This is a genomic window from Limibacillus sp. (assembly GCA_037379885.1).
In the GTDB taxonomy this organism is placed as follows: Bacteria; Pseudomonadota; Alphaproteobacteria; order Kiloniellales; family CECT-8803; genus JARRJC01.
The window spans coordinates 1-44,552 of record JARRJC010000015.1 but is presented as its reverse complement, the minus strand read 5'-3'; the positions used below and the strand labels follow the sequence as shown (position 1 = coordinate 44,552).

Here is a 44,552-nt window from a genome sequence, read left to right as displayed (position 1 = left end):
ACTTTGCTGGGGTTCAATCGTCCCCGGCAGCTTCCTGTTCGGCCTCGCGCTGCGCTGCTTCGATCAAAGCGTCGGTCAGCAGCAGCTTGGCCTTTCTCATGCCGGAGAAGGGCAAGCGCTGCACGCCCTCCTCGGTCTCGATCACGATCTCAAGGCCCTCGACGCCCAGCAGCCTGCCCGAAAAGCGGCGCTGGCCCCCGACGGCCTGTTCCATTTCGACCCGCGCGTCGAACCCTGCGAAGCGCGCGAAATCGCTGAGGCGAGTCAGCGGACGGTCGATGCCCGGCGAGGAGACCTCCAGCGTGTAGCCGCCGGAGATCGGGTCTTCCACGTCCAGGATCGCGCTGGCCGCGCGGCTGACGCTGGCGCAATCCTCCACGTCGATCGGCTTGCCGTCCTTGCGGTCGAGCATGATCTGCAGAACCTGACGGCGTCCGCCGCTCAGGAGGATACGGACGATGTCGTAGCCCATGTCCTCCAGCGCCGGGCGGATCAGCGCCTCGACCTTGGCGCCAAGACCTTCGCTGGTCTTGGGTGGCGGTTCCGCCGCGTTCAGGCTTTCGTCAGCGTCGTTCACGCCGCTCGCCTTCTCCAAACTCACTGCCCTCACGGCCCGCGAACCTGCGGACCCGGGGTCCAGAAAATAAAAAAGTGGGCCGCTGGCCCACCATCTTTTTGAGGCTTCATGACCGCTAAGATCATCAAGCCCTATGGCTCTTTGCGGAAAATAGTCCGCAAGACAAAGAAACTCAAGCCTTTTCTCTGGCCGCCGCGCGCCGCGAAAGCCGCAGATAGACGGGCTTGCGGCCCGCCTTCAGCGCCTTCTTCTCGTAGCGCGTGGCGGGCCAGTCGGCGCTGCGCTGCCGCCAGTCGTCGGGCCCGGCCGCCGTCCAGTCGAACCAGGGGTGGTCGGTGACGCGCTCCAGGATCCACTCGCGGTAGGAAGGGTCGTCGGTTGCGATCCGCAATTCCGCCCCCGGCTTCATCAGCTGCGCCAGACGGTCCAGCACCGGGCGCGCGACGATGCGCCGCTTGTGGTGCCGGGTTTTCGGCCAGGGGTCGGGAAACAGGATGAAGACGCGGTCCAGACAGCCCGCCGGCAGGGCGGCCAGCAGGTCGAGGGCGTCTCCTTCATGGACCCGGACGTTCCGGGCGCCGGAATCCTCAAGCTGCTTCATGAGGCTGGCGACGCCGTTTATGTAGAACTCCGCGCCGATGATGCCGACCTCGGGGTTCTGCTGCGCCTGCCAGGCGAGGTGCTCGCCGCCGCCAAAACCGATCTCCAGCCACAGGGCGTCGGCTTGCTCTCCAAACAGGGCTTTCGGATCGGCTGGAAGGCGCCCAAGGTCCAGTTCCAGTTCCGGCAGGAGCCGCTCCAGCGCGGCGCGTTGAGCGGGACGCAAGGGCCGCCCTTTCCGCCTGCCATAGAGCGGCTTGCGCGCCACCTCCGGTTTTTGAGCAGGGAGCGATGCCATGCCGTGGACCGTCGAAGGTTTCTAGAGGTTGAAGGCGCTCTTCAGATCATCGACCAGATCGGTGCGCTCCCAGGAAAAGCCACCGTCCGGGTCCGGCGAGCGGCCAAAGTGGCCGTAAGCCGAAGTGCGGGCGTAGATCGGCTTGTTGAGGCCCAGGTGCTCGCGGATGCCGCGCGGGCGCAGATCGACCAATTCGCGCAGCACCCCGGCCAACTTGTCCTCGTCCACCTGATTGGTGCCGTTGGTCTCGACGTAGACGCTGAGCGGCTCTGAGACGCCGATGGCGTAGGAGACCTGGAGCGTGCAGCGCTCGGCCAGGCCGGCCGCCACCACGTTCTTCGCCAGGTAGCGGCAGACATAGGCCGCCGAACGGTCGACCTTGGTCGGGTCCTTGCCGGAAAAGGCGCCGCCGCCGTGCGGGGAGGCGCCGCCATAGGTGTCCACGATGATCTTGCGCCCGGTCAGGCCGCAGTCGCTGTCCGGACCGCCGATCACGAAGCGGCCGGTCGGGTTCACATAGAAGTCCTCCTCGGCGCACATCCAGCCCTCGGGCAGGACGTTGACGACATGCGGGCGGACGAGTTCGCGCACCGCCTCCTGATCGACATGCTCCAGGTGCTGGGTGGAGACCACGATCTTGGTGGCGCGGACCGGCTTGCCGTCCTGGTATTCCAGAGAGACCTGACTTTTGGAATCGGGCCCCAGTTCCGGCGCGGCGCCGGAGTGGCGCGCCTCGGCGAGCGACTTGAGGATGTTGTGCGAGAAGTGGATCGGCGCCGGCATCAAGGCGTCGGTCTCCCTGCAAGCGTAGCCGAACATGATGCCCTGGTCGCCAGCGCCCTCGTCCTTGTTGCCCAGCGCGTCGACGCCCATGGCGATGTCGCTGGATTGCTCGTGGACATAGTTTTGCACTTCCGCGTGCTTCCAATGGAATCCGTCCTGCTCGTAACCGATGTCGCGCACGGCGCGGCGCGCCACCTCCTCCATCAGTTCAGGCGTGATTTCCGATGGTCCGCGGGTCTCGCCCGCCAGAACGATGCGGTTGGTCGTGCAGAGGGTTTCCACCGCGACCCGCGCCTCGGGCTCATGCGAGAGAAAGAGATCGACGATCGCGTCCGACACGCGGTCGCTCACCTTGTCCGGATGACCCTCCGAGACGGATTCACTGGTAAAGTGGAAATTGCCGTTACGCACCTTCAGACCTTTCGAAAATAGCCCCCAATGGATAGTCGTCGCGGGAAAGCCGCGCGGCGGCGCGGCAAGGCGCCCAGGCCCCCGGCAAGCGGCATCCTGTGGTTTCGCTTGCGGCTGGTCAAGACTGGGAAGCGGCTTTTCAGCCTTTGTTGCGCTCGGCCATGGCCTTGGCGAGATCGATCAGGGATTTCCGCAGCTCAAGGTCATCGATGCGCTGGTAGGCGCCGAGCAACTCTCCCGCCTCCTTCGTCTGGGTCCGGTCGGGTTCGTAGCGCGCGCCTTCCTCATGCCAGCCGGAGACCATCTGGCCCGGTGAGGCGGCGGCCACGTCATCCGGCATCTCCGCGAAGAAGAAGTTCATGTCGACCCCCAGCACGCGCGACAGGTCATAGAGCCGGCTGGCGCTGATGCGGTTGGCGCCACGCTCGTACTTCTGCACCTGCTGGAAGGAGACGCCGAGCGCTTCGGCAAGACGCTCCTGAGAGATGCCCAGTTCGGTCCGGCGGAGGAAAACGCGGTTACCCACATGCACATCGACCGGATTGAACGCGCCCGGACCGGAACCGCGCCGTGTCCGTTTCGGCATTTCAACCGGTGGTTCCGGCACATCCTCGAAAAGGGACTCGACGGTCGTCTTCAAAAGGGCGGCCAGCTTGGCGCGCGTCTCCGCGTCCGGCGACGCGCGACCGCTTTCAAAGCGGCGCAAATCGCGGAGCGTCATGCCGATGGCATCCGCAGCTTCCCGTTGAGTAATTCCTAGGGACCGCCTCAGATCCCAAAGACGTTGCGCCATGCCCCCATAGGGCGCCGTCAGGCGCCGCGCAACCGCAGAACGAGCCATTTTCTCCTCGCTTCTTCTTCTTGGCGGCGTCACCGGGGTGGCGCCCACTGCGTCCAAAGCTGGCGGAGAATATCATGATATGCAACCAATAAAAGGTCTTATTCACCCCTTAGCGCGGCCAAAAATAGAAAGGGTCGCCTTATGAGCGACCCTTTAGATCTTGAAGCAAAGATTGGTGGCAAGAGCTAGAGATTGTCCTCGCCCTTGGCCAGCGCCTTCGTCATGTCGAAGAGGCGGCGGCGCAGCTGGGGGTCACTGATTTTGTAGTAGGCGCGGACCAACTCAAGCGTTTCGCGGCGGGCCATGGGATCCTTTTCATAGGGCTCCGGCTCGTGTTCTTCGTCGCGCGCCAGAAGCTGGCTGGGGGACTTGAGGGCCGTGTCTTCGCTCATTTCCTCGAAGAAGTAACCAATCGGAACATCGAGAACGCGCGCGATGTCGAAGAGGCGGCTGGCGCCGATGCGGTTCGCGCCGCGCTCGTACTTCTGCACCTGCTGGAAGGTCAGACCGATCGCCTCACCCAGCTTCTCTTGGCTCAGACCGAGGAGCGTGCGGCGAAGACGCAGCCGCTGGCCGACATGCATGTCGATGGGATTCGGGCCGCCCGGCCCGATCGCCTTGCCGCGGCGGACAGGCTTCGTTGTGGTTGCTTGGGGCATGATCTCTGTTCTCCAGAACTTCGTTGGGGGCCTTGGGTCAGTCGTATGACCGGCTGTTATCGCTGGTGTGGTTATAAAATTTACTTTTTTTCTCATTAGTGAGAAAAGCATTAATTCGTGTTTGATGAAGAAAATCAACTTTTAGATGATCTTGACTGGAGGTGCTACCTGCTTCGAGTGGCAAAAAATGCCCCTAGAGCCGTAAAGAGCAACAGGCCCAGACTCCAAAGCTGCAAGCGCGCGAAGGGGGGCGGTGCGGATGCGGGCCTCGGCAAGTCGGCGTCCAAGACGCCCGACGTCGATAGCGGCAGGGACTTTCTGACCCGGCCATAGGCGTCTATGACGGCGGAGATGCCGCCGTTTGCGGCGCGCACGACCGGCAAGCCCTCCTCAACCGCGCGTAGCCGCGCGGCGACAAGATGCTGATAGGGGCCGCTGGAAACACCGAACCAGTTGTCGTTGGTCAGATTGAGCAGCCACTGAGGTCGCGGCCCCTCGGCCGGAACCACCGCGGTAGGAAAGATGATCTCGTAGCAGATCAGGGGGGACAGCGGGGGCAGGCCTTCCAGGTCCAAGGTCACCGGCCCGCCGCCGCGGGAAAAGTCTGCCCGGCCCGCCACCAGCTTCGACCAGCCGATCAGCCCCTTGAGCGGCACATACTCTCCGAAGGGCACCAGATGCGACTTGTCATAGGTCGCCGCCACCCGCCCGCCGGGCGCGATGGCGAAGAGGCTGTTCCAGTAGCGGTCGGAACTGCTTTCGCCACGCGGCGCGCCGGCGATCAGCAGTCCGCCCGCCGGGGCGGCGCGCCCCAAATCGCCCAGAAGACCCTGTGAGCGGTCCAGCAGAAAGGGGATGGCGGTTTCCGACCAGATCACGTGGGTCGGCGCGCGCCCGGACTTCGAGGGCGGCGCCACGCTCATTTGAAGCTGGCGGCGAACGTGTTCCAGGCGAAGGTCGCGTTGCCACTTGTCCACCTGCGCGATGTTGGGCTGCACGATGCGCAGGCGCACCCCTTCGACCCTGTCCTCCGACAAGGGCGCGGCGCCCTCTAGGCGGAAAATGCCGAACCCGGCGGCTGAGAGCAAAAGCAGAAGGGATAGAGGCGCCAACAGCCTTTCCCGTCCCGCGAGCGGCACGCCGCGATAGATGGCCGGGGCGCCCGCCGCCAGCAGCGTGATGAACCCAAGCCCCCAAACGCCCAACAGCGCCGCCGGTTGCAGCATGGTATCTGAGAAGGCCCAGACGCTGCCGATCAGATTCCAGGGGAAACCGGTGAAGATCCAGCCGCGCACCAGTTCCGCCAGAATCCAGGCTCCGGCCAAGGCGACCACCCTGGCGGCGCCCTGCCAAAGCCACCGGCGCGCGGCCCAGAGGGTCAGGGCATGAAAGAAGGCCAGGAGGGCCGAAAGGCCGGCCACGGCGAAGGGGGCCACGGCCCCGAAGCGCTCGGCCTCCACGAAGAAGGCCTCGGCCACCCAATAGAGCCCGGCCAGGAAAAACCCGAACGCGAAGAACCAGGAGATCAGGAAGGGCCGCCACGCCCTGCCGGCCGCATCCAGCAACCAGACCAGTCCGGTAAAGGCAGCAACCACCAGCGGCAGGGCGTAGTAGGGCGGCAGCGCCGCTGCGGCCAGAAGTCCGAGCAGCATGGCGATGCAGAGGGCGCTGAAGCCTCCCCGCGCACCGAGCCAGTCGGCGAGAGACGCCAGCAGCCGCCTGGCGTTACTTGCCATGCGCCTCTTCCTGCTCGACGCGGTCGGGCAGGTTGCGCACGCGCAGGCGCTTGATGCGGCGCGGGTCCGCCTCCACCACCTCGAAGACCGTACCGGAGGGGTGCTCGACCAGCTCGCCGCGCGCGGGCACATGCCCGGCCAGAGAGGCGACCAGGCCGCCCAGCGTATCGATGTCTTCCTCGCGCTCCTCCTCGGTCAGGATGGAGCCGACGCGCTTTTCGAAATCCTCGATGTCCATGCGCGCATCGACGACGAGAGAGCCGTCCGGTCGCACCAGCAGGCGCGGCGCGACGGTCACGTCATGCTCGTCCTCGATCTCTCCGACGATCTCCTCAACCAGGTCTTCGATGGTCACCAGGCCATCGATACCACCGTATTCATCGACCACCAGGGCCATGTGAACGCGTGTGAGGCGCATCTCCAAGAGCAGGTCGAGGACCCGCATGGAGGGCGCGACGATCAGGGCGTCGCGGGTGATGGCGGTAAGGCGGAAGCGTTTCTTCTGGCCCTTCTGGGCGAGCACGTCCTTGATGTGGACCACGCCGACCACGTCGTCGAGGTTCTTGCGGTAAACCGGAAGCCTGGAGTGGCCCTTCTCCGCCATCAGCTTCAAGAGCTCCTCCATGCCGGTGTCTGCATCGACGGAGGTGATGTCGGCGCGCGGCACCATGACGTCGTAGGCCGTGATGTGGCGCAGCTTGAGAATGTTGAGCAGCATGACCTTTTCATGGTCGCTGATGGGCGAGTCCTCCTCGCCCTCCTGCCACTCGGTCTCCTCCAGGATGTTCTCGATCGACTCGCGCAGCAGGGAGTCGCCGCTGCGCAGGCCCAGGGCGCTGCGCAAGCGCTGACGGAGCCCCTGAAGGAAGCCTACGGCCCCGCCGCCCGAAACGCTGGTGGAGGTCGCCGAGGTGCCGCTGCTTGCAGAACCGGTCCCGTTGTTTCCCGTTGCCGAGCTGGAGCCGTTGCCTGCCCCCTCTATGGGCCCGATGCGCCGATCGCCGAGATCGCTCATGCCGCACCCCCTACCAGCTTCTCTTCGGCGTAGGGATCGGCGACGCCGAGGCTGGCCAGAACGCGCGCTTCCAGCGCTTCCATGACGCGGGCTTCCTCGTCGTCCTGATGATCGTGCCCGAGGAGATGCAGCACGCCATGAACCACGAGATGCCGGAAGTGATCGGCCAGCGGCTTGTCCTGCTCGCCCGCCTCTCGCTGCAAGGTCTCCAGGGCCAGCACCACATCGCCCAGCGGCTGCGCCATGGCCTCGGGCAGGCCGGGCGTGTCCGCACCGGCCAGCGCGAAGGCCAGCACGTTCGTCGGCTTATCCTGGCCACGGAAACGCTGGTTCAGGTCCCGCAGCGTGGCGTCATCGGCCAGGGTTATGCAGAGCTCAACCGCACCCACATGACCCGCACCCGCTTGCCCCGCGCACGAGAGCGCGGCCAGGGCAGCCTCTTTTGCAAGGGATTCATGATCGGGCAGACTTGCCGCCCAGTCGCCGCTCATCACCACGATCTCGGCCCTTGGCGCGCCTTGCGCCGGGGCCAACGTGGTGTCGGTTCTACTTCCAGGGTCGTCGTTGTTCATTTCGTTTTCAAAAAAAGCGATCCCGGCACGCCAGCGGCCGGGCCTCACTCCTCACTGTCAAAGAGCTCGCCGTCGGCTTCCTGGCTGCCCTCCTCGCGGGCCTGATAGGCCTCGACGATTCGGGTCACCAGAGGGTGCCGAACGACGTCCGAATGGGTGAACTGTACGAAGGAAACGCCGCGCAGACCAGCCAATGTATCGACGGCGTCGCGCAGGCCGGAACCCTGACCCCGCGGCAAGTCGACCTGGGTCATGTCTCCGGTGACCGCCATGCGGCTGTTCTCGCCCATGCGGGTCAGGAACATCTTCATCTGCACCGGCGTCGTGTTCTGCGCCTCGTCCAGGATGACGAAGGCGTTGGAGAGCGTGCGCCCGCGCATGAAGGCGAGCGGCGCCACTTCGATCTCATGAGCCTCCAGCCGCTTGTCCACCTGATCGCCCGGCAAGAGGTCGTAGAGCGCGTCGTAGAGAGGACGCAGATAGGGGTCCACCTTCTCCTTCAGGTCGCCGGGAAGGAAGCCCAAGCGTTCGCCTGCCTCCACCGCCGGGCGGGAGAGGACGATGCGGTCGACGCGCCCCTGCATCAGGTAGTCCACGGCCATGGCCACGGCGAGGTAGGTCTTGCCGGTGCCCGCCGGGCCGATGGCGAAACAGAGCTCGTGACGGCGCAGGGATTCCAGGTAGGTCTTCTGACGCGGGGTGCGCGGCGTGATCAGGCGCTTGCGCGTGCGGATCGCCAAGGCCTCGTCATGAAGCGCGCTGGTGTCCCCGTCGCCCTCGACGGCGCCGGGCGCGCCGGCGCCGGAGGAGAGCCGCGCGGCGGCGTCCACTTCACCGGTCGTGACCTCAAGCCCGCGCTGCAAACGCTCCCACAAGGCCTCCAGCGCCTTGGCCGCGCAGGCGACCTGTTCGCTGTCGCCGGAGATCGCCACGCGGTTGCCCCGGCTGACGATGGTCACCTCCAGCATCTGTTCCAGACGCGCGAGATTGCTGTCGTGCTCGCCGAAGAGGAGCGGCACGAGACGGTTGTCGTCGAACTGAAGGAGGTGAGGCCGCTCGGCCTCGGCGCTGAGATGGCTTCCGGAAGACGTCACGCTGACAATGTCTCCTCATCTGACCGGGCCGCGGTCTGCGGCGCGGAGCTGTAGCCGTCGGTCACCACGCGTCCGGCCAGGGAGTTCGGGCCGGCGGAGAGGATCTCGACCTCGACGACCGCACCCAGAAGCCGTTCGGGCGCTTCCAGGTGGACCGACTGCATGTAGGGGCTGCGCCCGACCAGCTGGCCGGCATGTTTGCCCCTGCGCTCCAGCAGCAGCGGCAGGCGCTTGCCGACCGTCGACTGGTTGAAGGCGCTCTGCTGTTCGTTCAGGAGCTGCTGGAGCATCGCCAGCCGCTCAGACTTCACGGCCTCGGGCACCTGCTGCTCGACGCCCGCCGCCGGGGTGCCCGGGCGCGGCGAATACTTGAAGGAATAGGCCTGGGCGTAACCGACCTCGGTCACCAGCTTCAGCGTCTCGGCGAAGTCCTTGTCGCTCTCGCCGGGGAAACCGACGATGAAGTCCGAGGAAAGCGCGAGGTCCGGGCGCGCTTCGCGCAGCTTACCGACCAGCCGCAGGTAGTCTTCGGCCGTATGTTTGCGATTCATGGCCTCCAGCACGCGGTCGGACCCGGACTGCACCGGGAGATGCAGATAGGGCATCAGCTTCGGCTCGTCCCGGTGGGCGGCGATCAGCTCATCGTCCATGTCGCGCGGGTGCGAGGTGGTGTAGCGCAGCCCCGCCAGCCCCTCGATCTCGGCCAGACGGCGCAGCAGGCGTCCAAGACCCCAGGTCTCGCCCCCCGGCCCCTCGCCGTGGAAGGCATTGACGTTCTGGCCCAGCAGGGTGATCTCCCTGGCGCCCTGGCGCACCAGCTTCTCGGCCTCGGTCACCAGCGAGGCGACGTCGCGCGAATACTCGGCGCCGCGGGTGTAGGGAACCACGCAGAAGCTGCAGAACTTGTCGCAACCCTCCTGCACGGTCAGGAAGGCGGCGGCGCCCTGGGAGGCGCCTTCTTCGGGCAGTTCGTCGAATTTGCTCTCTGCCGGGAAGTCGGTCTCCACCAGGCCGCGCGCCTCGGCGTTGCCCAGCGCGCGCGTCACCATCTCCGGCAGGCGGTGATAGGTCTGCGGGCCGAAGACCAGATCGACCTGCGGAGCGCGGCGCACCATCTCCTCGCCCTCCGCCTGAGCGACGCAGCCGGCGACGCCGATCAGCAGGCGTCCGCCGTCCTTGGCCTTCTCCTCCTGCAGGCGGCGAAGCCGCCCGAGCTCGGAATAGACCTTCTCCGCCGCCTTCTCGCGGATATGGCAGGTGTTGAGGATGATCATGTCGGCGGCTTCGGGCGTTTCCACCGTGGCGTAACCGAGCGGCGCCAAGGCATCCGCCATGCGGGCGGAGTCGTAAACGTTCATCTGGCAGCCGTAGGTTTTGACGAAGAGTTTCTTGCTCACGCGCGCCCCATCACCGGACCGGCCCGAAGGCCGCCTGAAATCCTATCGGAGTGGATGGCTATCCCATCGCGGTGGAGCAAAGCCCTCGTTTCGTCCCTTGGCAAAGGTGAAACCCCTAACAAGTACGAATGATAGCACCGCACAACCACCGCCGCCACCACGCCAAACATCCCGAGAACAGACGCTCCAAATCACGAGGCTTCGGGCGCGAGACCGCTGTCCTGCGCCAGGCCTTCCTTGGGCGTCTGCCCGACGGCCGGCTCGGCGTAGCGCTGCGGGCGTCCCGCCAGCGCTGTCGCCACGCCTTCGCTGATCTTGCGGTAGCAGTGGTCCGCCAGGGCCTTTCGGCTGGAGAAGTCCTCCAGCGTCACGGGATCGTGGAACTGCACCACCACCGTGGCCCGTCCCAATCCCAGCGCCTGCCACAGGTGGCTCGCGAGGTCCATGTCGCCGTACCAGGCGTAGAAGGGCCTCAGCGCGCGCCCCATGGGCATGCCGTCGAGGGCGGTATAGGTGATGGATACCGGCTGGACAGTCAAGGGCTTGCCGCGCGGCGTCAGCGAGGCGACGGCGAAGAGCGCCGACTTGAAGGGCAGCACGGCGTTGCCGTCGTTGCTGGTGCCTTCCGGAAAGAGGAAGAGGTTGTCGCCCTGTTCCAGCCGGGAGACCATCTCGTCGCGGTGCTCGTGGGCGCGGTTGCGCCGCCGGTCGACGAAGACCGAGCGTTGCAGCTTCGCCAGCCAGCCGAAGAAGGGCCATTGCGCCACCTCGGTCTTGGCGACGAAAGACCCCTTGGCCAGCGACGTCATCACCGGGATGTCGAAATAGGAACTGTGGTTGGAGACGAAGAGCGTCGGGTGCGCCTTCGAGACCTTGCCCCGCCGCAGGACGCGGAAACCGCAGATCCGGCAGAGCTGGCGATGATACCAGTGGGGCAGGCTGTCGCGCTGCGGCAGCTTCAGGAGAATCAAGAGGTACTGCACCAGCATCAGCGGCAGCGTCAGCAGCACGAAACAAAGCGCCCGCCCGAAAGCGGTCACCGGCGAGAAGATAACGCTGTCGTTGCCACGGTTCACGGGGCCGACCTCCGCAAGCGCGCCATCAGGGCTTCTGCCCGTCTTCACGGGTGTAGTGCTTGAAATACCGCTCGGTGACGAGATCGGTCTTGACCACGATCGAGACATCGGTGGTGTTGAAGTCGTAATCGATCACCGCGCCGTCTCCGACGAACCCGCCGAGACGCAGGTAGCCCTTGATCAGCGGCGGCAGGGCGGCCAGCGCGCGCTTCCTGTCGACCGCGTCGGCCGGCATGAGGTTCATGTCCACGTAGCGCTCCGGCAGGGCGCGCGGCCTGAGCGCCGGCGGCGCCAGGTGATGATGGAAAAGGTAGGAAAGCGGCAGAGCCATGTCCTCGCTCTTCGTGCCGTGCAGGCTGGCGCAGCCGAACAGCAACTCGATGTCGTAATGCAGCACATACTCGGCAATGCCCCGCCAGAGGAGCTGCATGGTGGCGCCCGTGCGGTAGTCGGCGCGAACACAGGAACGTCCCAGTTCCAGGATCTGGCCCGGATAGCTCATGAGGGTGGCGATGTCGTACTCGGTCGCGGAGTAGAAGCCGCCCGCGCTCACCGCCGCGCCCCGCCGCATCACGCGATAGGTTCCGATCACCGCGTCCGCGCCCTTCCCCAGGCTGCGGTCAAGAACCATGACGTGATCGCAGTAATCGTCGAACCGGTCGAACTCGCGTTTGGCCGCGGCGACCTCCGGGCTCGGCGTCGCCTTCATCTCTTCGACGAACACCTGATAGCGAAGGGTCTGCGCGGCGCGGAGTTCGGCGGCGCTCTCGGCAAGGCGAATTTGCAGGTCGCCCGCGCGGACGTCCACCGGCCTTCCTGTCTCGTTCTGCAATGCGACCATCTGGTCCTCGTTCCCCCTTTTCTCTCGATGGCTTCCCGGCCCCGACTCGGGGCGGCAGGTAAGCCGCAGCCTTGAGCGTCCTTCTATCCAGCTTTTGTGACGCTTTAGCTGTCTTTGTTTTTCATTTTGATGCCATAGAGCTCAAGCCGGTGTCCGACCAGACGGTAGCCCAACTCCTTGGCGACGGCTTCCTGCAGCCGTTCGATCTCCTCGTTGGTGAACTCGATCACCGCGCCGCTGTTCACGTCGATCAGGTGATCGTGATGCTCCTCGGGCCGCTCCTCGTAGCGGGCGCGGCCGTCACCGAAATCGTGCCGGTCGAGGATGTTGGCCTCCTCGAAAAGCTTCACCGTGCGATAGACGGTGGCGATGGAAATCCTGGGGTCGATCTCCGAGGCGCGCTGATAGACCAACTCCACGTCCGGGTGGTCGTCGGATTCCGACAGGACCTTGGCGATCACCCGCCGCTGATCGGTCATCTTCAAACCGCGTTGGTTGCAGAGTTCTTCAAGGCGCGACGGCATGGTACGGCTCAACCCCTCCTTCAAAGCCAGGATTCCGCATCGTTGGGCCGCAGACTATAAACGAAAAGCCCGGCGCCCGCATAGCGTTCGCCGGACCTCTCGTCGTTGAGCCCTAACTCGGGAAAAACGTCTTTGGCGGACCTCAGCCCTTACGGCCGCGGGTGCCCAGGCCGATCTGCTTGGCGAGCTTGCTGCGCTGCTTGGCGTAGCTCGGCGCGACCATCGGATAGTCGGCGGGCAGGCCCCACTTCTCGCGATACTCCTCCGGGCTCATGTTGTAAGCCGTGCGCAGGTGGCGCTTGAGCATCTTCAGCTTCTTGCCGTCTTCCAGGCAAACGATGTAGTCGGGCGTGATCGACTTCTTCACCGGCACGGCGGGCGTCGGCTTTTCAGCGGCCGCCGGCGCGGCGCCGCCAAGGACGGACAGCGTCTGATAAACTTCGCGAATCACCTGCGGCAAATCGGAAAGCGCAACTGAGTTATTGGACACGTGCGCAGCGACGATATTGCTGGTGAGCGTCAAGACATCGTTGTTTTTTACTTCTTCGGTCATTTTATTTTTTCTCCAGTAGTGTTCCTCAGCCCCCTATATAAAAGCTGTACAGCCTTGCGCAAGTGAATTTTGTTAAATCTTTGTTACAGGCCATGTGTTCCTAAATATCTGACTTAGAATTCTCGCTCAGAGAGTGCGAAAAGCCTCACTATTCAAGCAATACTGCGCCTAGACATCACTTTTTAGAGGGTGTTTTTTGCCGACCAACGCAAGATGAGCGCGCTTTCCCGCTCGTCGCCCCGTTTGTAATAGCCGTCGCGCTTGCCGACCTGGAAGAAGCCGGCTTTCCGGTATAGCGCCAGGGCTGCGAGGTTGCTTTCGGCGACTTCCAGATAGGCCACGCCCACCCCTTCCCGGCGCAGGCGTTCCTTGAAGCACTCAAGCAACTGCACCGCATGCCCCGCGCGCCGCTCCTCCGGCAGCACGCCCAGGGTCAGGACCTCCGCCTCACCGCCCGCATGGCGCCCCAAAAGGAAGCCCGCCGGGTTCCCCCGCTCCGACAGCAGCCAGCCAAAGGCCCCGGGCACGGCGATCAGCGCGCGCCAATCGGCTTCACTCCAGCTTTCGCCCTCGAACACGCGTGAATGCAGCTCTGAAAGCAGAGCCGCATCATCCGGGCCAAACTCGATGAGGTGAACCGTCACGCCAACCTCACCCCACCGGCGCGCCCTTTGGGAGGGTGACGTCCGGCGGACGGAGATAGAGCGGGCCGGGCAGCCCGGCCCGCCTATCCGGCCAGGGCTTGGCCGCCGCCGCGCGCGCCACCGCCGAGGCGTGAAGCCCCACCGCTTTGGAGCGACGCGGGTCCAATTCCTCCAGCGCCTGGAATGCCTGTTCCACGCCGTCCCCGGCCAGCAGCAGCGGCGGCCCGCCGTCCCCGGCGAGGCGCGCGGCCAGTTCCCCGGGCGTGGCCGTGAAGGGCTCGCCCAAGGGTGTCAGCGCCTCATCGAAGAACTGGGCGTAGAGATCGGCGCGCTTGGCGTCGAGCAGCACGAGCAGGCGTCGGCCCCGCCTCTCCGCTTGCTCCGTCGCCCCGGCGACAGCCTCTAAGCAGGTGACCCCGATCTGCGGGATGCCGAGCGCCAGACCATAGCCCCGGGCAGCGGCGAGACCGATGCGAACGCCCGTGAAGGCGCCCGGCCCGACCGTCACCGCCAGGGCGTCCAGCGCCCCGTGCCGCAAGCCGGCGGTCGCCAGCACTTCTTCGATCATGGGAACCAGCCGTTCGGCCTGCCCGCGGGACATGGGCTCGAAAGCCTCCGCCAGCACTTCGCCATCGCGGAAGACCGCCGCCGAGCAGGAGCGCCCCGCGGCATCGAAGGCCAGAAGGCAGGGCGCGGATACTTGAGAATTCTCCGTCATGGGGCGCGAGCGGGCCTAAAAGCGTTCATCCAAGACACCGGCGGGGCCGGAGTGAAAGGCAGCCTAGAGGATTTCGCAGGCCTCGTCGAAGTCCAAGCGCGGCGCGCGCGGATGAAGTTGATCGGCGTCGCCATAGCCGAGATTACAGAGGAAATTGGACTTCCAGCGGCCTTCGGGGAAGAAAGCCTCGTCCACCTTCGCCTTGCTGAAGCCGCCCATCGGCCCGCAATCGAGGCCCACGGCCCGCGCCGCCATCATGAAGTAAGCGCCCTGCAGGGTCGCGTTCATGGCCGCGAAGCTCTCCGCCGCCTCGGGCTTGTCGGCCCAGCGCTTGCCCGCGTCGGGGTTGTGCGGCACCAGCTTCCCCAGTTCTTCGAAGAAACGCAGGTCATAGGCCGCGATCGCCGTCACCGGCGCGGTCATGGTCTTCTCCACGTTTCCTTCGGCGAGCGCGGGGCGCAGCTTCTCCTTCGCCTCCTTGCCGGTCAGGAAGACGAAACGCGCCGGACAGGTGTTCATCGAGGTCGGACCCCAGCGCAGCAGATCGTAGAGTGCGCGCAGCGTCTCTTCGGAGACGGCCCGGTCGAGCCAGGCCTTGTGGCTGCGCGCGGCGGTGAAGAGCAGCGCGCGCCCTTCCTGATCCAGCTCCGCCATCGATCAGTCGACGGCCCGGACTTCGACCACTTCGGGAATGTAGTGCCGCAGCATGTTCTCGATGCCCATCTTGAGCGTCGCGGTCGAGCTGGGGCAGCCCTGGCACGCGCCCTGCATGGTCAGCATCACGACGCCCTGCTCAAACCCACGGAACACGATGTCGCCACCGTCCTGGGCCACGGCGGGGCGAACGCGGGTGTCCAGAAGTTCCTTGATCTGGGTCACCACTTCGCTGTCCTCGCCCGCCTCTTCCTCGGTCTCGCTCCCGGCGGCTTCTTCGAGAAGCACGGGGCGCGCGGCGGTGAAGTGCTCCATGATGATGCCCAGGATCGCGGGCTTCAGCAGGTACCACTCCTTGTCCTCGGGCTTGGTCACCGAGATGAAGTCGGCGCCCAGGAAGACGCCTTCGACGCCCTCCACCTGGAACAGGCGTTCGGCCAGGGGCGAGCGCTTGGCCGCCTCCGCGTCGCGGAAGTCGGCGGTGCCGTCGCCCAGGACTTCGCGTCCCGGAAGGAACTTCAGGGTGGCGGGGTTCGGGGTCTGCTCGGTCTGAATGAACATGGGTCTTGCTCTGCTCTCCGGCGGGCCTTCGAGGGCCCTGCCTCCTTGGATTTATCCGATGGGCGTAACTTGGGGCGGAACGGGCCCGAGTTCAACTGTTAGCGGCGTCTTGGCTGCGGCCTTAACCCTGGTCTTGGCATCAAGCGATTTCGGCCAGCTCCTCTTCGCTCAGGTTGTCCGGCACCAGTGTCAGGGGAATCCTCAAGTTGGAGAGGAACTTGCCGGTCAGGGCGCTGACCAGCGGGCCGGGCCCGCCGCCCGTGGTCTTGGCGCCCAGGATCAGGATCGAGATGGAGTGATCCTCGTCGATCAGGTCCAGCAGTTCGTCGCGGCGGTTGCCTTCGCGCAGGTAGAGTATCGGATAGGCGCCCAAGAGCTCGTTGACCTGGCCGGCCAGACGCTGCAGGTGGCGCTCTGCGTCCTGCCGCGCCTCCTCGCGCATCAGATCACCGACCGACATCCAGTGCTGGAACTCGCCCGGCTCCAGGACTTCCAGCAGCGCCACGCGCCCGCCGGTGCGCCGCGCTCTGAGGCAGGCGTAGTAGAGGGCGAGCTGCATTTCCTGCGTGTCGTCGACCACGACCAGGAACACGCGCGGACTTTCCGGAGCCGGCGGCAGCGGCGGCAGGATATGGGCCTCATCGCTCATCGTGATGTTCCTTTCCCTAGTCCTCTTTTCCCGCTCTTGGTCATGCCGCATTCCCTGCCTGGCCGGTTAGCCCTTGCGGAAGGCCACGTGCGCGAGCCAGCCGGCGAAGAGCGCCAGCAGGATCGCGCCGATGCCGTAGCCGATGGGATAGGCATGGGCGACTTGATAGATGTCGGCCTCCATGCCGATGCGGCTGACGAACAGCGGCGTGGTCTGCGCGCCCACCATCTGGCCGTCGCGCAGATAGTATACCTGCGCCAGATAGCTTCCCGTCGGCACGTTGGAGGGGAAGGTGACCGTGGCGCGGAACAACCGGTCGCCGACGAAGGTCACCTTCTGATTGACGCGCGGATAGAGCCCTTCGGCCTGCATCGAGGCGACCAGCGCCTGCTTCCATTCCGAGGCGACGTTCGCCGAGGCGCGCGCCTTGGGCAGGGAGGGCACCAGCGCGTCCAGCGTCAACTGGTGGCGCTGTTGCAGGCTCGGACCCGCGATCTCCTCCACCGGAGAGGAACTGGCGATGGCCAGGAAGGAGGGGACGGCCTGCATCGTCTGGCGCGCCACGTTCATCCAAACGCCCGCGACCTGTCCCTTGCGGTAGACCGCGAGGTCGGCGGGCGGACCCTTGACGACGATCACCACGTCGCCCTCCTGCTCGACCGCGCCGAACAGCAGCAGTTCCGTGCCGGAGAAGCCCGTGGTGATGGCCACCAGATGGTTGGAGAGATCGGCGATCAGCGGCACCGCGCGCCCTTGGGTCGCCGGCCCGATCATCAGCAGCGAGAGCAGCGCCAGCAGGGGAAGGAGCCGCCGCCTCATGACAGGAACTCCACGGCGAAGAGCGTGCGCGGGGTCGAGAAGAGGTCGAAGAACAGCTTGCCGCAGACCAGAAGCACCATGCCCGCGAGCAGGATGCGCAGCGTGTCCGCCGGGATGCGCGACACGAGACGGCTGCCGAACTGCGCGCCGATCACCGAGCCGGTCAGCAGCAGCAGCGCCAGCACCACGTCGACCGTCTGGTTCTGTCCGGCCTGGAGCAGCGTCACGTTGGCGGCGACGAAGATGATCTGGAACAGCGAGGTGCCGATCACAACCGCGGTCGGCATGCCCAGGATGTAGATCATGGCCGGAACCAGCACGAAGCCGCCGCCGACGCCCATGATCGCCGCCAGCACGCCGACCAGGAAGCCCACGCCCAGCGGCAGCAGCGCCGAGATGTAGAGCCTGGACCGGCGGAAGCGCATCTTGAGCGGCAGGCCGTGGATCCAACTGTGCTGGTGCAGCTTATGGCGCTGGGTGGGATTCCGGCGGCGGCGCAGCAGCGCGCGCAGGGATTCCCAGAACATCAAGCCGCCGATGGTGCCGAGGAAGACCACGTAGACCAGATTAATCACAAGATCGATCTGGCCGATCTCCTTCAGGAAGGAGAAGAGCCCGACCCCGGCCGTCGACCCGACCAGGCCGCCCGCCAGCAGCACGCCGCCCATCAGGAAATCGACGTTGCCGCGCTTCCAGTGCGCGAGCACGCCCGAAACCGAGGAGGCGACGATCTGGTTCGCCTGCGTCGCCACGGCCACCGGCGGCGGCACGCCGATGAACAGCAGCAGCGGCGTCATGAGAAAACCGCCGCCCACGCCGAATAGACCGGAGAGGAAACCGACGATCCCACCCAGGCCGAGCAGCAGGAACACGTCCAGCGAAACTTCGGCGATGGGCAGGTAGATCTGCATTGCTGTGGCGCCGGGTCCGATCGGATTGCCCCGCCGTCATGGCAAACGGCGAAGGTGAGGTCAGAGAACTGTCGAACGTCGTGGTTTCAGAGCATAGACCCTGAAGCGCCCCGCCCGCAATCGGGCCGAACCGGGAAACTCTCTGGGGTCAGGGGCGCAGGAAGCCGACGATGTCGTGAACTTCTTTCAGGATCGGCTCGGCGATGGCCCGGGCCCGCTCCCCGCCGTCGCGCAGCACGGCGTCGACGTGGCCCGGTTCCTCCATCAGGCGCTTCATCTCCGCCCCCATGGGGCCCAGCTTCTCCACCGCCAATTCGGTGAGTGCCGCCTTGAAGCCGGAGAACTGCTGGCCCTCGAACTCCGCCAGCACGCTCGCGGTGTCGCGGTCGGCGAGCGCTGCGTAGATGCCGATGAGGTTATAGGCCTCGGGCCGCGCCTGGCGCGCCTCCTCGGGCACCCGGCCCGCCTCGTCCAGCACCTCGGGCCCCGGCAGCAGGTCCGGATCGGACTTGGCCTTGCGGACCTTCTGGGCGATCTGGTCGGCGTCGTCGGTCATGTTGATGCGGCTCATGTCCGAGGGTTCGGACTTGCTCATCTTGCGGCTGCCGTCGCGCAGCGACATGACCCGCGTGGCCGTCCCCAGGATCAGCGGCTCGATCACCGGGAAGAACTCGGTCTTATAGTCGTGGTTGAACTTGAGCGCGATGTCGCGGGCCAGCTCCAGGTGCTGCTTCTGGTCCTCGCCGACCGGCACGTGGGTCGCCTTGTAGGCCAGGATGTCGGCGGCCATCAGGTTCGGATAGACGTAGAGGCCGGAGCTCGCGTTCTCCCGGTTCTTGCCCGCCTTGTCCTTGAACTGGGTCATGCGGTTCAGCCAGCCGAGGCGGGTCACGCAGTTGAAGACCCAGGCGAGCTCTGCGTGAGCGGCGACCTGACTCTGGTTGAAGATGATCGAGCTCTTGGGGTCGATCCCGGCGGCGAGATAGGCGGCCGTCACCTCGCGGGTATGGCGGCGCAGCTCCTCGGGCTCCTGCCAGACCGTGATGGCGTGCATGTCGACCACGCAGTAAATGCCTTCGTAGTCCTCCTGCAAGGCGACGAAGTTTCGGATCGCGCCCAGGTAGTTGCCCAGGTGCAGGTTGCCGGTCGGCTGAACGCCGGAAAAGATGCGCTTCATCAATCGCTCGCTCGAACTAGAAAATCAGGTGAGGCGAAGTCGCGCGGTTTATCGCTTTTTCCCGCTGCTCCGGTCAAGGGCGCGGGACAGGTCAAGGGCGCGGGCCAGGCGGGCGGCGGGTCAGCAGCTTCACGTCCTCGCGCTCAATGGCGCGGGTGGCGACCGCCAGCCCGAAGTAGGAGACGAGGCCGCCGGCGACCAGCAGCCCCAGCGCGCCCACCTTGGCCGCCAAACCCAGTTCCAGCCAGGGCGCCACGCCCTGCGCGATGCCCCAGACCACGAGGCCCATGACGAGGCTGGCGAGGAGCGCACGCGGCAGGCGGCGGCGCAGGCGCTGATCGAAGGTCAGGAACCCGCGTGCGATCAGCCGCCGCCCCAGAAGCGCGATGTGCAGCCAGGCCGCGAGCGCCGTCGCCAGCGCGATGCCGACGTGGCCCATGAGATGGAACAGACCGACGCAGAGCGCGATGTTCACGGCGACCGAGACCAGCGCCATCTTGAGCGGCGTCACCGTGTCCTCGCGGGCGAAGAACCCGGCCTGAAGCGGCTTCAGCAGGATGTAGGCGGGCAGGCCCGAGGCGAAGGCGGCCAGCGCCCAGGCCGAGGCCTCGGCGGCCTCCCGGTCGAAGGCCCCGCGCTCGAACAGCACCACGATGATCGGCAGCGGCACGACCAGAAGCGCGACCGTCGCCGGAAGCGTCAGCAGCAGGGAAATCTCCAGGCCCCGGTTCATGGAGTACATGGCCGCCTCGTCGTTCCCGGCGCGCAGCTTCCTGGAAAGCTCGGGCAGCAGCACGACGCCGAGCGCGATGCCGATCAGGCCCAGCGGAAGCTGGTAAACCCGGTCGGCGTAGTAGAGCCAGGAGACGGCGCCGGCCTGGAGCGAGGCCACGATGGTGCCGACCATGATGTTGATCTGCACCGCGCCCCCAGAAAGGATGCCGGGCCCCATAAGCTTGAAGAGACGCCTGACGCCCGGGGTCAGCCGGGGCAGCGGCAGGCTGAGCGGCATGCCCGCGCGGTAGGCCGACCAGTAGAGCAGCAGGAACTGGGCGAGCCCGGCCAGCGCCACGGCGTAGGAGAGCGCCCGCCCGGCCTCGCCCTCCGCCAGCAGCGGGATCACGCCCAGGAGGCAAACGAGGAAGATGACGTTCAGCAGCACCGGCGCCGCCGCGGCGGCGGTGAAGCGGTAGAGCGAGTTCAGCAGACCGCTCAAGAGCGCCGTCAGGCTCATGAACAGCAGATAGGGAAAGGTGATGCGCGACAGCTCCACCGTGGTCGCGAGCTTTTCCGGGTCCTCCGCGAAGCCCGGCGCCAGCAGGATCACCAGCGGCTCCATGAAGAACAGCGCCAGGACCGTGAGGCCCAGCGTCATGGCCAGCAGCACGGAAAGGCTGTCCTCGGCGAAGCGCTGTGCGGCGGCGCGGCTCTCCTGCTCCAGCCGCCGGGCGAAGAGCGGCACGAAGGCCGCGTTGAAGGCGCCCTCGGCGAAGAGGCGGCGGAAGAAGTTCGGCAGCTTGAAGGCGACGAAGAAAGCATCGGCCAGCGGGCCGTCGCCCAGCACGCCCGCAAAGAGCACGTCGCGCGCAAAGCCCAGGACGCGGCTCGCCGCCGTCCAGCCTCCCACCGTCATCATGGAACGCAACAAAGCCATGGAGGGCAGTATCTAGAGGATTGCGGCGACTTTAGGAAGCAGCCCTTTCTTCTCGCCGCCGCCCCTTGGCGGCGAGCAAAGATTTTTTAGTTTCGCTTTAACGTACCGGCGCTATCGTCGCGCCCGAGTCCTCATTATAGTTCGGCCCGACATGCGCACCCTCTTCCACCTCTGGCTCGATCCCGCCTGCCGCAAGATTCGCCTGATCCTGGGCGAAAAGGGGCTCGATTTTCAGATGAAGGTCGAGAAGATCTGGGAGCGGCGCGAGGACTTCCTGGCCCTGTCGCCTTCCGGCGAACTGCCGGTCCTGATCGAGGACGACGGCATCGTGCTGCCCGACCATCAGGTGATCGCCGCCTATCTTGAGGAAGCCTATCCCGAGCCGACCCTTCTCGACAGCCCGGACCCGGCGGCCCGCGCGGAGGTGCGCCGCCTCTCCAACTGGTTCGACGCCAAGTTCCGGCGCGAGGTCACCGACAATCTGGTCGAGGAAAAGGTGATGAAGCGCTTCCTGGGGCTGGGCGCGCCGGATTCCGCCGCGATCCGCGCGGGCAAGGCCAACATCGGCTATCACCTGGACTACATCGGCTGGCTGTCGGAGCGGCGGCGCTGGCTGGCCGGGGACAACTTCAGCCAGGCCGACATCTCGGCGGCGGCGCAGCTCTCCTGCCTGGACTACCTGGGCGACGTGCCCTGGGAAAAGCACGAGGCGGCCAAGGACTGGTACGCGCGGGTCAAGTCCCGCCCCTCCTTCCGCGCGCTGCTGGCCGACCGCATACCGGGCATCAACCCGCCCGCGCACTACGCCGATCTGGATTTCTAGGACCCCGCCTCAGCTCCAGGGCCGCTTGACCGAGGGGCCGCCTGCATCGCCCGCCATGGCGCGCAGCTTGGCGACCCGGTTGGCCGTGGTCGGGTGCGTCGAGAAGAGGTTGTCCACCTTGTGGGCGTGCAGCGGGTTGATGATGAACATGTGCGCCGTCGCCGGGTTCTTCTCGGCGGCCTGATTGTCGATCCGCTCGGCGGACTGCTGGATCTTCTCCAGCGCGGAGGCGAGCCAGAGCGGGCGCCCGCAAATCTCGGCGCCGATCCGGTCGGCCTCGTACTCCCGGGTGCGCGAGATCGCCATCTGCACCAGCGCTGCGGCCATGGGCGCCAGCAGCGCCACCAGCAGCACCCCGACGATGCCCAAGGGGTTGTTGCGGTTGCCGCCGCCCATCATGCCGAAGAAGAGCCCGAAGTTGGCGAGCATGGAGATCGCGCCCGCGATGGTCGCGGTCACGGTCATGGTCAGCGTGTCGCGGTTCTTCACATGCGCCAGTTCGTGGGCCATGACGCCCGCCACCTCCTGCGCGTTCAGGCTACGCAGCAGGCCGGTGGTCGCGGCCACGGCGGCGTTCTCGGGGTTCCGGCCCGTCGCGAAGGCGTTGGGCTGCGGGTTCTCGATCACGTAGACCTTGGGCATGGGTAGCCCGGCGTTCTCCGCCAGCTGCTCGACGATGCCGTAGAACTGCGGCGACTCCTCGCGAGTCACGGGCTGCGCCTTGTACATGCGCAAGACGATCTTGTCCGCGTTCCAGTAGGCGAAGAAGTTCATGCCCGCGGCGACCACGAAGGCGATCACCATGCCGCTGGTCCCGCCGATCAGATAGCCAGCGCCCATGAAGAGCGCGGTCATGACGGCGATCAGGATTCCGGTGCGAAAGACGTTCATGGCAGGTCATCTCCAAGAGAGGCGGGGGCACAAGTCCAGGCCCAAGCCCCATAGAAATCGGCATTGCCGCCCCCCGCTTCAAGACTTGGCGGCAAGGCCCCTTCGCGCCATATTCTCCACCATGAGCCAAGAATTCAAAGTCCATATCCCAGGAGGTCGGGCAGCCGGGAAGAGAACCGGAGAGCCGGCCAAGCCCGCCCAGCCCAAGGACGCGGCGCTCAAGGCCGCCGCCGAGCGCGCCAAGGCCGAGGCCGAAGAGCGCCGCCGGAAGGCCGCCGAAGACGCCGCTCGCAAGGAGCGCGAGCTTGGCGGCCCGGAAGGCCCCGAGCCGACCCGCTATGGCGACTGGGAGAAAAAGGGCATCTGCTACGACTTCTGAATTGCCTGCTGAGTTGGCCGCTTGACCTTCCCCCTGCTGGAACCTCTAGTGCTGATCGCCATGATGAGACCCTTACTCCTCTCCGCTCTCGCCAGCGTTGTCTTCGCCCTTCCGGTCCGCGCCGAGCCGGACGGTCAGGCCCTCTATCTGCAGCACTGCGCTTCGTGCCACGGCGCCGCGCTGGAGGGCGAGCCGGACTGGCGGACCCGCAAGCCGGACGGAAAGCTGCCTGCCCCGCCGCACGACGAGAGCGGCCACACCTGGCACCACCCGGACCCGCAGCTCTTCGCCATCACCAAGTACGGGATCGAGGCGCTGGTGCCGAACTACGCCTCGGACATGGGCGGGTACGAGGAGATTCTGAGCGATCAGGAAATCTGGGCCGTGCTGGACTACATCAAGAGCCAGTGGCCGGACGAGATCCGCAAAACGCAGGCCGAGATCACGGCCCGGGCCGCCCAACAGTAGATTATCAGGCCGGTTGGGCGCGCAGCCACTCCAGCACATCCTCCGCGCTGCGGTCGGGCGGGAAGACGGGGTAGAAGACCTTGGTCACCTGCCCGTCGTCCAGGATCAGGGTCAGGCGCTTCAAGAGCCGCATGCCGGAGGTCTCGAAGGTCGGGAGACCCAGCGCCTCGGTCAGCCTGAACTCCTCGTCGCTCAAAATCTCGAAGGGAAGATGCAGCCGTTCCACCGCCTCGCGCTGGTAGGCGCTGCTCTGGGTCGAAAGGCCGAAGACCCCCGCACCCAGCGCGGCCAGGTCGGCATGGTGATCGCGGAAGGAACAGCTCTGCGGGGTGCAGCCGCGCGCGCCGGGAATCTCGTTCCAGCCCGGCGGTGAGTCCTTGCCGGGCTCGCCAGTGCGCGGATAGGCGTAAACCACCCAGCGCCCGGAGAGCGTAGAGAGGTCCACGATCCGCCCCGCCGTCGTGGGCAGCGCCACCGAGGGCAGGCGGAAGCCCGTCAGATGCGCCGCCCCGCCGTCGTCTTCGGGCACCGGCAGGCCTTCGGGCAGTTGCTGGTGGTCGGTCATGGGTGCGCTCCCTCCTATCCGGGCCCCTAACCGATCTTGAACCCCTCGACGTGGTCGGGCACGGCCAGACCCTTCGACAGCGGATCGGTCCAGGGCTTCTCGACCACCTGGCGCACCGGCAGCACGCCGCTCCAGATCGGCAGCTCCAGGTCGGCCTCGTCTTCGATCGGGCCGCCTTCGCGGATCTTGGCGACCGCCTCCTCCAGCGGCAGCCAGAGCACGGAGGTGGCTTTCATCTCCTGCGTGGTCGGCGCGCGCAGCGTCTCCCAGCGTCCCGGCATCATACGCTGAAACAGGCCTTCCAGGGCCTTTTCCTTGGCCTCTCGCCCCTCGACCTGCTGCGCCTGACCATAGATCGTGACGGAGCGGTAGTTGACCGAGCTGTGGAAGCCCGAGCGCGCCAGCACCAGCCCGTCGAAAAGCGAGGCGTTGAAGCAGACAGGCACGCCCTCGCGGATCTTCTTGATCATGCGGCTCGCCGCCGAGCCGTGCCAGTAGACCCGCTCGCCCTCGCGCCAGTAGGCGGTCGGGGTCACGAAGGGATGGCCGTCGATGACATAGGCGACATGGCAGACGAACCCGGCGTCGAGCACGGCGTGCACCGCCTCGCGGTCGTAGCGCGCCCGGTTGTGGCTGCGCCTGACCCTGGTCCGGTCGGTCTTGGGGTAGGCGTCGTTCGGCGTGTGGCTGTTCTTGGGCGTGGTCTTGGGCGTGGTCTTAGGCATGGTCTGGGCTCCTCGGCGCTCCTTTCGCGGAGCGCTGCTGCTTGCGGATTTTGAAGCGCGACGTTAATCTCACTTTGGCCCCATAAGAAGGGCCAATCGCATTAATCTTATGGGTCCAATATGCCGGATACGAAGGACAGCAGGGGGTCGCGCGCGCCGCTTCTGCAGGTGACGTTGGACCCCGCGGCGGGCCCGCTCTACCGACAGCTCTACGAGGCGGTGCGCCGCGCCGTGCTGGAGGGCAAGCTGGCGCCCGGCACGCGCCTGCCGCCAAGCCGCACGCTGGCGGGCGAGCTCGGCTGCTCGCGCAACACCGTGATAAACGCCTACGACCAGCTTCACGCCGAGGGTTACCTGGAGGGCAAGGTCGGCGCGGGCAGCTACGTCTCCGACGTCTTGCCGGAGGCGCTGCTGACCGCCCGGCCGCTACCGCGCACGCTGGCGGGCGCGCGGCTGAAACCGCGCAGTCTCTCCCAGCGGGGCCAGTCGCTGAGCCCGCTGCATCAGGCGCGCGGACAGACGCCCAAGCGGCCCGACAGGGCCTTTCTGCCCGGGCTTCCGGACCCGGACCACTTTCCCTTCGATCTCTGGTCGCGGCTGCTGGCCCGTTCCTGGCGGCGGCCGGCGACGGGCCTGATCCGCAGCGGCGGCGCGGGCGGACTTCCGGCGCTGCGCGAGGCGCTGGCGCTCTACCTGCGGCGCGCGCGCGACCTGGACTGCACCCCCGAACAGGTGCTGATCACCGGCGGCGCGCAACAGGCGGTCTCGCTGGCCGCGCAACTGCTGCTAGACCCCGGCGACACGGCGGTGATGGAGGAGCCGGGCTATCCCGGGCTGCGCGGCCCGCTGCTGGCCGCGGGCCTCAAGATCGCGCCGGTGCCGGTGGACGGCGAGGGCCTTTCGGTCTCCCACCTGAGACGGCGCGCGCCCGAGGCGCGCATGGCCGTGGTCGCGCCGTCCCACCACTATCCGCTCTGCACCGTCATGAGCCTGAAGCGGCGGCTGGAGCTGCTCGACTGGGCGCGCGAGAGCGAGGCCTGGATCCTTGAGGACGACTACGACAGCGAGTACCGCTACGCGGGCCGCCCGCTGGCGGCGCTCCAGGCGCTCGACAGCCCGGCGGCGGGCGGTCAGGGCCGCGTGCTCTATATCGGCAGTTTCTCCAAGGTGCTCTTCCCCTCGATCCGGCTCGGCTATCTGGTGGTGCCGCCCGATCTGGCAGAGCGCTTCGAGCGGGGCCGCGCCGCGCTCGACGAGCACAGCTCCATGATCGCCCAGCCCGCGCTGGCCGCCTTCCTCTCAGAGGGGCATTTCGCAGCCCACCTCCGGCGCACCCGCCTGCTCTACGCCGCGCGGCAGGAAGCGCTGCTGGCCGCGGCGAAGGAGCATCTCTCCGGGCTTCTGACCCTGGAGCCGGACGAGGCCGGCCTGCACCTGATCGCCCGCCCCTCGGAAGCGCTGGCCCGCCGCTTGACCGACAAGCAGATGGAAGAACGCGCCGCAACCCGCGGCCTCGCCTGCCGCGCGCTCTCCCGCTACTACCAGGAGACGCCCGGCCAGCGCGGCCTGCTCCTCGGCTATGCCGCCGTTCCGGAAGACGCCATGGGCCAAGCCTGCCGCGACCTCGCCGACGCCCTGGGCCCGGCGGCCCGCTGACCGGTAAAAAGAGAAAGGGGGCCGGCTTCCCCTTCCGGAAACCGGCCCCCTGTCTTCAGGCTATTCACGTCTTGAGGCGATCCGCTCCCCGCCTTAGCGGTTCTGGCGGTTCTCGATCAGGTCGTCGACCACGCCGGGGTCGGCGAGGGTCGAGGTGTCGCCCAGGCTGCCGTAGTCGTTCTCGGCGATCTTGCGCAGGATGCGGCGCATGATCTTGCCCGAGCGGGTCTTGGGCAGGCCCGGCGCGAACTGGATCAGGTCAGGGCTGGCGATGGGGCCGATGTCCTTGCGGACCCACTGCACCAGCTCCTTGCGCAGCTCCTCGCTCGGCTCTTCGCTGGCGTTGAGGGTCACGTAGGCGTAGATGCCCTGGCCCTTCACGTCGTGCGGGTAGCCGACCACGGCGGCCTCGGCCACCTTCTCGTGGGCGACCAGGGAGGACTCGACCTCGGCGGTGCCCATGCGGTGGCCGGAGACGTTGATCACGTCGTCGACGCGGCCCGTGATCCAGTAGTAGCCGTCCTCGTCCCGGCGGCAGCCGTCGCCGGTGAAGTACTTGCCCTTGTAGGCCGAGAAATAGGTCTGCACGAAGCGCTCGTGGTCGCCGAAGACCGTGCGCATCTGGCCCGGCCAGGAATCGGCGATGCAGAGGTTGCCCTCGGTCGCGCCCTCCAGGACCTTGCCGTCGGCATCGACGATCTCCGGCTTGATGCCGAAGAAGGGCCGCGTGGCCGAACCGGGCTTCAAGGGGGTGGCGCCGGGCAGCGGCGTGATCAGGATGCCGCCGGTCTCGGTCTGCCACCAGGTGTCGACGATGGGACATTTCTCGCCGCCGACCACCTCGTAGTACCACTTCCAGGCCTCCGGGTTGATCGGCTCGCCGACCGAGCCCAGCAGGCGCAGGCTTGAGAGGTCGCAACTCTCCACCGGCCCGTTGCCCTCGCGCATCAGCGCGCGGATCGCCGTGGGCGCGGTGTAGAAGCTGTTGACGCCGTGCTTCTCGCAGACCTGCCAGAAGCGCGAGGCGTCGGGATAGTTCGGCACGCCTTCGAACATCAGGGTCGTGGCCCCGTTGGCGAGCGGGCCATAGAGGATGTAGCTGTGGCCCGTGACCCAGCCGACATCGGCGGTGCACCAGTAGACGTCCCCGTCGTGATAGTCGAAGACGTACTGATGGGTCATGGCGGCGTAGACCATGTAGCCGCCGGTGGTGTGCAGCACGCCCTTGGGCTTACCGGTCGAGCCGGAGGTGTAGAGGATGAAGAGCGGATCCTCCGCGTTCATCTCCTCGGCCGGCGTGTCCGGGGAGGCCTGGGCGCAGAGCTCATGGTACCAGACGTCGCGGCCCTCGCTCCAGGCGATGTCGCCGCCGGTGCGCTTGACGGTCACCACGTGCTGGACCGAGGGGCACTTGGCGAGCGCCGCGTCGGTGTTCTTCTTCAAGGGGATGCTGCGTCCGCCGCGCACGCCTTCGTCGGCGGTGATCACGATGTTGGAATCGCAGTCCTGGATGCGGTTGGCCAGGGAGTCCGGCGAGAAGCCGCCGAAGACCACCGAGTGGATGGCCCCGATGCGCGTGCAGGCGAGCATGGCCACCGCGGCTTCGGGGATCATCGGCATGTAGATGGTGATGCGGTCGCCCTTCTTGGCGCCCAGCGACTTCAGGCCGCCCGCCAGACGGCAGACCTGCTCATGCAGCTCCTTGTAGGTGATCTTCTTGTCGTCGGCGGGGTCGTCGCCCTCCCAGATGATGGCGACCTGATCGCCGCGCTTCTCCAGGTGCCGGTCCAGGCAGTTGTAGGAAGCGTTGAGCGTCCCGTCCTCGTACCACTTGATCGAGACGTTCTCCGGGTCGTAGCTGGTGTTCTTGACCTTGCTGTAGGGCTTGAACCAGTCGAGGCGCTTGCCTTCGTCGCCCCAGAAGCCTTCCGGGTCCTTCACGGAGCGCTCGTACATCTCGAAGTACTTGGATTCGTCGATCCAAGCGCGTTCGGCGGCGTCTTCCTTGATGGGATAGGTAACGACTTCGGTCATGGCGGGGTCTGCCTCCTCCAGATATCTGTTCGCGGGCCCACGAAACTGGGGCCCTTTCGGTGGTTGCGGGCGATTAAAACGGGAATCTCTGCGGCTTACAAGCTGCGCGCCGTGATCTGTATCAGTTCCGGGTCAGGCGGCCGCGCTTTTCCGGCCCGCAAGACGCAGCCGGTCCTCCCCGTCTATTTCGATCTCGTATCGGTTCAGCCGGTCGCCCGCGCAGGGTCCGGCGGTGCAGTAGCCGTCCTCGATCCGGAACAGGGCGCCGTGGGTCGCACAGAGGATGTTGTCGCCCGCTGCGTCCAGGAACCGGTCGGGCGTCCAGTCGAGCGGCGTGCCGATGTGCGGGCAGGCGTTCTCGTAGGCGAAGAGCTCGCGGCCCCGGCGCACCACGAAGACCTCCAGGCGCTCACCGTCTAGCTCCAGCGAGAAGCCCTTAGCCGCGCCGTCCTCTATCTCGTCGAGGCGGCAGAGTATGGGCGTCTCGCTCACGGCTTGGTCTCTCCCATGGCCAGGATCAGGTTCCACTGCTCCTCGCTCACCGGCATGACGGAGAGCCGGGACTGGCGGATCAGCGCCATCTCCTCCAGGCGCGGCTCGTCCTTGATCTCCGCGAGGGTCACGGGGCGCTTGAAGGGCTTGACCGCCTTCACGTCCACCATGCCGAAGCGGCCCTTCGGGTCGCTCGGGTCGGGGTAGTACTCCTTGACCACCTCGACGATGCCGACGATCTGCTTCTCGTTGACCGAATGGTAGAAGAAGCAGCGGTCGCCCTTCTTCATGGCCTTCAGGTTGTTGGAGGCCTGATAATTGCGCACGCCGTCCCAGTGGGTCGTGCCGTCGCGCACTTGGTCATCCCAGGACCAGGTCCCGGGCTCAGATTTCACCAGCCAATAGGCCATGGGTGCTTTTCCCCCTCGATTCGAACCCGACATTGCTCCACAACTTAGGAAACACCTCGCCAATTCCAAGAGAAAAGCCCCGGCCAGGCGGCCATAAGGGGCGGAAAGGAACCTCCCCCGCTATGCAGCTCCAGCTCAGCACCTGGCAGGAAGTGGAAGATTACCTCAAGCACTCCACCGCCGTGATCATCCCCATCGGCTCCACCGAGCAGCACGGGCCCAACGGCTTCGTCGGCACCGACGCCCTCTGTCCCGAAGTGCTCGCCAAGGGCATCGGGGAGGAAACCGGCGCCCTGGTCGCGCCGACCATCGCCGTCGGGATGGCCCAGCACCACCTGGGTTTTCCGGGCTCCATCACGCTAAGGCCCTCGACCCTGATCGCGGTCCTGCTGGACCAGATCAACTCGCTGGCCCGCCACGGCTTCGACCGCTTCTATTTCCTGAACGGCCACGGCGGCAACATCGCCAGCATCAACGCGGCCTTCTCGGAGGTCTACGCCGAGGCGAGCCTCGGACGCGCGGGTCACAACCGCCCGGACCTGCGCTGCAAGCTGCGCTGCTGGTGGGAAGCCGCCGGGGTGATGGACATCTCCAGACGCCGCTTCGGCAGCGCCGAGGGGAGTCACGCCACCTGCTCCGAGATATCGCTCACCTACTACGCCTACCCCGACCACCAGAAGCAGGCGGCCATGACGCCGGAGATCGCGCCCAGCGGACCGATCTACGACGCCGAGGATTTCAGGCGGCGCTATCCGGACGGCCGCATGGGGTCGAACCCGGCGCTGGCCTCCGTGGAGGCGGGCGAGGAGATCTACAAGGCGGCGGTGAAGGGACTCTCCGCGGACTACGAGAGCTTCGCGAAGGGCTGAGCGCTACTCGCGGCGGAAGGGCCGCGACAGCAGGCCGCGCGCCATCTCCATCGGATCGGCGCCTTTTAGCAGCACGGCCGTGACCGCCTCGGCGATCGGCATCTCAACGCCCAGACGCGTGGCCAAGGCGACCACGGCAGGGGCGCTGGCCGCCCCCTCCGCCAGATCGCCGGGGGCGTCTCCGCCCTTGGCGAGCGCAAGGCCCAGCCGGTAGTTCCGGGAGGTCGGGGAATTGCAGGTAAGCGAAAGGTCGCCGATCCCGGCCAGCCCCATCAGGCCTTGCGGACCTCCGCCCTTGGCGGCGGCGAGCCGGGCCATCTCCGCCAGACCGCGCGTGATGAGGGCGGCGCGCGCGTTCTCGCCCAGGCCCAGGCCTTCGACCAGGCCGCAGGCGATGGCGATCACGTTCTTGACCGCCCCGCCGACCTCCGCCGAGATCACATCCCGCGAGGCGTAGGGGCGCAGCGTCTTGGTGCCGAGGGCCGCCGCCAGGTCTTCGGCCAGGCCTTCCTGCTCAGCCGCCAGGGTGACGGCGGTCGGCAGGCCGCGCGCCACCTCCGCTGCGAAGGTCGGGCCCGACAGCACGGCCAGCGGCCAATCGGGCAGGACTTCCGCGGCGACCTCGGTCATCAGCAGCCCGCTGCCCGCTTCGATGCCCTTGGCGCAGATCACCAGCGGGCGCGGCGTCCAGGAGAGCCCGCTCAAGACGTCGAGGTTCGCCCGCAACGCCTGGGCGGGCACCACCGCCAGAATCAGATCGGTCTCGGCGAGCGCGGCGATGTCCCGCTCCAGCGCGATTCCCTCGGATAGCGGTATGCCGGGCAGATAGCGGCTGTTCTCGCGGCTCTGCGCCATCGCCTCGATCAGACCGGCATCGCGGCCCCAGAGCCGAACGCTCCGCCCCGCCTGGCTGGCCTGCTGCGCCAAGGCGGTGCCCCAGGCCCCGGCACCCAGCACGCCAACTTTTTCAAAGGCCGCCATCACGTCAAACCACTCGCCGGGCCGCTCGCTGGGCTGCTCGCCGGACCGCTTAGGGAATCCAAGGGCCAGCGCGGACGCGGGGCGAAGTCGAGGGGATCGCTGAGCCCGGCCTTCAGGCGCTCCAGCCCGGCCCAGGCGATCATCGCCGCGTTATCGGTGCAGAGCGCGGGCGGCGGCGCCACCAGCTCGGCGCCCGCCTCGGCGGCGGTCTCCTGAAGCCGGGTGCGGATGCGGGCGTTGGCGGCGACGCCGCCGGCCACGACCAGCGGCCCGGCGGCCCCGGTTTCTTCCCGGAAGCGGGCGAGCGCGCGGGCGGAGCGGTCGGCCAGCACGTCGGCGGCGGCTTCCTGGAAGCCTGCGGCCAGGTCGGCGCGGTCGCGATCGGTGAGCGGCTCCAGGGCCTGCACCTGCGTGCGCACCGCCGTCTTCAGTCCGGAGAAGGAGAAGTCCAGCTCCTTGCGGCCCAGCAGGGGGCGGGGCAGGGCAAAACGTCCGGGATCGCCCGTCCGGGCCGCCTTTTCGACCAGCGGGCCGCCGGGATAGCCGAGACCCAGGAGTTTCGCGGTCTTGTCGAAGGCCTCGCCCACGGCATCGTCAATGGTCGAGCCATAGCGGCGGTAGCGCCCCAGTCCTTCGACGGCCAGCAGTTGGCAGTGCCCGCCTGAAACGAGAAGCAGGAGATAGGGAAAGGCGATGCCTTCGGTCAGGCGGACCGTCAGCGCGTGGCCCTCCAGATGATTGACGGCGGCGAAGGGCAGGCCGCGCGCGGCGGCCAGCGCCTTGGCGGTCAGCACGCCGACGAAGACACCGCCGATCAGGCCGGGCCCGGCGGTCGCGGCGATGCCGTCCAGGTCGTCGAGGCCGAGGCCGGCCTCCTCCAGCGCCTCGCCGATCAAGCGGTCCAGGTGCTCCAGATGACTGCGCGCCGCGATCTCCGGCACCACCCCGCCATAGGGCCGGTGCTCATCGAGCTGCGACAGCACCCGGTTGGCCAGGATGCGGCCAGCCTTCCCGTCCGCGCCTTCGGTGACGATGGCGGCGGCGGTCTCGTCGCAGGAGGTTTCGATGCCAAGGATATTCATGCCCCGCAAGATAGGAGGCCTGAGGGTCCGCTCCAAGCGGGAAAAGCTGGCGCTTGCGGAACGGCGGCGAGGGCCTTAAAGCTGTTGGACATGACAGACCCCATCCTGAAGATCGGCACGCGCGGCTCGCCGCTGGCGCTGGCCCAGGCGACCATGGTCCGCGATCTGCTGGCCGGAGCGCATCCCGAACTGGCCGCCGAGGGCGCGCTGGAGATCGTGGTCATCAAGACCACCGGCGACATCGTCCTCGACCGCGCGCTGTCGGAGATCGGCGGCAAGGGCCTCTTCACCAAGGAGATCGAGGAAGCCCTGATCGGCGGCGACATCGACATGGCCGTGCACTCCATGAAGGACATGCCCACGGTGCTGCCCGACGGGCTGGTGATCCCCACCATCCTGCCGCGCGAAGACGCGCGCGACGCCTTCTTCGCCCGCGAAGGCGAACAGAGTCTGGCGGAACTGCCCCCCGGGGCGCTGGTCGGCACGGCCAGTCTCCGGCGGCAGGCGCAGATCCTGCTGGTGCGGCCCGACCTCAAGGTGGACACGCTGCGCGGCAACGTGGACACGCGCCTGCGCAAGCTGCGCGAGGGAGAGGTGGACGCCACCCTTCTGGCCGTTGCGGGGTTGAAGCGGCTGGGCCGCGACCTGCCGGCCGTGCTTGAGCCCGAAGAGATGCTGCCCGCCGTCGCCCAGGGCGCCGTGGGGATCGAGATCCGGGAGGCCGACGAGAGCACGGCGGCCTATCTGGCGCCCCTCGGCCACCAGAAGAGCCTGGAGGAGATCACCGCCGAGCGGGCTTGTCTGGCGGTGCTGGACGGCTCCTGCCGTACGCCCATCGCCGCCTACGCACAGCCGGTCGGAGAGGACCGTTTGCGGCTGCGCGCCCTGGTCGCTTTGCCTGATGGCGGCGAGTGCTACCGCACGGAGCTGGAAGGCGCACGTTCCGCCGCCGACGCGCTGGGCCGGGAGGCCGGAAACATCCTGAGAGGCGAGGCCGGACCCGCCTTCTTCGAGAAATTGGGGCTCTAACCCCTTGCGGTTGCTGGTCACCCGCCCGCTGCCCCAGGGAGAGGCCCTGGCGCAGCGGCTGCGCGCGGCCGGTCACGAGGCTCTGATCTGCCCGCTCCTGACCGTCGAATGGCTCGATGCCGACCTTAGTCTAGACGGCGTCGCCGCCCTGGTCTTCACCAGCGCCAACGGCGTCGCCGCCTTCGCGCGCCTCCAGGAGACCCGCGGCCTGCCGGTCTTCTGCGTCGGCGACGCGACTGCCCGCGCGGCGCGGGAGGCCGGGTTTTCCGAGGTGGAGAGCGCCGAGGGCAACGCCCAGGACCTCGCGGACCTGATCCGGGCACGCTGGCCCAGAGAGGGTGGCGGCCTGTTGCACATAAGTGGCGAGGATCAGGCCTTCGACCTGACGGGGGACCTCTCACGCAGGGGATTCGATGCCCGCAGGGCCGTGCTTTACCGTACTTTAGCAGTTGAACAACTGCCTGGAGACGTACGTACGGCCCTTGACTCCGGTGCCATGGACGGCATGCTATTTTTATCTCCCCGTACGGCTGCAAGCTTTGTTAGCCTGTGCGAACGTCAGGGGCTTGGTGAACGCTGCCGAACGCTAGCAGCCTACTGCTTGAGCGAGGCTGTGGCGGAGGCCGCCGGGGGCCTGCCCTGGGGAACCGTTCGGATCGCGGCGCGCCCCACGCAATCCAGTCTTCTGGACCTGCTGTCCGACTGATCCCCGGACGCAAACCGCGATGGGAAGGCGTCTTTTTAGATGAACGCCTCCAGCAAGGGTAAGCGATGAGTGACGAGCCGAATTCGACCAGCACGGGCGCCAAGGCGGACAAGAAGGCGCAGGACGAGGCCACGGTGCCCGCGGCGCACAAGGTGATCGAAGCCTTTGGCGGCATCCGCCCCATGGCGCAGAAGCTGGGCGTCGCCGCCTCGACCGTCCAGGGCTGGAAAGAGCGGGGCGTGATCCCGCCCGCCCGCCACGAGAGGATTCTCGAACTCGCCAAGGCCGACAAGCTGAACCTCGACGCCGGGACCGTCGCCTCCAGCGCGCAGATGCCCGACGACCCCACGGAAGACTCGGCAGGTTCCAAAGCCAGTGACGCCAAAGCTGGCGACCCGAAAGACAAGGAAGCCGCCGCCGCGCCGCAAGCCAAGGCTTCGAGCGCGATTCCCAAGTCCTCCTCTCAAACGGCCGCGCCTCAAGCGAGCACGCCGGCCCGGCAGGGCAGCGATTCCTGGGGCATCCCCATGGCGCTAGGCGCCTTGGTGCTTCTGGTCGGTATCGGCATCGCCGTGGTGGCCCGCGAGATCTGGCTGCCTCTGGTCGATGAGGATGACGCCGTAGCCAGCGCAGAGGTGGAGGCGCTGCAAAGGCGCGTCGCCAGCCTGGAGAGCCGACCGAACGCCAGCGAGCAGATCGGTGCCCTGTCCCAGCGGATCACGGCCATTGGCGAGAAGGCCGATCAGGCGCTGTCGCTCGGGTCCGGAGCCGTGAGCGAGAGCGCGATCGCAGCGCTCCAGGCCGAGATCGACCGGCAGCTTGCCGAACGGGGCGAAAGCCTGGATCAGATCATCGCACGGCTCGACCGGGTGGAGAGCCATCAGGTCGTGCGCCCGGTTTCGACCTCGGACCTCGCCCTGACTCTCTCGCTCGGCAGCCTGCGCGAGCAGATCTTCACCGGACAGCCCTTCGCGGAGACGCTGGAGGCGGCGCTGCTGGCCGCCCGGCCCCGGCCCGACGTCGAGGCCGCGTTGCAGCCGCTCGGCGAGTCCGCCGACACCGGCGTGCTGCGCCTGGTGCGCCTTCAGGAGTCCTTCCGCGCCGCCTCCCGCGATATCGTCGCGGCCGCCGCCGGAGAGGGCGAGGAGAACGCTCTCTTGGCCGGGATCAAGCGCCGTCTCTCCCAGGTGGTGACCGTGCGCCCCTCGACCGAGAACGCGGCCGAGGGCTCGCCTGAGCTGGCCGTGGGTCTGGCCGAGGACGCTTTGGCCGCCGGCAATCTCGGCGACGCTCTGGACGCGCTCTCCGGCCTGCCGGAAAGCGCCGCCGCCGCCGCGGAGCCCTGGCTGACCGAAGCCCGCCGCCGCTACGAGGCCGAGCAAGCCGTGGAGGAGGCGACGCGCGCCTTCCTCTCCGCGCTCCAGGCCGCGAACTAAGGGGGCGGCGCAGGTCATGGGACGCTCACTCTGGTTCTTCGTAAAGCTCGCGGTCCTCATCGCCGTCGCCATCTGGCTGGCGGAGCGGCCCGGCGACGTTTCCATCGATTGGCTCGGCTACCGCATCGACACCACGGTCGGAATCCTGCTGCTGGCGATCTTCTTGCTGATGATCGTGGCCGCCGGCATCTACCGCTTCTGGATCGCGACGCGGCGCGCGCCCGGGTCGATCAAACGCAACATGGCCGACAACAAGCGCGTGCGCGGCTACAAGGCGCTGACGCAAGGGATGGTGGCGGTCGCCGCCGGCGCGCCCGACGAGGCCCGGCGTCTGGCCCAGCAGGCCAACCGCCTTCTGGACGAGCCGCCGCTGACCCTTCTGCTCTCGGCGCAGGCGGCGCAGCTGAACGGCGACGAGAACGCCGCCAAGCGCTACTTCACGGCCATGCTGGACCGCGAGGAAACGGCCTTTCTCGGCCTGCGTGGGTTGTTCAATCAGGCCATGAAGGCGGGCGACGAGGCGGCGGCGCTGGACTACGCCCGCCGCGCCAAGGAGTTGCAGCCGAATACGCCTTGGGTCTCCGAGATGCTGTTCAAGCTGGAGCTCCGCCACGGGCGCATCGAGGCGGCGGAACAGGCGCTCGCCCTCGCCAAGGCGAACAATGCGGTGCGCAAGCCGGACTGGCAGCGCCGCCGCGCCGTGCTCCTGACTGAAAAGGCCCGCGGGCTGGTCGAGGAGAACCGGCGCGAGGACGCAAAGCGCGCCCTGGCCGAGGCGGTCAAGCTGGTTCCCGATCTGATCCCCGCGGCGGCCCTGCTCGCACGGCTGCACGTTGAGAGCGGCGACAAGCGCAAGGCGCTGAAGCTTCTACAGAAGACCTGGGAGAAGGCGCCGCATCCGGCCCTGGTCAAGCCCTTCCTGGACATGGAGCCGAACGAGAAACCGCTGGAGCGGGTCAAGCGCCTGACCAAGCTGGTGCACATGCGGGTCAGCCACCCCGAAAGCCATCTGGCGCAGGCCCGCGCCGCCTTGGACGCGCAGCTCTGGGGCGAGGCGCGCCGACACCTGCAACTGGCGGGCGGCGCGCAGCCGAGCGAAGCGGTCTGCCGTCTGATGGCGGAGCTGGAGGAGGCCGAGAACGGCGATTCCGCCCGGGCCCACGACTGGTTCCGCCGCGCCGCCGCCGCGCCCAACGACCCGGCCTGGGTCTGCGCGGAATGCGGCACCTCGGCGATCGACTGGTCGGCGGCCTGCCGCGCCTGCGGCGAGATCGACAGCCTTGACTGGCGCTCCCCGCCGGAGATGACCAGCGGCCTGCTCCCGGAGATGCCGGAGGTCGAGGTCCGCGAAGTCGCCCCGCCCACGGAGGCGGGCGAGGAGTCAGCGCCCAAGGATCCAGCGCCTGGGGGCGCAGCACCCCGCCCGGCCTGATCACGTACTACTGGACACCTCCGGCCTGGTCGCGTCCGGCCTGGTCACGTCCTGGCACCGCAGGCCGAGCCCGATCAAGGATTGACCCGGACTCGCGCCTGCATTAGATAAAGCCCGCTCGCCGCCGCGCTATCCGCGCGGGCGATGGGCTCCGTTCCCGGGAACCGCGTTTCGGCGCCCCGGAAGGTGGAGAAGCCGCCATAGCTCAGCTGGTAGAGCGGCGCATTCGTAATGCGTAGGTCGGGTGTTCGAGTCACCCTGGCGGCACCACTTTCTTTTTCGGAAAATCCATAGACCCGTCCAAGGCCGCCACCAGGTGGCTGGCCCTGCCTGCCTACTCCGCCTTGCCTACTCCGCCTGGGCGGCGATGGGGCTGCCTTGGAGCTCGCCGCGGTAGGCGGCCCAGCTCTTGCGGATCTGCTCGGCGATGGCGCTCAGCTCTTCGGCCGGAGGGCGTTTGGCGCCGCGCGGCTTGGCCGGGGCCTCGTGGAACAGATAGAGGCGCGCTGCGAACTGGTCGAAGGGCAGCGAGGCCTCTCCATAGTTTTCGCCCTGCCCCTGCGTCGAGACCTTCACGCCGCCGCCCCAATCCTGTCCGCTATCGTTGTTCGGGTTATAGAAATAGACCCTCATCACGCCGTCCTGATCCGGTGCGACGCGCAGGATGGCGATGGCGTGCCAGCCGATGAACTCGCCGCCGGGGTCGGTCACCGCGACCCCCGCCGGCTGCGGATGGATCAGCGGTTCCCCGCCGTTGTAGTGTGGGTGGTAGGCGCTGTGGAAGCTCGCCAGGAAGTCTTCGATCGCCAGAAGCGCGCCGCTCGCGACATCGACCGCGACGCAGCAGTGCCGCGCGACCCACCAGCCGTGGAACTCCGGATTGACCCAGACGTGCGGGTCCTCCGGGCGGTCCGCGCAGCGGCGTCCCATCTCGGCGTAGATGCGGTCCAGGTGCGGCACCAGAACGACGGAGACCGGATCGGAGTCCAGCGGCGCGAAGGGAGTCAATCCCGTCGGAAGCGCAGCGGAGTTGAGGCGCTGGCCCTCGAAGTACATCTCGATCCGATCGAAACGCGCGGCCTGGGCGATTAGGTCCAGCAGGTAGTCCGGATCGTTCAGCGACCAGAGCGTCATGGCGCGGGCCGACTGGCAGGTGGGGTTGGCGCCCTGCCCGATGCCGAGCGGCTGGCCCAGCACCTGAAGCACCCCGGCGGTCAGGAACCGCTTCGGTTCGACCGAAGGGCCGTAGGCGCTGGCGATGCGCGCGGCCGCCTCGGCGCTCGGCTCCAGCTCCACCTGACGGCGCAGCGAGGGCGCGATGGGGGGATGGTGCAGGATGCCCCGCTGCAGCAGCAGGGAAAGGCCATAGACGGCCTGCGGCGTCTCCGGCCCGACAGCCGCGCGGATCAGGTCGTGAACCAGGGCTTCATGGCGGCGGTAACAGGTGAGACCGGTGCGGTCGAGACCCAAGGCCTCAGGAATCAGGCTTTCCTGACCGGCGTCGAGCGCCCAGACCAGGAACCCCGCGTGGTAGTCGGAGACCAGGCCGGTATCGTGCATGGCGCGGGCGAAGCCGTGCGCCTCGTGCAGCAAGGCGCTCTCCTGCAGACCGGACAGCCGTTCGCGGTAGACTGCGATGCCGGGGTCGTCCAGACAGCCCGAGGTGGTGCCGAACAGCGCGGAGACCAGCCGGTCCGCGCCGATGCGGGCCTCCCCGGCCTCCCCGCCTTCGCGCGAAAGCGTGACGGCGATCTGGGTGATCATCTCCTTGACCGGCCCCACGTTCACGGGGCGCTGTGCCAGGATGCGCCAGATTTCATTGACCAGGGCGCCCAGCACGTCCTTGAAGCCGATCCGCGCGGCCAGATAGCGCAGCAGGCGCTCCACCGTGCGGCGCGCGCCCTCGGCCTCGCGCCCGGCTTCGTCGACCTGGCCGAAGAAGCGGTTGATGTTGAGCGCCAGCACCTGGGTCAGGAAGTGGCGCGCGTGCTCGGCGTGGATTCCGGGGTGATAGTGCTCCCCTCCCGCAAGCGCCAGCATGCGCAGGAGGCTGAGCGCCTCCAGCGCGACCGTGGTGCGCTGCGGGGCGTCCAGCGCGCTAGCGACGAACTGGGGTTGCAGGGTCTCCGGCTGGTCCCAGTCGGAACCGCTGAAGATCCCCGCCTGGTCCAGCCGGGGGGCCAGAGCGTGAAGCCGTTCCAGGCCGCCCTCCTGCGCCATCAGGCGGTAGGAGACATCGAGAACGCCGGTCTGATAACGAGCTTTCGCGAAGGGCCGCGCCGACTCCAAACGGGACAGCGCGACCTCCAGCGTTTCGCTCAGGCGGTCTAGATCACTCACGTAACGGCACCCCCGGTGGAGACTTCGGATAGAGAGGCAGGCCGCCTCACACGTAGAAGTCCAGTTCCTCCTGCGCCTTCAGCAGGTCCCTCAGCTTATGAGGATTGTCGCCGAAGAAGTAGACCAGACCCCAGTGGGTACCGAAAGCAGTTCGCTTGGTCACCTTCTGCTCCATGGGCTGGGACAGCTCGTGGAACTCGAAGTAGGGGTGATTCTCGGTCTCTTCGGGGACCTCCATGTAGCTCACCACGCGGCGGCGCGGATAGGCGCCGAAGCAACCGGCATGGCCCTTGGCGTCCTTGACCGGCTCCGGGAAGAACGCGTCCAGCTCTTCCTGGGTGGTCTTGGGGTCGAAGGCCAGCACGAGCCCCTGATAGCCGTTGAAGCCATAGGCGCGCTCGATCAGCTCCAGGGCGTTGAAGCCCGGCGGACGATAGGCGACCTCGCCGAAGTACATGGTGCCGTCGTTGGTGACGAAGTACTCGGGGTGGATGAAACCGAAGTCGATGTCGAAGGCCTCGATCAGCTTCTCGATCTCCTTGGTGATGGCGTCGCGCCAGGACTCCAGTTCCGGGGTGGCCGGAACGAAGACCGAGTAGCCGAGCGTCACGTATTCGGAGATGTTCAGGAACTGGATCTTGCGGTCCTTGATCCAGCACTCGACCGCGAACTCCCAGCCATCCAGATGACTCTCCAGAAGCGCGGGGAACTCGTCGTCGGAGATCGAGTCGACATCCTCGACCGTGCGGATGGTCCGGTGGCCGAGACAGCCGGCCTTATCGAAGGCCTTGAAGTGAATCGGGTCGTTCGGGTCGCCCTCCAGCTTCAGAAGCGTCTGGTTGACGCGCTTCAAGAAGCGGATGACGTCGGCGTGGTTGTCCGCCTCCTCGAAGATGCCGACGCGGATGCCGGCCAGCTGCGCGCGGCGCTTCATCAGCGACTTGTCGCGGAACAGCATGGACTGGCCCAGCAGGCGCGGGTTGTCGAGCAGCACGGCGTTGATCGCTCCGGCCCACTCGACGGTCTCCTCGTAGAGCGGGATCGCGACGTCGCAGCCCTCGTCCTTCAGGATCTGTGCGATCTCGTGACTGCGCTCGTTCAGACGGTCGAAGTCCCAGGCGATGAACGGAATGTCGTTCTCGCGGGCATAGTCCTCCGCCCAGCTCGGGGCGACCACCACGTAGCGGCGGTCGAAGCGGTCAATGGCGTCAATCGCATTCAGGCTCCATCCAAGGATTGCGACGAAGCCTTTATCGGGATTCTTTTCAGTCACTGTGGCGAAGCACTCCTTTGCTATGGCTCGGAAAGCCGGACGCCCTGGACGGGCGCTGCAACCGTTTGACGTTGCAACGGCTCTAATTCTTGGATGCCTTAATATATTGTTCGACAGATTGTTGGTTCAACCCTGATAAAGAGAATTAAATAAGTAGAAATATTCAGTAAGAAAATATAATGAGTTCATACTTCATGGTTTAAACTTTAGATGCTTTTTCATAGTTCTTCTTGCAGACGCCTTATTGCTACTCCTTTTTTACGCCATCCCTTCTGAAAAGTCTCTGGGAGGTGACAAATCCCTGGGGCAAACTAACTTCGCCTGAAGGCATGACGAGAACGCGGAGGCGAGAGCAAGAGTGAGCCCGGAGACTGTAATCCTGGGTGGCGGCCCGGCAGGGGCCAGCTGCGCGCTTTGGCTCAAGCAGTTGGGCTACAGCCCCCTGATCCTGGAGAAGCAGCCGCGCGTTGGCGGGCTGCAGGCCATCAGTCCCTACCCCAATCTCTGGCTGGCCGGCGCCGGCGGTCCCTCTGGAACGGCCTTTGCCGCCACCCTCCAACAACAATTGGAGGAGTGCGGCGTTGCCGTTGAAGCCTCGGCCGAGGTGACGGCGCTGGAGCGCGGCGGCGGCGGTTTCCGTGTCCGCTACCGGCGGACCAACCGCCAAGAATTCTGTGAGGTCGAGTGCCGCTTCCTCGTGGCCGCCACGGGCGTGAGGCCGCGCGACGGCGGAATCGCACCCGGTCCCGGCCTGATCTTCGGCCCGGGCGCCGAGATCGCCGAAACCGACTTCAGCGGTCTTCGCGTCGCCCTCCTGGGCGGCGGGGACAACGCCTTTGAGAACCATGGTTTGATCAAGGCGGCGGGGGCGGCCTCCGTGACCCTCTTCGCGCGCAGCCTGCGCGCCAGGGCCGCGCTGGTGAAGGCGGTGGCGGCGCAGGACCTGCGCGTCGGTCCCTACAGCCTCGATCCTGCGGAACTGACGGTGGCGGGCGAAGCCTTCGACCGCATCGTGGTGCTCTATGGCTGGCAGCCGAACAGCGAAGTCCTCGCGGGCCTGGCCCCTCAGCTCGACGCGGAGGGTTTCGTCAAGACTCAGCTGGACACGGCCGAGACAAGCATCCCCGGCCTCTATGCGATTGGCGAGCTGGCGCGCCGCGCTCACCCTTGCTGCGCGACGGCGTTGGCCGACGGCGTGACGGCGGCCCGCGCGATCCAGGACCGGATCGAGGGACGCGAGACCGCCTATACGCGGCTTTAGACGGGCTTCAGCGCCTCGGGCCAGGAGACGCCGACGCTCTCGCCCAGGGCCGCCAGGTCCTCGACCACGTCGCGGGTCAAGGGCACGCCCTCGGCGCGCATCTTGGCCTCCGAGCGCGCCTCGGGCTCTCCGGGCGTCAGGATCTCCTCGAAGCCCTCGGCGCGGGGCAGTGCCTTTGCCGCCAGGATCGACTCGCGCATGCGCTCCAGGAAGTCCTCCATGGGCATGAAGAGATCGGCTTTTGCGGCAATGAAGAGGTGCCCGGTGCCCTGGGGCCGGTCGGTGCCGGTGAAGGGATTGGCGGCAAGGCCGGCGTGGGCGGCGCCGGTGAAGGTTCCGCCCGCCAGGTCCATCAGCCAGGAAAGCGCAGCACCCTTCACCCCGCCAAAGGGCAGAACGACGCCGGTGAAGGCGGCGGCGCCGTCGGTCGTCGGCCGCCCCTCGGCGTCGAGCGCCAGACCTTCGGGAATGGACTCGCCCCGCTGGGCGGAGAACTTCAGCTTGCCGCGCGCCACGACGCTCATGGCCATGTCGATCAGGAAGGGCGGCATGCCTTCGGGCGTCGGCGCGGCAAAGGCCAGCGGAGAGGTGCCGAAGTGTGCCGCGCGCGCGCCGTAGGGCGGCAAGGCCGGGGAGGCGTTGGTGAAAACCCAGCCGAGACACCCCGCCTGGGCCGCCTGCTCAGCATAAAGACCGGCCATGCCGAAGTGCCCGCTGCGCTTGACCCCGACGAGACCGACTCCGCTTTCCTTGGCGAGATCTATCGCCGCCGCCATGGCGCGCGGCGCGACCACGATGCCAAGGCCGTCGTCACCGTCGAACAGCGCCGCCGCCGCGGCCCTGCGCTCCAGCGTCGTCCGGGGCTGCGGGTTCGCCGCCTTCTTGGCGAGCCGCCCGCAGTACATGGAACTGCGCGCCACGCCGTGGGACCAGATGCCGCGCAGGTCCGCGCGCACCAGCGCGTTTGCCGCCCGGGCGGCGTCCTCTGCCAGCAGGCCATGGCCCGCGAAGATCGCGGCGACATAGGATTGAAGCAGATCAGGATCGAAGCGACGGGCCCCTTCGGCTTCGCCCGGCTTTCCAATGGCGTCGCTTGGATTGCCGCTCATTTCCTGGCCCCCGGTTCCTGTTGAGAGAAGTCTTGGAAAACAGGGGCAGACTAAGCGGCGCAAACAAGATCGCCAAGCGTGATGGGACGGCATCCAGCGCGTCCAGGGGCTAGAAGCGAAATTAACTCAATTTTTATGAGTTCCCGCCAAGATGGTGCGAATTCCTATGAGCCCCTCCGAAATGGGCTCCACGGGAGAGGGAACAAGCGTGAGAGACGGGATCAAGACGACACGGCCCGACCGGGTCCGGCTTTGGATCAATGCCCTCCTGATCGCCCTGGTTATCGGGATCAGCGCCTGGGGCTGCATCCAACTGACGCTCAGCAGCGGCAGGGTGGCGAGCATTTGGCTCGGCAACGGAATCCTTCTCGCGATTCTGCTGCGCTCACCCTCCCGCAACTGGGCGACCTATATCCTTGCCGGGCTCCTTGGAAACATCGCGGCGAACCTCTCATCCGGCGATCCGCTGGTGCTCTCGCTTGGACTTGCGCTCTGCAATTCCTTTGAAGTCCTGGTCGCGGCCTATCCCTTGCGTTTCCTGCTCGGTCCCAACTTCAGCGTGGTCAAAAGCCGCGGGTTTGCCGCCTTCATATCCTTTGCGATCCTGCTCGCCCCGGCCGCCACGGCGCTGATGGCCGGCGCCCTCCTGGGCGTAATGGCAGACGCAAACTTCATCGAGACCTTGACCGTCTGGTACCCGGCCGACGCCTTGGGCATGGCGATCATGGCGCCGCTGCTGCTGGCGGTGAAGAAGCACGAGGTTCTCCAGCTTCTGGCGCCGGGCGCGCGTTTGCGGAGCCTTGGCGTCCTCTCGGTGCTACTCTCCGTCACCCTCCTGGTTTTTGCAGGGGAGGACCCACGGCTCGCCTTCCTGGTCTTCGTTCCTCTGGTGATCGCGGTGCTGCAACTCGGCTTTGCCGGCGGCGCGGCGGCGATCTTCATGATGGGGGGCGTGGCCCTTTACTACACCATCGCCGGCGACGGCCCCTTCGCTCTGGCCACGGGGAGCCACGCACGCGAGCAGGTCATTCTGTTACAGGGCTTCATCGCCTGCGCTTTGCTCATCGCTTTGCCGCTCGCCGTGATCATCGAGCAGAGTGCGCGCCTGACCCTCGATCTTGAACGCGCCAACGGAAAGCTGGCGGAGATCGCGACCACTGATCCGCTGACCGGCCTGCCCAACCGGCGGCTGCTGGACCGTACGGTGTTAATCGAGTGGCGGCGCGCCCAACGCAGCGGCGAGCCGCTGTCGGTGGTGATTATCGATGTCGACAACTTCAAGGCCTACAACGATCTCTATGGGCACCCCGCAGGGGACCGCTGCCTCAAGATGCTGGCGGAGACCTGCAATGGCTGTCTGCGGCGGCCGGGCGACCTCTTCGCACGCTACGGCGGCGAAGAGTTCATCGCGGTGCTGCCCGACACCCCTGCTGAGGGCGCGCGCCATGTCGCCGAACGCATGCGCGTCGCCGTGGAATTGGCGCAGATCGAGCACCGCCTCGCACCGGGCAACCAGGTGACCATCAGCCTGGGCGTCGCCACGCTCGCCGACGGCTTGCCGAAGAGCTCGGAGGAGCTCTTGGAGTGGGGCGACAAGGCGCTCTACCAGGCAAAGAGAGCGGGGCGCAACCAAGTGGTGAGCGCATCCCGGGACATCCTGCTGCCGGAGAGATCCTCCTCGATCCAGGGAGCTGCCTCCTCCGCCGGCTGACCGGAGACGCGGGGCTGGAGGCGAAGAAGCGGGAGGCCAAGTGGGAGGGCTCTGGCCCCCTGCATCCCTCAAGCGGGCCCCAGGCGGATCACGGCACAAGAAAAAGGGGCCCGGCA

General features: G+C 67.0%; 45 protein-coding genes and 1 tRNA gene. 12 read left to right on the top strand and 34 right to left on the bottom strand.

Annotation, left to right across the window (positions count from 1 at the left end):
• Positions 1-13: 13 nt before the first annotated feature.
• The 23 genes from rimP to murJ form a co-directional block, all read right to left on the bottom strand.
• Positions 14-577, bottom strand: a complete 564-nt coding sequence (gene rimP / locus P8X75_07025; protein MEJ1994954.1) for a ribosome maturation factor RimP — start codon at positions 575-577, stop codon at positions 14-16.
• Between the two features lie 172 nt (positions 578-749).
• Positions 750-1,475, bottom strand: a complete 726-nt coding sequence (gene trmB / locus P8X75_07020) for a tRNA (guanosine(46)-N7)-methyltransferase TrmB (protein ID MEJ1994953.1) — start codon at positions 1,473-1,475, stop codon at positions 750-752.
• Positions 1,476-1,496: 21 nt separating this feature from the next.
• Positions 1,497-2,669 carry a methionine adenosyltransferase gene (gene metK, locus P8X75_07015; GenBank protein MEJ1994952.1) on the bottom strand — a complete coding sequence of 391 codons (1,173 nt, stop codon included), beginning with the start codon at positions 2,667-2,669 and terminating at the stop codon, positions 1,497-1,499.
• Positions 2,670-2,808: 139 nt separating this feature from the next.
• On the bottom strand, positions 2,809-3,462 hold the full coding sequence (locus P8X75_07010; GenBank protein MEJ1994951.1) for a helix-turn-helix transcriptional regulator: 654 nt from the start codon (positions 3,460-3,462) through the stop codon (positions 2,809-2,811).
• Between the two features lie 233 nt (positions 3,463-3,695).
• Positions 3,696-4,169, bottom strand: coding sequence for a helix-turn-helix transcriptional regulator (locus P8X75_07005; GenBank protein MEJ1994950.1), 474 nt, complete (start codon positions 4,167-4,169; stop codon positions 3,696-3,698).
• 164 nt (positions 4,170-4,333) lie between these two features.
• Positions 4,334-5,905, bottom strand: coding sequence for an apolipoprotein N-acyltransferase (gene lnt / locus P8X75_07000; protein ID MEJ1994949.1), 1,572 nt, complete (start codon positions 5,903-5,905; stop codon positions 4,334-4,336).
• Complete coding sequence (locus P8X75_06995) at positions 5,895-6,920, bottom strand: hemolysin family protein (protein MEJ1994948.1); 1,026 nt, start codon at positions 6,918-6,920, stop codon at positions 5,895-5,897. The genes lnt and P8X75_06995 overlap by 11 nt, the downstream gene beginning before the upstream one ends.
• Positions 6,917-7,492 carry an rRNA maturation RNase YbeY gene (ybeY, locus tag P8X75_06990; protein MEJ1994947.1) on the bottom strand — a complete coding sequence of 192 codons (576 nt, stop codon included), beginning with the start codon at positions 7,490-7,492 and terminating at the stop codon, positions 6,917-6,919. Before ybeY ends, P8X75_06995 begins: the two co-directional genes overlap by 4 nt.
• A gap of 44 nt (positions 7,493-7,536) precedes the next feature.
• A complete protein-coding gene (locus P8X75_06985) occupies positions 7,537-8,586 on the bottom strand; it encodes a PhoH family protein (GenBank protein ID MEJ1994946.1) in 1,050 nt (349 codons plus the stop codon).
• Positions 8,583-9,983, bottom strand: coding sequence for a tRNA (N6-isopentenyl adenosine(37)-C2)-methylthiotransferase MiaB (miaB, locus tag P8X75_06980; protein ID MEJ1994945.1), 1,401 nt, complete (start codon positions 9,981-9,983; stop codon positions 8,583-8,585). The genes P8X75_06985 and miaB overlap by 4 nt, the downstream gene beginning before the upstream one ends.
• A gap of 191 nt (positions 9,984-10,174) precedes the next feature.
• On the bottom strand, positions 10,175-11,059 hold the full coding sequence (locus tag P8X75_06975; GenBank protein MEJ1994944.1) for a lysophospholipid acyltransferase family protein: 885 nt from the start codon (positions 11,057-11,059) through the stop codon (positions 10,175-10,177).
• Positions 11,060-11,084: 25 nt separating this feature from the next.
• The gene (locus tag P8X75_06970) at positions 11,085-11,900 is read right to left on the bottom strand and encodes a GNAT family N-acyltransferase (GenBank protein MEJ1994943.1); all 816 of its coding nucleotides are present in this window, start codon (positions 11,898-11,900) and stop codon (positions 11,085-11,087) included.
• A 104-nt stretch (positions 11,901-12,004) separates the two neighbouring features.
• Positions 12,005-12,424 carry a Fur family transcriptional regulator gene (locus P8X75_06965; GenBank protein ID MEJ1994942.1) on the bottom strand — a complete coding sequence of 140 codons (420 nt, stop codon included), beginning with the start codon at positions 12,422-12,424 and terminating at the stop codon, positions 12,005-12,007.
• Positions 12,425-12,566: 142 nt separating this feature from the next.
• Complete coding sequence (locus P8X75_06960) at positions 12,567-12,977, bottom strand: MucR family transcriptional regulator (protein MEJ1994941.1); 411 nt, start codon at positions 12,975-12,977, stop codon at positions 12,567-12,569.
• Between the two features lie 182 nt (positions 12,978-13,159).
• Entirely contained in the window at positions 13,160-13,621 is a 462-nt protein-coding gene (locus P8X75_06955; GenBank protein MEJ1994940.1) for a GNAT family N-acetyltransferase, read from the bottom strand.
• Between the two features lie 7 nt (positions 13,622-13,628).
• On the bottom strand, positions 13,629-14,339 hold the full coding sequence (gene tsaB / locus P8X75_06950) for a tRNA (adenosine(37)-N6)-threonylcarbamoyltransferase complex dimerization subunit type 1 TsaB (GenBank protein ID MEJ1994939.1): 711 nt from the start codon (positions 14,337-14,339) through the stop codon (positions 13,629-13,631).
• Positions 14,340-14,402: 63 nt separating this feature from the next.
• Complete coding sequence (locus P8X75_06945; GenBank protein MEJ1994938.1) at positions 14,403-14,993, bottom strand: malonic semialdehyde reductase; 591 nt, start codon at positions 14,991-14,993, stop codon at positions 14,403-14,405.
• Positions 14,994-14,996: 3 nt separating this feature from the next.
• Positions 14,997-15,554 (bottom strand): NifU family protein, encoded by a 558-nt coding sequence (locus tag P8X75_06940; GenBank protein ID MEJ1994937.1) that lies wholly within the window; start codon positions 15,552-15,554, stop codon positions 14,997-14,999.
• Between the two features lie 139 nt (positions 15,555-15,693).
• Positions 15,694-16,203: a universal stress protein gene (locus P8X75_06935; GenBank protein ID MEJ1994936.1), complete on the bottom strand. Its 510-nt coding sequence runs from the start codon at positions 16,201-16,203 to the stop codon at positions 15,694-15,696.
• Between the two features lie 66 nt (positions 16,204-16,269).
• On the bottom strand, positions 16,270-17,022 hold the full coding sequence (locus tag P8X75_06930; protein MEJ1994935.1) for a TIGR02186 family protein: 753 nt from the start codon (positions 17,020-17,022) through the stop codon (positions 16,270-16,272).
• Positions 17,019-17,933, bottom strand: coding sequence for a sulfite exporter TauE/SafE family protein (locus tag P8X75_06925; GenBank protein ID MEJ1994934.1), 915 nt, complete (start codon positions 17,931-17,933; stop codon positions 17,019-17,021). The genes P8X75_06930 and P8X75_06925 overlap by 4 nt, the downstream gene beginning before the upstream one ends.
• 148 nt (positions 17,934-18,081) lie before the next feature.
• Complete coding sequence (gene trpS / locus P8X75_06920; GenBank protein MEJ1994933.1) at positions 18,082-19,110, bottom strand: tryptophan--tRNA ligase; 1,029 nt, start codon at positions 19,108-19,110, stop codon at positions 18,082-18,084.
• A 91-nt stretch (positions 19,111-19,201) separates the two neighbouring features.
• Positions 19,202-20,764: a murein biosynthesis integral membrane protein MurJ gene (murJ, locus tag P8X75_06915; protein MEJ1994932.1), complete on the bottom strand. Its 1,563-nt coding sequence runs from the start codon at positions 20,762-20,764 to the stop codon at positions 19,202-19,204.
• Positions 20,765-20,915: 151 nt separating this feature from the next.
• Between murJ and P8X75_06910 the strand changes: the two genes are divergently transcribed.
• Positions 20,916-21,587: a glutathione S-transferase family protein gene (locus P8X75_06910; GenBank protein MEJ1994931.1), complete on the top strand. Its 672-nt coding sequence runs from the start codon at positions 20,916-20,918 to the stop codon at positions 21,585-21,587.
• A 9-nt stretch (positions 21,588-21,596) separates the two neighbouring features.
• Here P8X75_06910 and htpX read toward each other — a convergent pair whose 3' ends face one another.
• Positions 21,597-22,478: a zinc metalloprotease HtpX gene (htpX, locus tag P8X75_06905; protein ID MEJ1994930.1), complete on the bottom strand. Its 882-nt coding sequence runs from the start codon at positions 22,476-22,478 to the stop codon at positions 21,597-21,599.
• 121 nt (positions 22,479-22,599) lie between these two features.
• Between htpX and P8X75_06900 the strand changes: the two genes are divergently transcribed.
• Both P8X75_06900 and P8X75_06895 read left to right on the top strand, forming a co-directional pair.
• Positions 22,600-22,857, top strand: a complete 258-nt coding sequence (locus P8X75_06900; protein MEJ1994929.1) for a DUF1674 domain-containing protein — start codon at positions 22,600-22,602, stop codon at positions 22,855-22,857.
• Between the two features lie 60 nt (positions 22,858-22,917).
• The gene (locus P8X75_06895; protein ID MEJ1994928.1) at positions 22,918-23,325 is read left to right on the top strand and encodes a cytochrome c; all 408 of its coding nucleotides are present in this window, start codon (positions 22,918-22,920) and stop codon (positions 23,323-23,325) included.
• Positions 23,326-23,329: 4 nt separating this feature from the next.
• On the opposite strand, the gene P8X75_06890 is transcribed toward P8X75_06895, so the two are convergent.
• Positions 23,330-23,890, bottom strand: coding sequence for a peroxiredoxin (locus P8X75_06890; GenBank protein ID MEJ1994927.1), 561 nt, complete (start codon positions 23,888-23,890; stop codon positions 23,330-23,332).
• 26 nt (positions 23,891-23,916) lie between these two features.
• Complete coding sequence (locus P8X75_06885) at positions 23,917-24,615, bottom strand: pyridoxamine 5'-phosphate oxidase family protein (protein MEJ1994926.1); 699 nt, start codon at positions 24,613-24,615, stop codon at positions 23,917-23,919.
• A gap of 120 nt (positions 24,616-24,735) precedes the next feature.
• Between P8X75_06885 and P8X75_06880 the strand changes: the two genes are divergently transcribed.
• The gene (locus P8X75_06880; protein MEJ1994925.1) at positions 24,736-26,271 is read left to right on the top strand and encodes a PLP-dependent aminotransferase family protein; all 1,536 of its coding nucleotides are present in this window, start codon (positions 24,736-24,738) and stop codon (positions 26,269-26,271) included.
• Between the two features lie 93 nt (positions 26,272-26,364).
• Here P8X75_06880 and acs read toward each other — a convergent pair whose 3' ends face one another.
• From acs to P8X75_06865, 3 genes are all read right to left on the bottom strand, one after another.
• Positions 26,365-28,305, bottom strand: coding sequence for an acetate--CoA ligase (acs, locus tag P8X75_06875; protein ID MEJ1994924.1), 1,941 nt, complete (start codon positions 28,303-28,305; stop codon positions 26,365-26,367).
• A gap of 132 nt (positions 28,306-28,437) precedes the next feature.
• On the bottom strand, positions 28,438-28,797 hold the full coding sequence (locus tag P8X75_06870) for a Rieske (2Fe-2S) protein (GenBank protein ID MEJ1994923.1): 360 nt from the start codon (positions 28,795-28,797) through the stop codon (positions 28,438-28,440).
• Entirely contained in the window at positions 28,794-29,207 is a 414-nt protein-coding gene (locus tag P8X75_06865) for an EVE domain-containing protein (GenBank protein ID MEJ1994922.1), read from the bottom strand. Before P8X75_06865 ends, P8X75_06870 begins: the two co-directional genes overlap by 4 nt.
• Positions 29,208-29,329: 122 nt before the next feature.
• Between P8X75_06865 and P8X75_06860 the strand changes: the two genes are divergently transcribed.
• A complete protein-coding gene (locus tag P8X75_06860; GenBank protein ID MEJ1994921.1) occupies positions 29,330-30,076 on the top strand; it encodes a creatininase family protein in 747 nt (248 codons plus the stop codon).
• A 3-nt stretch (positions 30,077-30,079) separates the two neighbouring features.
• Here the strand turns inward: P8X75_06860 and P8X75_06855 are convergent, their stop codons facing one another.
• Together P8X75_06855 and tsaD are read right to left on the bottom strand one after the other, a co-directional pair.
• A complete protein-coding gene (locus tag P8X75_06855) occupies positions 30,080-31,057 on the bottom strand; it encodes an NAD(P)-dependent glycerol-3-phosphate dehydrogenase (GenBank protein MEJ1994920.1) in 978 nt (325 codons plus the stop codon).
• Positions 31,057-32,139, bottom strand: a complete 1,083-nt coding sequence (gene tsaD / locus P8X75_06850) for a tRNA (adenosine(37)-N6)-threonylcarbamoyltransferase complex transferase subunit TsaD (GenBank protein MEJ1994919.1) — start codon at positions 32,137-32,139, stop codon at positions 31,057-31,059. The genes P8X75_06855 and tsaD overlap by 1 nt, the downstream gene beginning before the upstream one ends.
• 90 nt (positions 32,140-32,229) lie before the next feature.
• Between tsaD and hemC the strand changes: the two genes are divergently transcribed.
• The 5 genes from hemC to P8X75_06825 all read left to right on the top strand — a co-directional run bounded on the left by hemC (position 32,230) and on the right by P8X75_06825 (position 37,012).
• Entirely contained in the window at positions 32,230-33,168 is a 939-nt protein-coding gene (gene hemC, locus P8X75_06845; GenBank protein MEJ1994918.1) for a hydroxymethylbilane synthase, read from the top strand.
• Between the two features lie 4 nt (positions 33,169-33,172).
• Positions 33,173-33,874 carry a uroporphyrinogen-III synthase gene (locus P8X75_06840; protein MEJ1994917.1) on the top strand — a complete coding sequence of 234 codons (702 nt, stop codon included), beginning with the start codon at positions 33,173-33,175 and terminating at the stop codon, positions 33,872-33,874.
• 65 nt (positions 33,875-33,939) lie between these two features.
• A complete protein-coding gene (locus P8X75_06835; protein ID MEJ1994916.1) occupies positions 33,940-35,310 on the top strand; it encodes a hypothetical protein in 1,371 nt (456 codons plus the stop codon).
• A 16-nt stretch (positions 35,311-35,326) separates the two neighbouring features.
• Positions 35,327-36,742 carry a heme biosynthesis HemY N-terminal domain-containing protein gene (locus P8X75_06830; protein ID MEJ1994915.1) on the top strand — a complete coding sequence of 472 codons (1,416 nt, stop codon included), beginning with the start codon at positions 35,327-35,329 and terminating at the stop codon, positions 36,740-36,742.
• Positions 36,743-36,936: 194 nt separating this feature from the next.
• Positions 36,937-37,012, top strand: a tRNA-Thr gene (locus P8X75_06825).
• A 78-nt stretch (positions 37,013-37,090) separates the two neighbouring features.
• Here the strand turns inward: P8X75_06825 and P8X75_06820 are convergent.
• Both P8X75_06820 and P8X75_06815 read right to left on the bottom strand, forming a co-directional pair.
• Positions 37,091-39,082 (bottom strand): hypothetical protein, encoded by a 1,992-nt coding sequence (locus P8X75_06820; GenBank protein MEJ1994914.1) that lies wholly within the window; start codon positions 39,080-39,082, stop codon positions 37,091-37,093.
• Positions 39,083-39,128: 46 nt separating this feature from the next.
• Complete coding sequence (locus P8X75_06815) at positions 39,129-40,355, bottom strand: hypothetical protein (protein MEJ1994913.1); 1,227 nt, start codon at positions 40,353-40,355, stop codon at positions 39,129-39,131.
• A gap of 358 nt (positions 40,356-40,713) precedes the next feature.
• Between P8X75_06815 and P8X75_06810 the strand changes: the two genes are divergently transcribed.
• On the top strand, positions 40,714-41,616 hold the full coding sequence (locus P8X75_06810) for an NAD(P)/FAD-dependent oxidoreductase (protein MEJ1994912.1): 903 nt from the start codon (positions 40,714-40,716) through the stop codon (positions 41,614-41,616).
• On the opposite strand, the gene P8X75_06805 is transcribed toward P8X75_06810, so the two are convergent.
• Positions 41,613-42,725 (bottom strand): Ldh family oxidoreductase, encoded by a 1,113-nt coding sequence (locus P8X75_06805; GenBank protein MEJ1994911.1) that lies wholly within the window; start codon positions 42,723-42,725, stop codon positions 41,613-41,615. The genes P8X75_06810 and P8X75_06805 overlap by 4 nt on opposite strands.
• A 208-nt stretch (positions 42,726-42,933) precedes the next feature.
• On the opposite strand from P8X75_06805, the gene P8X75_06800 reads away from it, so the two are divergent.
• Positions 42,934-44,436 (top strand): diguanylate cyclase, encoded by a 1,503-nt coding sequence (locus P8X75_06800; protein MEJ1994910.1) that lies wholly within the window; start codon positions 42,934-42,936, stop codon positions 44,434-44,436.
• Positions 44,437-44,552: the final 116 nt, after the last annotated feature.

Bases quoted from the DNA above. Each gene is read 5' to 3' on its own strand.
- lnt (MEJ1994949.1), bottom strand. From the start codon at position 5,905: ATGGCAAGTAACGCCAGGCGGCTGCTGGCGTCTCTCGCCGACTGGCTC.
- trpS (MEJ1994933.1), bottom strand. From the start codon at position 19,110: ATGAAGCGCATCTTTTCCGGCGTTCAGCCGACCGGCAACCTGCACCTG.
- P8X75_06865 (MEJ1994922.1), bottom strand. From the start codon at position 29,207: ATGGCCTATTGGCTGGTGAAATCTGAGCCCGGGACCTGGTCCTGGGAT.
- P8X75_06945 (MEJ1994938.1), bottom strand. From the start codon at position 14,993: ATGGCGGAGCTGGATCAGGAAGGGCGCGCGCTGCTCTTCACCGCCGCG.
- P8X75_06995 (MEJ1994948.1), bottom strand. From the start codon at position 6,920: ATGAGCGATCTCGGCGATCGGCGCATCGGGCCCATAGAGGGGGCAGGC.
- P8X75_06880 (MEJ1994925.1), top strand. From the start codon at position 24,736: ATGCCGGATACGAAGGACAGCAGGGGGTCGCGCGCGCCGCTTCTGCAG.
- P8X75_06835 (MEJ1994916.1), top strand. From the start codon at position 33,940: ATGAGTGACGAGCCGAATTCGACCAGCACGGGCGCCAAGGCGGACAAG.
- P8X75_06805 (MEJ1994911.1), bottom strand. From the start codon at position 42,725: ATGAGCGGCAATCCAAGCGACGCCATTGGAAAGCCGGGCGAAGCCGAA.
- murJ (MEJ1994932.1), bottom strand. From the start codon at position 20,764: ATGGCTTTGTTGCGTTCCATGATGACGGTGGGAGGCTGGACGGCGGCG.
- P8X75_06830 (MEJ1994915.1), top strand. From the start codon at position 35,327: ATGGGACGCTCACTCTGGTTCTTCGTAAAGCTCGCGGTCCTCATCGCC.
- P8X75_06940 (MEJ1994937.1), bottom strand. From the start codon at position 15,554: ATGTTCATTCAGACCGAGCAGACCCCGAACCCCGCCACCCTGAAGTTC.
- hemC (MEJ1994918.1), top strand. From the start codon at position 32,230: ATGACAGACCCCATCCTGAAGATCGGCACGCGCGGCTCGCCGCTGGCG.
- P8X75_07010 (MEJ1994951.1), bottom strand. From the start codon at position 3,462: ATGGCGCAACGTCTTTGGGATCTGAGGCGGTCCCTAGGAATTACTCAA.
- P8X75_06895 (MEJ1994928.1), top strand. From the start codon at position 22,918: ATGATGAGACCCTTACTCCTCTCCGCTCTCGCCAGCGTTGTCTTCGCC.
- P8X75_06970 (MEJ1994943.1), bottom strand. From the start codon at position 11,900: ATGGTCGCATTGCAGAACGAGACAGGAAGGCCGGTGGACGTCCGCGCG.
- P8X75_06860 (MEJ1994921.1), top strand. From the start codon at position 29,330: ATGCAGCTCCAGCTCAGCACCTGGCAGGAAGTGGAAGATTACCTCAAG.
- P8X75_06960 (MEJ1994941.1), bottom strand. From the start codon at position 12,977: ATGACCGAAGAAGTAAAAAACAACGATGTCTTGACGCTCACCAGCAAT.
- P8X75_06925 (MEJ1994934.1), bottom strand. From the start codon at position 17,933: ATGCAGATCTACCTGCCCATCGCCGAAGTTTCGCTGGACGTGTTCCTG.
- P8X75_06855 (MEJ1994920.1), bottom strand. From the start codon at position 31,057: ATGGCGGCCTTTGAAAAAGTTGGCGTGCTGGGTGCCGGGGCCTGGGGC.
- P8X75_06965 (MEJ1994942.1), bottom strand. From the start codon at position 12,424: ATGCCGTCGCGCCTTGAAGAACTCTGCAACCAACGCGGTTTGAAGATG.
- tsaD (MEJ1994919.1), bottom strand. From the start codon at position 32,139: ATGAATATCCTTGGCATCGAAACCTCCTGCGACGAGACCGCCGCCGCC.
- P8X75_06910 (MEJ1994931.1), top strand. From the start codon at position 20,916: ATGCGCACCCTCTTCCACCTCTGGCTCGATCCCGCCTGCCGCAAGATT.
- P8X75_07005 (MEJ1994950.1), bottom strand. From the start codon at position 4,169: ATGCCCCAAGCAACCACAACGAAGCCTGTCCGCCGCGGCAAGGCGATC.
- P8X75_06900 (MEJ1994929.1), top strand. From the start codon at position 22,600: ATGAGCCAAGAATTCAAAGTCCATATCCCAGGAGGTCGGGCAGCCGGG.
- acs (MEJ1994924.1), bottom strand. From the start codon at position 28,305: ATGACCGAAGTCGTTACCTATCCCATCAAGGAAGACGCCGCCGAACGC.
- htpX (MEJ1994930.1), bottom strand. From the start codon at position 22,478: ATGAACGTCTTTCGCACCGGAATCCTGATCGCCGTCATGACCGCGCTC.
- ybeY (MEJ1994947.1), bottom strand. From the start codon at position 7,492: ATGAACAACGACGACCCTGGAAGTAGAACCGACACCACGTTGGCCCCG.
- P8X75_06930 (MEJ1994935.1), bottom strand. From the start codon at position 17,022: ATGAGGCGGCGGCTCCTTCCCCTGCTGGCGCTGCTCTCGCTGCTGATG.
- tsaB (MEJ1994939.1), bottom strand. From the start codon at position 14,339: ATGACGGAGAATTCTCAAGTATCCGCGCCCTGCCTTCTGGCCTTCGAT.
- P8X75_06935 (MEJ1994936.1), bottom strand. From the start codon at position 16,203: ATGAGCGATGAGGCCCATATCCTGCCGCCGCTGCCGCCGGCTCCGGAA.
- P8X75_06885 (MEJ1994926.1), bottom strand. From the start codon at position 24,615: ATGCCTAAGACCACGCCCAAGACCACGCCCAAGAACAGCCACACGCCG.
- trmB (MEJ1994953.1), bottom strand. From the start codon at position 1,475: ATGGCATCGCTCCCTGCTCAAAAACCGGAGGTGGCGCGCAAGCCGCTC.
- P8X75_06890 (MEJ1994927.1), bottom strand. From the start codon at position 23,890: ATGACCGACCACCAGCAACTGCCCGAAGGCCTGCCGGTGCCCGAAGAC.